This window comes from Aeromonas sp. QDB63, assembly GCF_027707425.1.
Taxonomy (GTDB): Bacteria; Pseudomonadota; Gammaproteobacteria; order Enterobacterales; family Aeromonadaceae; genus Aeromonas; species Aeromonas caviae.
The window spans coordinates 1-56,676 of sequence record NZ_JAPCIS010000010.1; the positions used below are offsets into that span (position 1 = coordinate 1).

Here is a 56,676-nt window from a genome sequence, read left to right on the forward strand (position 1 = left end):
ATGCTGGAGATATCAGAAGTGCGAATGCTGACGTAAGTAACGATAAAGGGGGTGAAAAGCCTCCTCGCCGGAAGACCAAGGGTTCCTGTCCAACGTTAATCGGGGCAGGGTGAGTCGACCCCTAAGGTGAGGCCGAAAGGCGTAATCGATGGGAAGCAGGTTAATATTCCTGCACGACTTGTAATTGCGATGGGGGGACGGAGAAGGCTAGGTGGGCCAGGCGACGGTTGTCCTGGTGAAAGTGCGTAGGTGGTGTTTCTAGGCAAATCCGGAGACACAACACTGAGACACGAGACGAACGCACCACGGTGCGGAAGCCATTGATGCCCTGCTTCCAGGAAAAGCCTCTAAGCTTCAGATTACAAGTCATCGTACCCCAAACCGACACAGGTGGTCGGGTAGAGAATACCAAGGCGCTTGAGAGAACTCGGGTGAAGGAACTAGGCAAAATAGAACCGTAACTTCGGGAGAAGGTTCGCTCTTGATGGTGAAGTCCCTTGCGGATGGAGCTGTCGGGAGTCGCAGTGACCAGATGGCTGGGACTGTTTATCAAAAACACAGCACTCTGCAAACACGAAAGTGGACGTATAGGGTGTGACACCTGCCCGGTGCCGGAAGGTTAATTGATGGGGTTAGCGCAAGCGAAGCTCTTGATCGAAGCCCCGGTAAACGGCGGCCGTAACTATAACGGTCCTAAGGTAGCGAAATTCCTTGTCGGGTAAGTTCCGACCTGCACGAATGGTGTAACCATGGCCATGCTGTCTCCACCCGAGACTCAGTGAAATCGAATTCGCCGTGAAGATGCGGTGTACCCGCGGCTAGACGGAAAGACCCCGTGAACCTTTACTACAGCTTGGCACTGAACATTGAACCTACATGTGTAGGATAGGTGGGAGGCTTTGAAGGCGTGACGCCAGTTGCGCTGGAGCCGTCCTTGAAATACCACCCTTGTATGTTTGATGTTCTAACGCAGGGCCCTGAATCGGGCTCGCGGACAGTGCCTGGTGGGTAGTTTGACTGGGGCGGTCTCCTCCCAAAGAGTAACGGAGGAGCACGAAGGTTGGCTAATCCTGGTCGGACATCAGGAGGTTAGTGCAATGGCATAAGCCAGCTTAACTGCGAGACGGACAGGTCGAGCAGGTACGAAAGTAGGTCATAGTGATCCGGTGGTTCTGAATGGAAGGGCCATCGCTCAACGGATAAAAGGTACTCCGGGGATAACAGGCTGATACCGCCCAAGAGTTCATATCGACGGCGGTGTTTGGCACCTCGATGTCGGCTCATCACATCCTGGGGCTGAAGTCGGTCCCAAGGGTATGGCTGTTCGCCATTTAAAGTGGTACGCGAGCTGGGTTCAGAACGTCGTGAGACAGTTCGGTCCCTATCTGCCGTGGGCGTTGGATGATTGAAGGGAGTTGCTCCTAGTACGAGAGGACCGGAGTGAACGAACCTCTGGTGTTCGGGTTGTCACGCCAGTGGCACTGCCCGGTAGCTAAGTTCGGAATCGATAACCGCTGAAAGCATCTAAGCGGGAAGCGAGCCCTGAGATGAGTCATCCCTGACCCCTTGAGGGTCCTAAAGGGCCGTTGGAGACCACAACGTTGATAGGTGGGGTGTGTAAGCGTAGCGATACGTTGAGCTAACCCATACTAATTACCCGTGAGGCTTAACCATACAACACCCAAGAAGTGTTCAGAGACTTGTAGCAGATACCGAGAACGAATAACTAAATCAGCTTTTTCAGATTGAAGATTTTTGCCTGGCGGCAATAGCGCAGTGGAACCACCTGACCCCATGCCGAACTCAGAAGTGAAACGCTGTAGCGCCGATGGTAGTGTGGCATTCGCCATGCGAGAGTAGGACACTGCCAGGCACCCAATTTTAGATTACGCATTGAGCGTGGTCTTTACCGGTTAGTGTGCTGATATGGCTCAGTCGGTAGAGCGCATCCTTGGTAAGGATGAGGTCCCCAGTTCGATTCTGGGTATCAGCACCATTTTCAAGCAGTACAGCTTTTGCCTGACGGCAATAGCGCCGTGGAACCACCTGATCCCATGCCGAACTCAGAAGTGAAACGCGGTAGCGCCGATGGTAGTGTGGCATTCGCCATGCGAGAGTAGGACACTGTCAGGCACCTATTCAGAAGAGGCCTCCCATACGGGAGGCCTTTTTGCATTTCTGTCCTCCCGCCGCAATTCCCTGCTTCTATTTCAGTAAAAATGCTGGGCTATCAAGGGATTGCTCGTTACTCTTTAGCCGTTGCCCGATGAACACGTGATGCTGCCTGCGAGGTATTGATGGCTACGTTGAAGGAAATTGCACAGGAGGCGGGGGTATCGCTTGCTACCGTATCCCGTGTGCTGAACGAGGATCCCAGCCTGAGCGTCAAGGACGAGACCAGGCAGAAGATCTTCGAGATTGCAGAGCGGCTGGAGTACAAGACCAGCAGCGCCCGCAAAGGGGTGCACAAGAGCAAGCTGCAGCTCCTGGCTGTCTACGCCTATCCCCAGAGCACCGAGGTCAACGATCCCTATTACCTCGCTATCCGCTACGGCATCGAGACCCAGTGCACCCGCCTCAACATCGAGCTGGCCCACTGCTACAACGGTGCCGAGGGGCGTGAGCTCTCTGCCGTCGATGGCATCCTGGTCATCGGCCATCTGCCGGAAGAACGGCTGGCCGTGCTGCGCGGCCTGTCTGCCCAGCTGGTGTTCGTGGATTGCCGCTCTCAGGGCGATTTTGACTCGATTGACGTGGATCTGGCACTCATCAGCCAGCAGGTAGTGGACTTCTTCATCGCCGAGGGCCATCAGCGCATCGGCTATATCGGTGGCCAGGATGATGGCCCGGATCTGCGGGAACTCGCCTTTCGCGATTATGGCCAGCGGCTTGGCGTGGTGCAGGAGAGCGACCTCTATCGCGGAGACTTCTCCAGCGCTTCCGGCTACAAGCTGGCGAAGGAGATGCTGGCTGGCGACTGGCCCAGGGCGCTGTTCGTTGCCTCCGACTCCATCGCCATCGGCGTGCTGCGTGCCATTCACGAGAAGGGACTGGCGATTCCCCAGCAGATCGAGCTTATCAGCGTCAACGATATCCCGACCGCCAAGTTCACCTTTCCGCCCCTCTCCACGGTGCGGATCCACTCCGAGTTGATGGGCTCCCAGGGGGTCAATCTGCTGGTTGAACGGCTGCGTGACGAGCGGGACATTCCGCTGCGGGTGCTGGTACCGAGCAAATTGACTCTGCGCGGTACTACACGATAGTTTTAGTAAAATACCTCTGTTTTTAGTCGCACCACCTTGCGGTGGTGCGACATCTCTCCCAAGTAAACCGCTTTCCCATATCTTCTAATAAACTCATATCATATTGTTTTATAGTTAATTTAATTACATCATGGCCTGCTGTTATCAACATCCATGCCACTCATCTATACCTTGCCCTCCTTTGTCTCCCGCTTCTGATCTCGCTCACAAAACCATCCACTCACTGTGATCAGGTTAAAACTTTACCGATCTAAAACTGATATTTAGTAAATGTTTATCTAGAGTTTACCCAGTTAACGTTGCCTTGTTCCGGGAGGACATGTGAATAACTGGGAAAACGTCCAATTCGTTGGTGAAAACAGGCTGGCCCCGCGAGCCTACTTCTTCTCTTATGCCGACCACGGGCTGGCGGCCACCATGCAGCGCGAGCTGAGCCGCCGTTTTCTGAGCCTGAGCGGCCAGTGGCAGTTCCACTACTTCGACCATCCCCTGCAGGTGCCGGAGGCCTTCTATCACAGCCCCATGAGCGAGTGGGGCCAGATCACCGTGCCCAACATGTGGCAGATGGAAGGACATGGTCAGCTGCAGTACACCGACGAGGGTTTTCCCTTCCCCATCGATGTGCCCTTCGTGCCGACCAACAACCCCACCGGCGCCTATCAGCGCAGCTTCACGCTGAGCCCGGCCTGGGAAGGCGAGCAGGTGATCATCAAGTTCGACGGGGTGGAGACCTACTTCGAGGTCTATGTAAACGGCCACTACGTCGGCTTCAGCAAGGGGAGCCGCCTCACCGCTGAGTTCGACATCAGCGCCTACGCCAACATCGGCGAGAACCTGCTGTCGGTGCGGGTGATGCAGTGGGCGGACTCCACCTATATCGAAGATCAGGACATGTGGTGGATGGCGGGGATCTTCCGCGACGTCTATCTGGTGGGCAAACCGGCCGCCCATGTGCAGGACTTCTTCATCCGCACCGCGCTGGCGGATGGCAATCAGATTGCCGGCCAGAGCGCCACCCTGAGCTGCGATATCCAGTTGGAAAATCTTGGTGCGCCCGCCCGTGATCACCGCCTGGTCTGGTCGCTGCTGGATCAGGGCAGCGAGATCGCCAGTGGCACACTCGACCATCTCGCCATCGATGGCAAGTGTGACTGCCGCTTCACGCTGGATCTGGCCAACCCCCATCTGTGGAGCGCCGAAGATCCTTACCTCTATCAGCTGCAACTCTCCCTCTACAACGGTCAGGGTGAGCTGCTGGAGGTGATCCCGCAGCGGGTCGGGGTGCGTGAAATCACCGTCAAGGATGGGCTCTTCCATGTCAACGGCCACTACCTCAAGCTGCACGGGGTGAACCGCCACGACAACGACCACCTCAAGAGCCGTGCGGTCGGCATGGATCGGGTGGAGCGCGATATCGTGCTGATGAAGCAACACAACCTCAACTCGGTGCGCACCGCCCACTACCCGAACGACCCGCGCTTCTACGAGCTGTGCGACCAGTACGGCCTGTTCGTGATGGCAGAGACCGATGTGGAGACCCACGGCTTTGCCAACGTCGGCGATCTCAGCCGCATCACCGACGACTCCTTCTGGGAGCCGGTGTTCGTGGACAGGATCGAGCGCCACGTGCACGCCCAGAAGAACCACCCCTCCATCATCATCTGGTCGCTGGGCAACGAGTCCGGCTACGGCTGCAACATCAGAGCCATGTACCAGCGCTGCAAGGCGATCGACCCGACCCGGCTGGTGCACTACGAAGAGGATCGTGACGCCGAGGTGGTGGATGTGGTGAGCACCATGTATTCCCGCGTCTCCCAGATGAACTGCTTCGGCGAGTTCCCGATGGCGAAGCCGCGCATCCTCTGCGAATACGCCCACGCCATGGGCAACGGCCCGGGTGGCCTCAGCGAATACCAGCAGGTGTTTGACCGCCATCCCCACATTCAGGGCCACTACATCTGGGAGTGGTGCGATCACGGCATTCTGGATCAGGACGAGCAGGGGCGCCCGGTCTACAAGTACGGCGGCGACTACGGCGACTACCCCAACAACTACAACTTCTGCATGGATGGCCTCATCTATCCGGATCAGACCCCGGGGCCGGGCCTGCGCGAATACAAGCAGGTGATCTGCCCGGTCAAGGTGCGGGCACTGGATCTGGCGAGTGGCGGGCTTGAGCTGGAAAACCGCTACTGGTTCTCCAATCTTGACGACATCCGCCTGGTGGTCGAGGTAAAGGCCGAAGGCGAGCTGCTGGCCAGCCAGCAAATCCGGTTGGAAGGGGTGGCCCCCGGTGCCACCACCGAGTTGCAGCTCGAACTGCCATTCCTCGATGGGCGGGAAACCTTCGTCCAGCTGCGGGTCATCAAGGCCACCGCCACCCGCTACAGCGCGGCGGAGCACGAGCTGGGTCAGTACCAGTTCCAACTGAAGGCATCGACTCGCCAGCTGCAGCCCTTTGCCAATCCCAATGCCACCCCGTTGCATATCGCCGATGAGCGCCTTGACCTGACCCTAAGTGGCAGCGGTTTTGCCCTGCGTTTCTCACGCCTCGACGGCAAGCTGGTGAGCTGGCAGCAGGATGGCAATGAGCTCATCGAGCGCTCGCCGCGCCTCACCTTCTTCAAGCCGATGATCGACAACCACAAGCAGGAGTACGAGAGCCTGTGGCACCCGAACCACCTGCAGATCATGCAGGAGCACTTCCGCACCTTAAGCTGGCGCCAGCTGGGTGAGGCGGTCGAGGTGACGGTGGAGAGCCTGATCGCGCCGCCGGTGTTCGACTTCGGTATGCGCTGCCGCTACGTCTACACCCTGAGCCCGAACGGCCAGCTGCACGTTGCGCTCTCCGGTCAGCCCTACGGCGGCTATGACGACATCATCCCCAAGATCGGCTTCGAGCTGGGCATTCGTCAGGATCTCGACCGGGTGCACTACTACGGCATGGGGCCGGGCGAAAACTATCAGGACAGCCGCCAGAGCAACTGGATCGACAGCTTCCAGAGCACCGTCAGCGAGATGTGGGAGCACTACCCCTTCCCACAGGATAACGGCAACCGCCAGCAGGTGCGCTGGGCGACCCTGACCAACCGTCACGGCGCCGGTCTCTACGTGCGACCCGATGCCCCCATCAACCTGAGCGTCTGGCCCTACAGCTGGGAGCATATCCACGCGGCGCAGCACATCAATGAGCTGGAGCCGAGTGATTATCTCACCCTCAATCTGGATCACAAGGTACTGGGGCTCGGCTCCAACTCCTGGGGCTCCGAGGTACTGGACTCCTGGCGGGTGCGCTTCGAGCCGTTCAGCTTCGGTTTGACCCTGCTGCCCATCTCCCGTGGCAACCTCAATCCGGCTGCGCTGGCCGGGCTCGATCTCACCATCAACGGCGGGAGGAACCTCGCATGATCACCCTGGACAACCTGACCCTGTTCAAAAACATCTACCGAGAGGGCAAGAAGTGGGGCCGCTGCGTGGAGGCCATCAACAACCTGCCAAACCTCAAGCCCGGAATCTGCCACTCCATCGGTGACTCCCTCACCTACCGCTTGCAGGAGGGGGCCAGCCCAGCCACCTCGTTGTTCGAGGGGCAGCGCCGCTACTTCGACGTTCACTACTACCTGGAAGGAGCAGAGACGGTGGAGTGGGCAGCCAAGAGCGAGCTGGCGGTCGAGCAGGCCTATGACGACACCACAGACCGCGAGTGGCTGGCAGGCGAGGTGCGTGAGCGCCAGCAGGTCGGCAACGGGCAGGTGGTGATCTTCGAGAACGACGAGGCCTACCGATTCGTCGGCGACAGCCCGGTGCGCAAGGTGATCATCAAGGTCACCGTCGAAGGCGGCTACTTCAAGAACAAATAACAAGCCGCTGGTTCTGCACTGATAAAAGCCGGAAGGGCGGGGCTCACCCTACACATCATGCCCCGCTCTTTCGCTAGATAACTACAGGTCTGGAGATGCACCATGTCTGATTCCAAACGCAATACGATAGGCAAGTTTGGTCTGCTGTCGCTCACCTTCGCGGCGGTATTCAGCTTCAACAACGTCATCAACAACAACATCGAGATCGGTCTGGCCTCGGCCCCGATGTTCTTTCTGGCCACCATTTTCTACTTCATTCCGTTTTGCCTGATCATTGCGGAGTTCGTGTCACTGAATAAAAACTCCGAAGCGGGGGTGTATGCCTGGGTGAAGAGTTCCCTCGGCGGGCGCTGGGCCTTTATCTCCGCCTACACCTACTGGTTCGTGAACCTCTTCTTCTTCACCTCCTTGCTGCCGCGGGTCATCGCCTACGCCTCCTATGCCTTCCTCGGCTATGAGTACATTCTCACTCCGGTGGCGACCACGGCGTTAAGCATGGTGCTGTTTGCCTTTGCCACCTACGTCTCCACCAACGGCGCCAAGATGCTCGGCCCCATCACCTCGGTGACCTCGTCCCTGATGCTGCTGCTGACCCTCTCCTACATCCTGCTGGCAGGTGCGGCTCTGGTGGGCGGCGTGCAGCCCGCCGACCCCATCACGGTAGAGGCCATGGTCCCCGATTTCAGCTGGGCCTTCCTCGGCATCACTACCTGGATCTTTATGGCAGCCGGTGGCGCCGAGTCGGTGGCGGTCTACGTCAATGACGTGAAGGGCGGCTCCAAGTCCTTCGTGAAGGTGATCATCGTCGCTGGGATCTTTATCGGCGTGCTCTACTCCATCGCATCCCTGTTGATCAACGTGTTCGTCCACAGCGACACCCTGAAATACACCGGCGGCTCGGTGCAGGTGTTTGAGGGGCTGGCGGCCCATTTCGGCCTGCCGGAGATCCTGATGAATCGCTTCGTCGGGCTGGTCTCCTTCACCGCCATGTTCGGCTCCCTGCTGATGTGGACGGCGACCCCGGTGAAGATCTTCTTCTCCGAAATCCCGGCCGGCATCTTCGGCAAGAAGACGGTCGAGCTGAACGAGAACGGCGTGCCCGCCCGCGCAGCCTGGATCCAGTACCTCATCGTGCTGCCGCTGATGGTGATCCCGACCCTGGGCTCCAACACAGCGCAGGATCTGATGAACACCGTCATCAACATGACCGCCGCCGCCTCCATGCTGCCGCCGCTGTTCATCATGCTGGCCTACCTCAATCTGCGGCTGAAGCTCGACCACCTGCCGCGGGATTTCAAGATGGGCTCGCGCTCCACCGGCATCGCCGTGGTCTCGGTGCTGATCGTCCTCTTCTCGGTGGGCTTCCTCGCCTCCACCTTCCCGACCGGCGCCGACATCATGACCATCGTCTTCTACAACGTCGGCGGGATCGTGATTTTCCTCGGCTTCGCCTGGTGGAAATACAACCGATACGAGGCCTCCCTCAGCGCCGAGGCGCGCGCGAAAGAGGCCGAGCTAGCGGCGCAGGTCGTCATCCAGCCGTCATGACCCCCATCAAACCGGGTGGCCGTTGGCCACCCGCAAACCGTTGAACCAGAAAAGGAAAAGTGCATGAGCGAGACGATCGAGTTTGCCGAATTCAAACGGGTCGAGATGAAGGTGGGCAAGGTGCTGGAGGTGGTGCGCCACCCCGGGGCCGACAAACTCTACATCGTCCAGATCGACGTAGGGGGCGAGCGGCCGCTGCAGACCGTCACCAGTCTGGTGCCTTACTACAGCGAAGAGGAGCTGATGGGCAGCCAGGTGGTGGTACTGACCAACCTCAAGCCCACCAGGATGCGCGGTGAGCGTTCCGAGTGCATGTTGCTCTGCGCCGAGACCCCGGACGAGAGCCAGAGCGTGCTGTTGCAGCCGCGGGTGCCGATGGCGCCGGGCACCCCGATCGTCTGAACGGGATTGCGAGCCGGTGCGGGAGACGGCACCGGTTCAGCAACGAGGCCGCCCACGCGGCCCGATCATAACAAGAGAGTAAAGCGCGGGGCCGACAGACCCTTGCCAAACACATCACAGAGTCACAGCGTTACCCGCAGGGAGCGCGAGTCCACTGGAGGACACCATGTCTGAATCCGTACGCGGCACCATAGGCAAGTTTGCCCTGTTGTCGATGACCTTTGCCGCCGTGTTCAACGTGCGCAACATCGTCAACAACAACATCGAGCTGGGGCTCAGTTCCGCCCCCATCTTCCTGCTGGCGACCCTCGTCTACTTCATCCCGTTCGTTTTCATCATTGCCGAGTTCGTCTCGGCCAACAAAAACTCCGAGTCGGGGATGTACGACTGGCTGAAAAAGCCGCTAGGCACCCGGATGGCCTATCTGGGTTCGTTTCTCTACTGGTTCGTGAACCTGTTCTGGTTCGTCTCCCTGCTGCCCAACGTCATCGCCTACGCCTCCTACGCCATGCTGGGCTATGAGTACAGCTTCTCCCCCATGGTCACCTCGGTCATCTCCATCGTGCTGTTTGCAGCGGCGACCCACATCTCCACCAAGGGGGCGAGCTGGCTGGGAAAGATTGCCGAAATAGTGGCCTACGGCGTCTTCGCCCTGTTCGCCATCTATGTGCTGGGCGCCCTGATGGCTCTGAGTGGGGATCATGTGCCGGCCCAGCCCATCACGCTGGAGGCGATGACTCCCACCGTCAACTGGGCGACGCTGGGCATCATGTGCTGGATCTTCCAGGCGGCGGGTGGTGCCGAGACCGCGGCGGCCTACCTCAATGACGTGAAGGGGGGCCAGAAGTCCTTCATCAAGGTGATCATCAGTGCGGGTATCGTCATCGGTGCCATGTATGCGGTCGGTTCCCTGCTGGTGAACGTGTTCGTGCCGCGCGAGAGCCTCACCTATGCCGGCGGCATGGTGGAGATCTTCACCGGCATGGCCCAGTACTTCGGGCTCTCCGAGGCGCTGGTGGGCCGCTTCGTCGGCGTGGTGCTGTTCATCGCCATGTTCGGCTCCATGATGATGTGGACCTCGGCGCCGGTGAAGATCCACTTCTCCGAGATCCCGCAGGGGGTTTACGGCGAGAAGACCACCCAGCTCAACGAGCACGGCGTGCCGGTGCGCGCCGCCTGGTGGCAGTTTGTCTTCGTGTTCGTGATGCTGGTGGTCAATGGCTTCGGCTCGGAATCGGTGCAGCAGATGATGAACACCGCCATCAACCTCACCGCCGGTACCGCCATGCTGCCGCCGATCTTCATCATGGTGGCCTACTTCGTGTTCCGCTGGAAACATGACGACACCCCCCGCGAGTTCCGCATGGGGTCGCGCACCTTCGGGATGGCGGTGGTGTCGGTGCTGATCGCCATCTTCGTGGTGAGCATGAGCGCCTCCGCCTTCCCGGCCGGGGTGGATCTGGTGCGCGCCTTCTTCATCAACGTCTTCATGACGGCGGTCTTCTCGGCGCTGGCCTACTGGTGGATCTCCCGCTTCGAGAAGCGCCAGGCCCGCAAGTCAGGTGGCAACGAGAAGAAAGCGGGCAGCGGCACCCTGGCCAGCCAGCGCTGACCGGCATGTGGCAAACAGGAGACGGGCGGCCTTGGTCGCCCGTTTTTTGTTGGCCGGATCCGGGGCCGGAGGGGCAAACTCGTTTAGTTTTGCTGTGAGAATGTGCGTTATCGTTTAACAAAATGAAACAAATGAGGCTGCCGCTCAACTTTGCACCACAGGGTGTTCGGGGTAAGCTTGTCCCTTCGTATCCGGGGTCGCAGTCTGATGACGCCTTCCCCGTGCCCTGTCGTCCCCATCCCGTGCGGGACGCGCTTTCTCTGGAGACTCCCCGTGCGTCTGGATCCCTTTACCTCTGTACTGATTGTGGTGGTCGCGCTGGCCTCCTTCTTCCCCTGCGAGGGGCAGGTGGCCGTCTGGTTTGGTCTGCTGACCAAGCTGGCGGTGGCGCTGCTCTTCTTCATGCATGGTGCCAAGCTGTCGCGCCAGAACCTGCTGGCGGGCCTCGGCCACTGGCGGCTGCACCTGGTGGTGATGGCGAGCACCTTCCTGCTCTTCCCGCTGCTGGGGCTGCTGCTCACGCCCCTGGTGCCCCAGTGGCTGAGCCCGGCTATCTATCTCGGCTTCCTCTACCTGTGCGCCCTGCCCGCCACCGTGCAATCGGCCATTGCCTTCACCTCCATGGCGGGGGGCAATGTGTCGGCGGCGGTGTGCAGCGCCTCGGCCTCCAGCATCCTCGGCATCTTCCTCTCGCCGGTGCTGGTGGGGCTGATGATCAATGTGCAGGGGGAGGGGGTCGATACCTGGCACTCCATTCAGGCCATCATGGTGCAGCTGATGCTGCCCTTCGTGGTGGGCCACCTGTCGCGCCCCCTCATCGGTGGCTGGGTTGACAGCCATCGACCGCTCATCGGCAAGCTGGACCAGAGCTCTATCCTGCTGGTGGTCTATGTGGCCTTCAGCGAGGCGGTGGTGCAGGGGATCTGGCACCAGGTCGGCTGGTACGATCTCGCCAGCATCGTGATGCTGAGTTGCGTGCTGCTGGCGCTGGTGCTGGGGTGGAACGTCTGGATCAGCCGTCGCCTCGGTTTCGACAAGGCGGACGAGATCACCATCGTCTTCTGCGGCTCCAAGAAGAGCCTGGCCAACGGGGTGCCCATGGCCAACGTCATGTTCCCCGCCGCCAGTGTCGGGGTCATGGTGCTGCCCCTGATGATCTTCCACCAGATCCAGCTGATGGTGTGCGCCGTGCTGGCCCGCCGCTACCGCGAGCAGGAGGCGGTGCCCCAGGTACAGGAGGGGTAAGTCGTCTGGATAAAGAAGAGGGAGGCCATGGGCCTCCCTCTTTCGTTTGCCGCGTCGTCAGCGTTTGCGCCAGACGGTGAGCTGAGCCACCGTGTGCTGGTACTTGCGGGCGGTCTCGCGGATGACGAAGGGGACGTCCCTCGGGGGCATGTGCTCCTCGAACTCCTCCGCCAGCAGCCGTTGCAGCGCCTGATAGGTGCCGAGGGCCTCGCCGTTTTCCCGGATGCCGCCGAGCCAGTTGGCCTTGGGGGTGTAGTCGGTCAGCCAGGTGTAGGGGCTGGTGAGCACCAGCAGGCCGCCGCTGCGAAGGCGCGGAGCAATGTCCCGCAGGAAGCGGGCGGGCTCCCGCAGCCGGTCGATGAGGTTGGAGGCGAGCACCAGATCGTAGTCGCCGTATCTGGGCTTGAGGTTGCAGGCATCCCCCTGGCTGAAGTGGACCCGCTCGCTCTGCTCGCGACCAAGCTCGTGGCGGGAGAGGCGCGCCTCGCAATATTCCACCAGATCCCCTTCCACCGGCACCGCATAGCGGAAGCTGTCCTGTCTTGCCAGGGTCAGGGCCACGTCGATGAAGCGGGCCGAGTAGTCCACCCCGTCCACGTGGGCGAAGCGGCGAGCCAGTTCGAAGCTGGCGCGGCCGGTGGCGCAGCCGATATCCAGCGCCCGCTCATGGCGGCCGCAGAGCTCGCTGGCAAGACCGGCCAGAGCCTCGGCGTAGTTGGCGACCCCGAAGTGGCTCGGGCCGTACTGGAAGTCGAGGTACTGAGCGACGAGCGTGTCGGTTTCATAAGGATTCACGATGATGGGCTCCTGATAGCGTGAGACCAGGTAGCGGAAGCCCGCGTGCTGGAAGAAGTGGCGACGGAAGGCGTAGCGGGAGGACTTGAGCGCCTCGTTGCCGGTGCTGATCCAGCTCCCGCCCTTGATGAGGGTGTGTTTGCCGTCGAAGGTGGGGGTGGAGAAGTCGTCGTAGAGGGGATGCACCTTGAACCCCTCGAAGCCGTCGATGGCGGTGCTGGTCCACTGCCAGACGTTGCCCACCAGATCGAAGAAGCTGCCCTGGGGGCAGGCATCCACCGGACAGGAGGAGGCGAAGCGGGCCAGATTGATGTTGCCGGGGGCCTCCATCCAGTCGGGCTGATCGCCGGCCAGTTGCTCCCGCAGCAGCATCCACTCCCCCTCGCTTGGCAACTGGACGGGCAGGCCGGTCTGATCCGCCTTCCAGCGGCAGAAGGCGGCGGCCTCCAGCTGGTTCACCTCCACCGGCCAGTCCCAGGGCATGGGGACCTGCTCGGTCATCAGCCGCAGTTGCAACTGCTCGGGTTCATTGGGATCGCCGACCCAGAAGGTGGGCATGCGGGCGTTGGCATACTGGCGCCAGCCCCGGCCCTCGTCGTCCCACCAGGCGGGCGCTTCATATCCGCCCGCCTGCACGAAGGCCAGGTACTCGGCGTTGCTCACCAGCATGCGGCTGGCCTGGAAGGGGGCCAGCTCGATGTGGCGCTTGCCGTATTCGTTGTCCCAGCCGTAGGTGGCGTCCTGTTTGCCGAGCCGCACCTGGCCGCCGGCCACCGGCAGCAGGGTGTTGACGGGGACGGCGGCGAGATCGTGGCGCGCCTCGGGGCAGACCGGCCACTGGGGCTGGCTGCGCACCCAGGCCAGCGGCAGCTGGCGGATCAGCACGCTGGAGGTCTCGAGGTGGATGCGCTCGTGCTCTATCCCCATCAGGATGACCCAGGCCGGGCTCTGCCAATGGATGGGCAGCTCGATTGGCATCCGCTCGATGAAATCACACACCAGGGCGCGCACCCGGCCCCGATAGTCGCGCAGCTCGGCCACCGTGGGCCAGTCGTAGTGGGTTTCGTCCAGATCGTCCCAGCTCATCTCGTCCACCCCGATGGCGACCAGGGCCTCGATGCGGGGGTCGAGCCGACTCTCGATGAGACGGGCCGCCAGCAGCTTGTTGACGAAGAAGGCGGCGGTATGGCCGTAGTAGAAGATGAGTGGGTGGCGCAGGGGGATCGCCTTGTTGAACCAGGCCCGCTCGTCGGCCAGGCAGTCGAACAGCGAGTCGTAGAGATCGAAGGTCTGGCAGAAGTAGGCGAGCAGCTCGCGGCGCTTGTGGTCGGGATCGTCGCCGGTCAGCAGCGGGGTGCGGGTGGGGGCAGGCAGGCCCGGATGGACGAATGGGTGGCTGGCTTGGGTCACGCTCTGACTCCTTGTTGATTCTGGCGGGTGAAGCAGCGATGGAGTGCTCTATACGCACCAGGTATCACTATTGGCTCAACGAACCGGGGCGGCAACCAAAAAAATGGGTCAACACCCCCCTTCGGGTGTGGTCAGATTGACCAGATTGTGGTCTGAATGGCTCTTTGTTATGGACCCTTCGAGCCTCGAAATATTGAAATGGATAGATAAATCATGATGTTAGCCATATGGCACAGGGTTTGCTGATTGCCACTCACCTGCCGCGCCGTGCGGCAAAGAGGAAACGAGGAGTAGCGGGATGAAATGGATGCTGGGAGTGGTGCTGGCCCTGGGACTGACCGGATGCAGCTGGCAGGATGACGTCAAGGTGCGCGGGGAGGGGGCCGTGGTGGAGCAGCAGCATCCCCTGGGGCATGAGGTGACCCGGGTGCTGGCGGGCGTGCCCGCCAACCTGTACCTGGTGGCGGGAGAGAGCCACACCCTCAGGGTCAAGGGGGAGGCCAACCTGCTGCCCTATCTGGTGCTCACCGAGAAGGGGGAGAAGCTGGAGATCGAGGTCAAGGATGGCTACCGGCTCGACCCCACCCAGCCGCTGGAGATCACCATCACCCTGCCGACGCTGCACGAGTTGGCACTGGCGGGGGTTGGCAACGGCGCCTTGCGCGACTTCAAGGGGGATGATCTGGTGCTCTCCCTGGCGGGCACGGGGGACATCGTCGCCAGCGGGCTGACGCTGGATCGGCTGGAGGGCAACATCGCCGGGCTGGGCAACCTGGATCTGGGGCAGGGCTCCGCCCGGGTGATGGCGCTGAACATCGCCGGCGCCGGTGGCGTCAAGGGGGCCGGGCTCGCCAGCGAGGAGGTCGAGGTGAGCATCGCCGGCAGTGGCGAGGTCGAGGTGCGGGCCCGGTCGCGGCTCAAGATAGAGATCGCCGGTGCCGGTGCGGTCAACTACTGGGGCAGCCCAGCGCTGACCAGCGAGATCGCGGGCTCGGGTCAGGTGAGCCGGTTGGGGAGCTGATCCCATCACCGCAACAATGAAAAAGGCCCCTCGGGGCCTTTTTTGCAGGATGCGACATCGTGGGACGACACCTCACTCGAGGGGGAGTGAGAGGCCCAGATCGGCGTTCAGGCGCATCAGCAGCCACTGCATGCCGGCGAGGTGCTGGTGGTCATGGCTGACGAGCAGGCGCACCAGACCGTCCAGGGTCACCTCCCCATAGCCGCCATAGCGGGCGCGGCGCTGCCAGGCGTCGGACGGTACCGTCTTCAGCCATTCGACGGTCTGCAGGCGAGCGGTACGAAAGCGCTCCAGCTGCGCGGCGGGATCCTGCGAGGGGTAATCATGGTCCAGCGCCAGCTGATAGCCATCGAGGGAGGCGAGCTCCGGCAGGCTTTCCGCCAGGGTGCGACGAAACCGCACCTGATAGCCCAGCACTTCGATGTCCAGCAGGTGGCAGAGGTGCCCCCTGGCACTGAAACGCTCGGAGGGGATCCCGGCCCAGTTGGCGGGTTCCCAGTCCAGACGGTCGGTGGGGACCTGTGCCAGCAGCCGCTCGAACTGGTCCGGCATGGCCAGCAATGTGGTGAAGAGAGGCATCCTTGTCTCCTGTTTCCGGGTGAATGGCCGCCCGCTGACGGGGGGCGGCCACGAGCGGGTCAGCCTCAGGCCGGTTCGCCCAGGTGGTTGGCGTGAAAGCGCAGGTGCGCCTCGATGAAGCTCGCCACGAAGTAATAGCTGTGGTCGTAGCCGGCATGGCGGTTGAGCGTCAGGGGCCACGCCCGGGTGGCGGCCACTTCGGCCAGGGTGTCGATGCCGAGCTGCTCCGCCAGGAAGGGGTCGTCCAGCCCCACGTCCACCAGGGTCGGCAGGGGCGGGCTGTCGTGGTGGCGCAGCAGCTGGCAGGTATCCCACTCCTGCCACAGCAGGGGGTTGTTGCCGAGGTAGGCGCCGAGGGCCTTCTGGCCCCAGGGGCAGCGGCTCGGGTGGCTGATGGGGCTGAAGGCCGACACCGAGCGGTAGCGACCCGGCTCGCGCAGGGCGGCGATGAGGGCGCCGTGGCCTCCCATGGAGTGGCCGCTGATGGCGCGCTTCGTCGAGACCGGGAAGTGGGTCTCGATGAGCTCGGGCAGCTCCCGGGTGACGTAATCGTACATCTGGTAGTGATCCCGCCAGGGGGTCTGGGTGGCGTTGACGTAGAAACCCGCCCCCATGCCGAGGTCATAGCCGGGATCGTCCGCCACCCCTTCACCGCGGGGGCTGGTGTCCGGCGCCACCAGAGCGATGCCGAGCTCGGCGGCGATGCGCTGGGCCCCGGCTTTTTGCATGAAGTTCTCGTCGGTGCAGGTGAGACCGGAGAGCCAGTAGAGCACCGGCACTTTCTGGCCGGTGAGGGCCTGGGGCGGCAGGTAGATGGCGAAGCGCATCTCGCACCCCAGCACATTGGAGCGGTGGCGATACTGCTTGTGCCAGCCGCCGAAGCTCTTGTTGCTGCTGATGATGTCCAGATTCATGTAAGGACTCCTTGCCCCGCCCATGCATCGATGGGCGGGGCGCTCATGGGATCAGTAGTGGATGACGGTGCGGATGCTCTTGCCTTCGTGCATCAGATCGAACGCCTCGTTGATCTGCTCGAGGGGCATGGTGTGGGTGATGAAGTCGTCCAGCTTGAACTCACCCTGCATGTAGCGCTGTACGTAGCTCGGCAGCTCGCTGCGACCGCGCACGCCCCCGAAGGCGCTGCCGCGCCACACCCGGCCGGTGACCAGCTGGAACGGACGGGTGCTGATCTCCTGGCCCGCACCGGCCACGCCGATGATGACGGATTCGCCCCATCCCTTGTGGCAGCACTCCAGTGCCGCGCGCATCACCTTGACGTTGCCGATGCACTCGAAGGAGAAGTCGACGCCGCCGTCGGTCATCTCGACGATCACCTCCTGGATGGGCTTGTCGAACGTGTTCGGGTTGATGCAGTCGGTGGCGCCCAGCTTGCGGGCCAGTTCGAACTTGCTCTCGTTGATGTCGATGGCGATGATGCGGCCGGCCTTGGCCAGGCGCGCGCCTATGATGGCGGAGAGGCCGATGCCCCCCAGCCCGAAGATGGCGACGCTCTCACCCTCTTTCACCTTGGCGGTGTTCATCACGGCGCCGATGCCGGTGGTGACGCCGCAGCCCAGCAGGCAGACCTCTTCCAGCGGGGCGGCCGGATCCACCTTGGCGATGGAGATCTCGGGCAGTACCGTGTATTCGCTGAAGGTAGAGGTGCCCATGTAGTGGTAGATGGGCTGGCCGTCCTTGGAGAAGCGGGTGGTGCCGTCCGGCATCAGCCCCTTGCCCTGGGTGGCGCGGATCTTCTGGCACAGGTTGGTCTTGCCGGATTTGCAGAACTTGCACTCGCCGCACTCGGGGGTGTAGAGCGGGATCACGTGATCGCCGACCTTGACGCTGGTGACGCCCTCGCCGACGGACTCGACGATACCGCCCCCTTCATGGCCCAGGATGCAGGGGAAGACCCCTTCCGGATCTTCACCGGAGAGGGTGAAGGCATCGGTGTGGCAGACGCCGGTCGCGACGATGCGCACCCGCACCTCGCCGGCCTGGGGCGGCATGACCTCGACCTCTTCGATGGAGAGGGGCTGACCCGGTCCCCAGGCGATGGCGGCTTTACACTTGATGCTCTGAACCTGTGCCATGAATGACGTCCTCGTAGTGGTTGGATGAACGGAAATGAGTTCGGAGATCCAGTGTAGTTTCCCGCCGATTTGGTGATAATAACGCTAAGTATCAAATCACTTTTACACACAGGTAATAATGTTCGGCTGGGAAGGGGTCTGTGAATTTGTCAGCGTGGCGGAGCAGGGGGGCTTTACCCCGGCCGCGCGCAAGCTCGGGGTGTCAGTGGCCCAGGTGAGCCGCCAGGTGGCGCAGCTCGAAGACAGGCTGCAGGCCAAGCTGCTGTTGCGCACCACCCGCCAGGTGCGTCTCACCGAACTCGGGGAGATCTATTTTCGCCACTGCCGCCAGCTGCTGGACAACCTCTACGAGGCGGAGCTGGCGGTGGGACGCCATCAGGCGGTGCCCCAGGGCTCCTTGCGCATCACGGCCCCGGTCTCCTACGGCGAGAGCCGCATCGCCCCCCTGGTGAACGACTTCATGGTGCGCTTCCCCCAGCTGGAGGTGACCCTCAACCTCACCAACCAGTTGCTGGATCTGGTGCACGAGGGGTTCGATCTGGCGATCCGCCTCGGCCACCTCAAGGATTCGACCCTGGTGGCCCGCAAGCTGGCGCAGCGGGTACCCTATGTGTGCGCCTCCCCCGCCTACACCGCCCGCCACGGCATGCCCAACAGTCTCTCGGAGCTGGCCCGTCACACCTGCCTGGTGGGCAACGGGGACGAGTGGCACTTCACCCTGAACGGTAAACCCCACAGCGTGCGGGTACGCGGTCTGCTTCAGTGCAACAGCGGCCACGCCCTGCTGGATGCGGCCATCAAGGGGATCGGCATCATCCAGTTGCCGGACTACTACGTGAGCGACCACCTCGCCCGGGGGGAGCTCATCGAGCTGCTGCCGGAGCTGCGGGCCCCCGAGGAGGGGATCTGGGCCCTCTATCCCCACAACCGCCACCTCTCCCCCAAGGTGCGGCTGCTGGTGGACTATCTGGCCGAGCGCCTCAGTGATCCCCATCAACCCGCCCTGGTGCGCCCCATCGGCTGAGCCGTCGCCCGAAAAAGAAAAGGCCCGCATGTGCGGGCCTTTTGCATGGCATGAAGGGCGGGGCTATTCCCGCTCCTTGACGTAGGGGGTGCCGAGGGCCTTGGGGGCCACCGCCTTGCCGATGAAACCGGCCAGCAGGAAGACCGTCAGGATGTAGGGCAGCGCCTCGATGGCCTGCACCGGGATCGGGAAATCGCCGATGCTGACCCCTTGCAGCCGGATGGCGACCGCGTCGAGGAAGCCGAACAGCAGACAGGCCGCCATGGCGTTCCAGGGGCGCCACTTGCCGAACACCAGGGCCGCCAGCGCCATGAAGCCCTTGCCCGCGCTCATGTTGGGGATGAACTGGGCGGTCTGGGCCACCGCCAGATAGGTGCCCCCGATCCCCGCCAGCAGGCCGCCGATGATGAGGGCGGTGTAACGCATGCGCACCACGGAGATACCGGCTGTATCCACCGCGGCCGGAGCCTCGCCCACCGCCCGCAGCCGCAGGCCGAAGCGGGTGCGGAACAGCACCCACCAGGCCAGGGGCACGGCGGCGAAGGCCACGTACTCCAGCAGGGAGTGACCGCTCAAGAGCTCGCTGTAGAGCTGGCCGATGACGGGCACGTCATAGAGCTCCTTGGCATAGGGCAGGTCGATGGGGGCGAAGCGCGCCGCGCCGGAGAGCGCCGGGGTCTGGCCCCCCTGATCGAACCAGTAGCGCCCCAGGGTCACGGTGAGACCGGCCGCCAGGATGTTGATGGCCATGCCGCTCACCACCTGATCACCCCGGTGGGTGATGGTGGCGAAGCCGTGCAGCAGGGCGAACAGGATGGAGATCCCCACCCCGACCCCCAGCCCAATCCAGGCGGAACCGGTGACGGCGGCGGCCGCCGCACTGGCGAAGGCGGAGGCCAGCAGCTTGCCCTCCAGGGCGATGTTGACCACCCCGGAGCGTTCACAAAACATCCCGGCCATAGCGGCAAGAATGAGCGGCGGCGCGGTGCGGATGGTGGCGTCCAGCATCAGGATCAACATTTCGAACATGATCAGGCTCCTTTCACTTGGGCGGCCGGGCGGTTGGCAAAGGCCAGATAGGCCTGCTCGATGCGCGGGCGCAGCATGTGTTCCAGGGCGCCGCAGAACAGGATCACCAGACCCTGCAGCACCACGACGATGTTGCGGTCCACCCCGAACTCGAAGCTGAGCTCGGCGCCGCCCTGGTAGAGGAAGCCGAACAGCAGGCTGGCGATGATGACGCCGACCGGGTGGTTGCGACCCATCAGGGCCACCGCGATGCCGGTGAAGCCGAAGCCTTCCACGAAGTTGAGCTTGATCTGGTGCAGCTCACCCTGCAGCACGTTGAGGGCGAAAAAGCCCGCCAACATGCCGGAGATCACCATGGCCAGGATCACCACCTTGGGGTAGGAGATGCCCGCATAGGCGGAGGCACTCTGGCTTGCGCCCACGGAGCGGATCTCGTAGCCCCAGCGGGTATGCCAGATGAAGACCCACACCAGGGCCGCACAGATCAGCGCCCAGAAGAAGCTGATATTGAGCGGGCTGTTCGGCACCGTCACGCCGACCGCCGCCAGCAGCTCGCTCATCTTCGGCAGCCAGCTCGCCACGGCGAACACCTTGCTCTCGGTCGCCATGGATCCTGGCGGCTTGAAGACGTCGACCAAGAGGTAGGCCATCAGGGAGGCGGCGATGAAGTTGAACATGATGGTGGTGATGACGATGTGGCTGCCCCGCTTGGCTTGCAGCCAGGCCGGGATGAAGGCCCAGGCCGCGCCGAACAGGCCGCCGGCGATGATGGCGAGCGGCAGCAGCAGGGCGAACGGCAGCACGTCCCCGAGCAGCAGACAAACCAGACCGACCCCGAGGCCGCCGATATAGGCCTGCCCTTCACCGCCGATGTTGAACAGGCCGGCGTGGAAGGCCACCGCCACCGCCAGACCGGTGAAGATGAAACCGGTGGCGTAGTAGAGGGTGAAACCTATCCCCTCGCCGGTGCCGAAGGCGCCGTACCACATGATTTCGGCTGCCTCGATGGGGCTGATGTCGAGGTAATAGAACAGGATGGCCGACACCAGGAAGGCCAGCAGGATATTGACTGCGGGCAGCACGCCCACGGATATCCAGGCAGGAACACGTGCTTGGCTCATGAATGGGCCTCCTTGATATCGTCGGGGACTGGTGTGTTGACCATCATCAGGCCGAATCCGTTACAAGTGGTTGTGACCTTCATGATGTGGCTCCTTGTGATTGGCTTGCCGCCACGTCGTCAGGAACTATGTTCGCCATCATCAGGCCGATGGTGCGTTCATCCGCCCTGGCGCCGTCCAGCTCGCCGACGATGCGGCCATCGGCGATGACCAGAATGCGGTCGGAGAGGCTCATGATCTCGTCCAGCTCCACCGACACCAGCAGCACCGCCTTGCCCTTGTCGCGCATGGCGATGATCTGCTGGTGGATGTACTCGATGGCGCCGATGTCGACACCCCGGGTCGGCTGGCCGACCAGCAGCACATCCGGGTCCTGCTCCACTTCCCGGGCGATCACCAGCTTCTGCTGGTTGCCGCCGGAGAAGTTGGCGGTCTTGTGCTCCGGGCTCGGCGGGCGCACGTCCCACTTGTCCATCTTGGCCTGGCAATCCTGGCGGATCGCCTCCTTGTCCTGCAGCCAGCCCTTGTTGTACTGGGCACGGCGGTGATAACCGAGGATGAAGGCCTCTTTCGCCTCGAAGCGGTTGATGAGCCCCATCTTGTGCCTGTCTTCCGGGATGTGGCCGAGGCCGAAGTTGCGCACCTGCTCCGGGTCGGCCGGGTGGCTCTGGCTCACCTCGTGGCGCTGCGCCCCGGCGATGGTGAAGCCGCCCTTGCTGGGCTTGAGGATGCCGCCGAGCATGCTGAGCAGCTCGGACTGGCCGTTGCCGGAGACCCCGGCGATGCCGACCACTTCCCCCGCCCGCACCTCGAAGCTGACGGATTTGACCCGTTCCACCCCGGCGTCATCGACGTAAGAGAGGCCCTCGACCTTGAGCTTGGCCTCGCCCGGCTGGGCGGTGCCCTTGTCGACCTTGAGGCGCACCTTGCGGCCCACCATCAGCTCGGCGAGCTGCTCCTTGTCGGTATCCTTGGTGGCGACGTGAGCCACCATTTCACCCCGGCGCATGATGGAGACCTGATCCGTGATGGCCAGGATCTCCCGCAGCTTGTGGGTGATGAGGATGACGGTCGCCCCCTGATCCCGCAGCTTTTTCAGCACCTCGAACAGGTGATCCGCCTCTTGCGGGGTCAGTACCCCGGTGGGCTCGTCGAGGATCAGGATGCGGGCACCGCGATAGAGCGCCTTGAGGATCTCGACCCGCTGTTGCAGGCCCACCGGCAGATCCTCGACCTTCTCGTGCAGCGGCACCTCGAGACCATAGTCCCGTGCCAGCTCGCCCAGCAGCTTCTCGGCGGCCGCCAGGCTCTTGCCCAGGCGCCAGCCGTTCTCGGCCCCCAGGATGACGTTTTCCAATACGGTAAAGTTGTTCACCAGCATGAAGTGCTGGTGCACCATGCCCACCCCGGCGGCAATCGCATCTTGGGAGCCATGGGGTTTGAAGGGGTTACCGTCGATCAGCATCTCGCCTTTGTCGGCGTGGTAGAAACCGTAAATGATGCTCATCAGGGTCGACTTGCCGGCGCCATTTTCGCCGACGATGCCGTGAATGCTGCCTTTACGAACCTGAAGGTCGATCTGCTTGTTGGCGTACACGTCGCCAAAGCGCTTATCGATACCTCTTAATTCGATGGCATAGCGATCTGTCTGGTCCATGATGCAGTCCTTGCGGGTCATGAAGTAGAGACTAAAAACCGGCCCGTACGGGCCGGTCTGGATTGAGAGTCGTAGCAGAGACTCAGTACTTGCAGGATCAGTACTTACAGGAGTTGTCGCTCATGTAGTCGTGCACCTTGATCTTGCCGGCGATGATGTCGGCCTTGATGGCTTCGACCTTGGCCTTCATCTCCGGGGTGATCAGCTTGGCGTTGTTCTCGTCCAGCGCCCAGTCAACACCGCCTTCGGCCAGACCCAGGGACTGGATACCCGGCTTCCAGCTGCCCTTGGCGGCGTCATCCCAGCTCTTGTATGCGGCCAGACCCACGGACTTGACCATGGAGGTCAGCATGGTGCCCGGTTGCAGGTGGTTCTGGTTGGAATCCACACCGATGGCCAGCTTGCCTTCGTCCTTGGCAGCCTGATAGACACCGATCCCGGTGCCACCGGCGGCGGCATAGACCACATCGGCGCCCTTGGCGAACTGGGACTTGGCCAGTTCTGCACCCTTGGCCGGGTCGGCGAAGGCTGCCGGGGTGGAGCCGGTCATGTTCTGATAGACGTCGATCTTCGGATTGATGTACTTGGCGCCTTGCTCATAGCCGCACTGGAACTTGCGGATCAGCGGGATGTCCATGCCGCCCACGAAGCCGACCTTGCCGGTCTTGGAGGCGATGGCCGCCAGGGCACCCACCAGGAAGGAACCTTCATGCTCCTTGAAGATGAGGGACTGGACGTTCGGCTTGTCGACCACCATGTCGATGATGGTGAACTGGGTGTTCGGGAATTCGGTGGCAACCTTCTCTACCGCGGAACCCATGTTGAAGCCGACGGCGACGATGGGGCCGTTGCCACGGCTGGCCAGACGACGCAGGCCCTGCTCGCGCTGGGCTTCGTTCTGGGGTTCGAACTCCTTGACCTTGACGCCTTTGTCCTTGTTGTAGACTTCGACGCCGTTGCGGAACACGGCTTCGTTGAAGGACTTGTCGAATTTGCCTGCGGTGTCATAGATGACGGCGGGCTCGGAGGCTGCCTGGGCGGACAGGGCAGCGAGGGTGAGGGCGGCCACGGTGGCCAGCTTGAGCACTTTAGTCACGATCGTATCCTTGATTGTTATGTGAGGGTCCACAACCTGTCTTGGCAGGTCATAAAGCACGCTGGCTAACTGTAAGTGAGCCAGCCCGTTGGTCAAGGGGATCATAGAGGAAAAACGTTTGCGTTAACGGTTTGAAATATAAGCAAATTGCCTTATAAGTGTTTGTTTTATGGTGTTTTTGCAGAATTAAATTCCGGGATTAATAGGGCTCGATCGACATTTTTGTTTGGATTCATGACGTTAGGCGCAACCGTTTTCCTCCCCTGATGAAAAAACTGGCTTCCATCGGCACCAGCCCTGCGGCCTCATCGACGCCACGTTGGCGGGCGGGCTGGCCCCCGGCTGCTCACGGCTTGGTCTCTGGCGGCTCAGGCCGTATAATCCCCGCCTGTATAAATAAACAGGAGTGGTGATGGACGTTTCAACCCTGCTCGACGGGCTCAATGACAAGCAAAGAGACGCGGTGGCGGCCCCCCGTTGCAACCTGCTGGTGCTGGCCGGTGCCGGTTCGGGCAAGACCCGGGTGCTGGTGCACCGTATCGCCTGGCTGATGCAGGTGGAACGCTGTTCACCCTTCTCCATCATCGCGGTCACCTTTACCAACAAGGCGGCGGCCGAGATGCGCGGCCGGGTCGAGAAGGTGATCGGCGACGGCGTGCGCGGCATGTGGATCGGCACCTTCCACGGCATCGCCCACCGCCTGCTGCGGGCCCACCATCTGGATGCGGGCTTGCCGCAGGATTTCCAGATCCTCGACTCCGACGACCAGTACCGGTTGATCCGCCGGGTGCTCAAGGCGCTCAACCTCGACGAGAAGCACTGGGCGCCGCGCGCCGTGATGGGTTACATCAACGGCAAGAAGGACGAGGGCCTGCGCCCCGGCGACATCGACCTTTACGGCGACCCCGTCACCCGCACCTATCAGCAGATCTACAAGACCTATCAGGAGACCTGCGATCGCTCCGGGCTGGTGGACTTCGCAGAACTCCTGCTGCGCGCCCACGAGCTGTGGCTGAACAAGCCCCACATCCTCGAGCACTACCGCGACCGCTTCCAGAACATCCTGGTGGACGAGTTCCAGGACACCAACGGCATCCAGTACGCCTGGCTGCGGATGCTGGCGGGCGACACCGGCAAGGTGATGATCGTCGGCGACGATGACCAGTCCATCTACGGCTGGCGCGGCGCCAAGATAGAGAATATCCAGCGTTTCCTGACCGACTATGAGGGGGCGCAGACCATTCGCCTCGAGCAGAACTACCGCTCCACCGCCAACATCCTCAAAGCCGCCAACAGCGTCATCGCCAACAACGCCGAGCGCCTTGGCAAGGAGCTGTGGACCGAGGGGGCCGAGGGGGAGCCGATCTCCCTTTACGCCGCCTTCAACGAGGTGGACGAGGCCCGCTTCGTGGTTGGCCGCCTCAAGGATTGGAAAGAGAAGGGGGGTCTGCTCGCCGACTGCGCCATCCTCTATCGCTCCAACGCCCAGTCCCGGGTGCTGGAAGAGGCACTGATGCAGGACGCCATGCCGTATCGCATCTATGGCGGCCTGCGCTTCTTCGAGCGCCAGGAAATCAAAGACGCCATGGCCTACCTGCGCCTTATCAACAACCGTGGCGACGACGCCAGCTTCGAGCGGGTGGTTAACACCCCGACCCGCGGCATCGGCGATCGCACCCTCGAGATACTGCGTAACAACGCCCGGGATCAGGGCCAGAACCTGTGGCAATCGGCCAAGGCACTGCTCAATGACAAGGTGCTTACCGGTCGCGCCGGCAACGCGGTGCGCGGCTTTGTGGATCTCATCGACGCGCTGGAGGAACAGGTCTCCCTGCTGCCCCTGCACCAGCAGGCGGATATCGCCATCCAGCACTCCGGCCTCAAGGCGATGTATCTGGCGGAGAAGGGCGAGAAATCCCAGGCGCGGGTAGAGAACCTGTACGAACTGGTCACCGCCTGCCGCCAGTACCAGCGCCCGGACGAGCTGGAAGAGATGAGCGATCTCTCCGCCTTCCTCGCCCATGCGGCGCTGGAGTCCGGCGAGAATCAGGCGGACGAATACGCCGACGCGGTGCAGCTGATGACATTGCACAGCGCCAAGGGGCTGGAATATCCCCTGGTGCTGCTGGTCGGCGTGGAAGAGGGCATGTTCCCCAGCCAGCAATCCACCGAGGAGTCGGGGCGGCTGGAGGAGGAGCGGCGCCTCTGTTACGTGGGCATGACCCGCGCCATGGAGAAGCTCTACATCTGTTATGCGGAGAGCCGCCGCATCTACGGCCGCGAGATGTTCCACAAGCCGAGCCGCTTTATCCGCGAAATGCCCGCCGAGTGTCTGGAGGAGATCCGGCTGCGCACCCAGGTGAGCCGCCCCACGCAATATGGGCGCTTTAGCCAGAACGAGGTGCAGCAGAGCTTTGACGCCAGCGGCATCAAGCTCGGCCAGCGGGTGCTCCATCCAAAATTCGGGGAAGGGATCGTGCTCAACTTCGAAGGAGTCGGCCAGCAGAGCCGGGTGCAGATCCAGTTCGACGACGTCGGCGCCAAGTGGCTGGTGACGGCGTATGCCCGCCTTGAGGCGCTGTAAGGCGCAGCGCACCCGCCATCAATAGCAAAAGGAGCCGATGGCTCCTTTTTTGTCAGGACTGTAGGTTCGATTAGCGAAGCGTAATCGGACGTTCGCGTCATGGGTATATGGTGTGCCTGGCTGTTGGCAGCACGGCTGGCGCCGTGCAGGACGCGAGGGCATGGCCCTCGACAGGGTTTCGCCCGCCCTTCGGGCTGGGGCGAGTGACTTTTCTTTGCGTGGCCAAAGAAAAGTCACCAAAAGAAAGGCGACCCCCGCCAATCCGCTGGCTTCGCCATCATCCTGATAGAGCCCCTAGCGTTACCTCTGACTCTCGGCAGTAAAGCAATTTTTGGTTCTGATTATGGGCTTCCCTAAAAAACCAACACAAAGTTCTTTAAGATAAAAACTACAGTATATTTATTAAATATGAACCCTATTTTGTATCCTTTGGTTTAATAATCACCTGCATATTTTTATTTTGAATGCTGACAAGAGAGTTTTTGTGGCCTTCAAAGTTGCCCCTCACATAGATTATGTCATGAGTATCCAAAACAACCTTTAGTGGTTTTGTTATACAGAGGTCCACTCTGCATTCTTTTATAAATTCATTTGGGAGTGTATTTTGCGGGGATCTACTTTTTGAGAAATAATATGAGCGCTCTATGCCTCCTCCTGCATTAATCAATGCAAATACCTTGGTGGCATTCTTAAAAGCTATGTCGGGATATAATGACAATATAAATCCAATTATGTATATTGGCGCTGCTGGTGTACTAATAAAATCTTTTATATATCCATCCTTGCTGTATTTTTTAGCATTTAACTCATAACCATTTCTCTTTCTCTGAGGGGAGATTATAAAATAATTCAGCGTAAAGAAAACTAAGCTTGCGATAATAAAGTTCATTGGGGAGTCAAAGCCTACCGTAAACGTTATATATGAATAGAAAATACTGTATGAAATTATGGAGAAGAAACCAAGATAAACAAACGTAATAAAATTTGCCCCTAATTTTGCAAAATAGTTGGCTTTATTTTCATGGTACTTTACATCTCTTCTGTCAGATAATAAATGAATTGAAAATAATAATGGCATTATTATGAATCCGGTAAATGTAATGCCACTGAGTGCATCATTAACAAATAATGCATAAAGAAATAGTGAGGGGGAGATAAAAAATATAAAATAGTTTGCAATACTTGATGCTTTTTTATTTTCTATGCAGAATGTTTTTTTGTAGAAAGCACTATGGTAATCAATTCTAAATGGGTCGGCAATAATCATAATTGACATTGATGAATAAAATAGAAAAATACCTGTAAGAAATATTCCAAGAATACCTAAAGATGAGAATATGGTAGGGAGAGAGCTAGAGTTCAATGGAAATGGAATGCCCTCATAATGTGTGAAAATTATAAAATAATAAATCCCCAATATAGTTGAGAAGAAGAATCCATTGCCAATGAAATTTCTTATGTATCTTATGTTAACATCCATTTAAATAACCGCCATTTAATTTGTTCGCTTATTGTGGTGTAGTTGAAAACCATTTGGGTTGATTATTCCAAATAACGATGAGTTAAGTGTTGTTTTTATAAATACTTCAGACTATACCGTCAATGCAACTACTAAAAGTGTAATTGGGCGATTGTGTATTCAGTCATTCGTCACATAACGATGGAAAGTGGAATACGGCCAATCGGCCACCTGAGTAACATAACCATGCTTGAATGGTTTGATATGGACATGATCCATATGGCGAATCCTGCTTATCCCGGATCAGATGTTCCCAATAATGGCGTTGCCAGATGCCTCGCTCTCCATAGCGCAGCTGTGTCTGGTAGGTTATCCGTGTCGTCACCAAAAAGGTTAGTGGCCCAAGATGCAGCTTTAACGGTGTTGCCAGTGACAGCATACTGCCCCGTCACCAGATGGGAGTCATTGATGTCTAAGTGGATACCGACACTGCGCCGGATGGGGCGCTGGTTTTTGCGAAAAACGGTGCTGGCGCTGCTGGCCAGCCTGCTGTTTATGATCTCGTTTACCCTGTTCCAATACGCATCCTGGTGGCCTGCACTGGCCGAGGATACGTCTCTCGAATGGAGTGGCCTCTCCCAAGGGCGGACCTTTGCCGAGCTGGCCCCGGCCATGTTGGAGTTCAGCGCCGTGCTCGCCTCTGCCTTCTGGCCGCTGTTTTTGCTGACGCCCCGGCCGCTGTTGCTGTCGCTCTTTGCCGGGCTCTGGTTGTGGCAGACCTATGACATCGCCTTTATGACGGCAACCGCATCGACCTGGCTGCCTCACGAGATCATCCGAACCTTTATTCTGCCTCACTCCCATTGGCTACTGCTCACCCTGCTGGCGCCATTGCTGCTGATCCGCCAGCTTGGCAGGCGGCTATTTGCTGATACATCGGCAACACAGGCAGGGGGCGTCATCCTGGACGACGGACGGTAGCCAGAGGGTGCGATTGATTCCGCGAACGTCCGATGACGCTTCGCTAATCGAACCTACACGCTGCATACAGGTATCGTGGCCGAGAGGCACAAACTCCAAGCTCCCGCTTGTCAGAGTCACCTCAACTGAAACGCCTTGACGAGAAATTCGATAAAGAGCCGCACCTTGGGGGACTGCTCCTTGTGGAAGGGGTAGACGGCGAACAGGGCGTGGGGGTCGGGTTGCCAGTCGGGGAGCAGTCTGACCAGGGTGCCGTCCGACAGGTCGTTCGACACGAATTCATCCGGCACCAGGATCACCCCGAGCCCCTGCACCGCCGCCTGTTTCAGGGCGATGCCGTTGTTGGCGCAGAAGCTGGCGGGGGGCAGCTCCACCGCCACGCTCTCCGCGTCCCGGGTGAAGAACCACTTGTTGGGGGAGGAGGAGAGGCTGTAGCGCAGGCAGTTGTGGCCCTTGAGATCCGCCGGGTGGGCGGGTTGGCCCGCCTCCTTCAGGTAATCGGGGGCGGCGCAGAGCACCCGCTGCACTTCGCACAGGGGTTTGGCGCGCAGGGTGGAGTCCTCCAGGGTGCCAGCCCCCCGGATGACCACGTCCAGCCCCTGATCCACCAGATCCATGTAGGCGTCGCTCAGGATCACCTCGATGCCGATCTCCGGATAGCGGCGCTGGAATTCGCAGACAAGGGGGTTGAGGCGGATCAGCCCGTAGGACATGGGCATGCCGATCCTCAGCCTGCCCCTGGGGGTGAAGGAGGCGGCCATGATGGACTGGTCGGCGGCCTCCAGGCTGTCCAGCACGGCGCATATCTGGCGGTAATAGGCCATGCCCGATTCGGTGACGCTCAGCCGCCGGGTGGTGCGGTTGATCAGCGCAATGCCGAGAAAGGCCTCCAGCTCGTTGATGTTCTTGCTGACCGCCGCCTGTGAGAGGCGCAGGTCGTCCGCCGCCGCCCTGAAGGTGCCCATTTCCACCACCCGGCGAAAGACGTTCAGCGCCGTGATCTTGTTCATCCTGCCCCCGTTAATTCACTACTGGTAAATGATGGCGCCATCATTGCGCACTTTTATCACAATAGTGCGGATCCCCGGGGTGTCCACCCCCCATCCCCCGCCAGACAGAGAGCTGCCCGTGGCAGACCGGCCCGGATCATGGCCCTCCGGGCGTGGCAGAGACGCAGACGAAAGAGAGGCGATGGGCCCCGGGCACCCCGGCCCGTGACGGCAGGCATAAAAGCAGGCGGCAGGGCCCGGGCCCCGCCGCCAGATGGCACGCACCGGCTTACTGCACCTTGCCGGGGGCGGGGGGCAGGGTGATGCCGACATCGGCCCAGGGGTTGGTGCCAAGCAGCTGCGCGTGGGGCACGTCCGCCTGGTAGCGCATGGTGAATGCTCTGGGTCCGTGGGCGAAGGCCACCAGCAGCCCCTGTTTTGCATCCATCAACCCGGCGTGCATGCCGAGCCCGTGATAGCTGACTCGCACCGCCTTGTCCTCCAGGCCCACCTTGTCTATCTGGAAGCGGGCGATGCTGCCGTCTTTGAGGGTAAAGCCCCAGCGGAACGGCCCGCCGCTGACCACCGTCATCACCTCGTCGATATCGGTGCCGTCCTCGGCGGAGTTGACGTGCATGCGGCCATATTTGCCGAGCACGGCGCTGCGGGTGCGCTCGTCCAGCGCCATCAGGTCATAGACCTTGGGGTAGGGGCCGACGCCGGTCTCCTCGGTGGCGACGCCGCCCCCTTGCACCGCGGGCGCGCGCCCTGCGAGCCTGGCCTGCTCCAGCAGCTCCCCCTGACTCAGATTGAAGGCCGCAATCAGGGCGCCGTGCTCCGCTTTGGTCAACGCGCGGCGGTGGGAGGCTTCAAGCAGGGGCCTGGCGGCCTCGGGAATGTCGACGGTGACCACGTTGACGCCGATGGGGTTGAGCGCGTTGTTGACCGCTTCGACGCCGGTCACGGCGGGGCGGCCATCGCTGAACTGCACCGAGACGATGTCACCGGCGAAGGTGTTGAAAGAGAAGGCCGAGGCGAGGGTGCCGGCCAGCAGCGGGATAGGGGTGAGTTTCATACAAGACTCCTCGTTAAGGTTCGAGAAGCAGTCTAGGGCGGTGATGTGTTCACTGAAATGACACTTGGATGATATGAAAATTCACTGACAGTAATGAATCGTGGGGATCAGGGTCGTCGGCCCGCCCCGGGGGAGCGTGCCCTCTGCCAGGGGGGGTGAGCCCGGCTGACGCAACGGGGCCCGGCTTATGGTATGACTCTGGACGTTACTCATCAGAACCTGTCGGAGGACGAGACAATGCTGGCGTTGATCACCACGGCGCACCACACCTGCTACCCCAATCCCATCGCCTTTCGGGCCGGAGAGCGGGTGCGCATCGGCCACGAGGACGACGAGTTTCCGAGCTGGGTGCGCACCTTTACCGCAGACGGCAACGAGGGGTGGGCGCCCCTGTCCCTGCTGACCCCGATCCGCGCCGGGGAGGCGCAGGCGCGCCAGGACTATACCGCCCGGGAGCTGGACGTGGCGGCGGGGGAGCGGGTACGGGTGGATCGGGAGCTGGCAGGCTGGCTCTGGGTTCACAACGAAGCGGGGCAATCAGGCTGGATACCGGCAAGCTGCATCGCCTCGCCCTCATAAGGTGGCAGCGGCTCGGAGAAGGAGTAGAGCGGAGAGAGAAACCCGGCCCCGACGGGGCACGGCGGCCGGGTGAATTGTAAAGAGTAGGGTGACGGAAAACGGGATCAGCCTAGTCTAATCAACTCGATGGGGGCGTAGCGCTCCTGGCTGTTCGTCAGCAGCACGCACTTCTCATGCTCGGCCTGATAGGGGGTCAGGTTGTCGGTGTGCGCCTCCTTGAGGGTGTCGACTGCGCCAGTGGCGGCAATCATCACCCGTTGGCCCAGGGTCAGCACATTGCGGTTTCGATCGTAGATCTTCATGGCATTCTCCTTGTGGGATGGGTGCCCCGGCCCGTGCCGGGGCAACGGGCTCCAGACTACGCCCCTCGAAAAACGAGATGCCTGTCACAGATCAAAAAAAGGGGAAAGAGGGACGCGGTGCGGCGCTCTGGCCTCGCTGCCCGCCAGTGATCGCCACCGCCTGTCGCAGGGCAAGGAGGACGCCCTCGCTTTTCATCCCCTCGGGCTCGAACTGCAAGGGGGATGCGCTATAGTGGAGCCGCTCGTTTTACTGCCTTCAACCAACCGAGAGTGCATTATGAATCGTGATATCGCAGCCCAGTTCATCAAGATGCTGACCAACCTGGACCAGTGTCTGGCCAAGGCCGAGGCCCACGCCGAGGCGAAGAAATTCAACGTGGACAACTTCTTCAATGAGCGCCTCATCGTCGACATGCTGCCCCTGAGCAAGCAGGTGCTGATCTGTTGTGACAGCGCCCGCGCCGTGGTGGCCACCGCCAGCCTGAGCGAGCCGCCGGTGCTGGGGGATGATCCCAAGACCATGGCGGATCTGCGCGCCCACGTGGCCAAGACCATCGCCTACCTGCAAGGCAAGCTGGACGCCGATTTCAGCCAGTATGCGAGCGGCCACTACTACCCCTACTGGGCCGGTGGCAAGGGGATGGACGGCCATAGCTGCGTCCACGAGTACGGCATCCCGAACTTCTACTTCCACCTCACCATGACCTATGCCCTGCTGCGCCAGGCCGGGGTGGATCTGGGCAAGCGGGATTACCTGGGTGGTCTGAACCTGCAATAAACCGCGCTTCAGCGACGACAAAGCCTGCCCCCTGGCAGGCTTTGTCGTTTTCGGCCCGGCTCAGCGCCCCAGGTTGTCGGCCAGTTGTTTGGCGCGACTTGCGGCCCACTGATCGATCATCTTCTCCATCTCCTGGGCGGTGATGGGGGAATCCTTGTGGGTGGTGTCCGGGCTCTCGCGAGCGTCCATCACCCGCACCAGCAGCTTGCCGCTCTGGGCGTCGAGCAACTGGGCCATGCTGCCCACCCTGAGCAGATAGGGCTCCTTGCCTATTACCTCGCGGGTGACGTTGATGGCGATCTTGGCGGGCAGCAGATCCCGCAGCTTGGGGTCGGGGCGGGTCAGGTCGAAGTTGGTGATGGCCGCCTGCACCCGCATCACGCCGGGACCGGGTTCGGTAGCCATCTTGACGCCCTGGCTCATCAGCTCCCGCTGGAAGGTGGCGTGGTAGTAGCGGCCGATCTCGTTCTGCTCGTTGGCGGTCAGCAGATACCACTGGCCGTTCTCCTGGCGGATGAACTGCAAGGGATCGAGCAGCACCTGATGGTACTGGCGCAGATCCACGCCGGGCTCCTTGTAGATGCGCTGGTTGGGGTTGCTCTCGCTTTGCTGGAAGGCGGTGAGCGGGATCGCCTGCAGGCTGTGGGTGACCTGGTTCTTCACGGCGCACCCGCCCAGCAGGGCGGCGGCCATGGTCATCATCAAGACTCGTTTCATGGGGGCTCCTGGCGGTGGATGGTCGCTGCAAGAACGCAGCCCGCCCTGCCCACAGAGATACCTGATCAGGCCCCTCTCTCACAAGGGGTATCTATGCGGGGGCCACCGGGGGAGCCCCCGTGTCAGGTCACTCGGCGGGGATCTCGGGCTCCACCAGGGTGGCGAGCTGCATCAGGGACTCCTGCCAGCCGAGGTAGCACATCTCCACCGGGATGACCGCCGGAATACCCGCCTGTTCGATGGCGAGATCGGTGCCGCACAGCACCTGGGTGAGGGTGATGGTGACCTGCATCTCCCCCGGCAGGTTGGGGTCGTCGAAGCGGTCGGTGTAGCGGATGTGCTTGCCCGGCTCCAGCGCGAGATACTCGCCGCCGAAGGCGTGGGTGTGGCCGCTGGCGAAGTGGGTGAACGACATCCTGAACTGGCCGCCGACCCTGGCATCCAGCGCCGCCACCTTGCAGGTGAAGCCATGGGGGGGCAGCCATTTGGCCAGGGCGTCCGGCTCGATAAAGGCCTGGTATACCCGCTGTGGCGGGGCCTTGAGCACGCGGTGCAGGGTGACTGTTCCTGTGCTCATCTTGGGTTCCTTCTCGGCTGTATCCGAGCAAGGATAGTCGCTCGGGGGAAGGACAACCGAGGGTCAGGAGTCGTGGCGCTCCCATTGAAGGGCTAGGTTGTCATCAGGCGGCGCGCGTCCTGGTCGCCATGAGCGGCCGCATTTGCCGCTGGCGACGCCTCCTCTGTCAGGCACGTCTGCACGCACTCCATAAACACCCGCATGGCGGGGCTGACAAACTTGCTGGCGTGGTGGGCGCACAGGGCCGTGATGACGAGGGGCGTGGGGGAGAAGGGCAGCTCCTGCAGCTCCCCCGAACTCAGCTCCCGCTCGACGGCGAAGCGGGGCAGGAAGGAGACGCCGAGGTTGCTGGCCACGCAGCGCTTGATGCTCTCTATGCTCCACAGCTCTATGGTGCCGTCCAGAGTGATGGCTCGCTGGCGTAATGTGCTCTCGAAAATCTGACGGAAGATGCACTGGGGTTCGTTGATGATGAAGCTGACCGGCAGGTGCTGATCCGGGCGGGTGAAGTCGATACCACCGCTGAGGGCGGGGGAAGCTACCAGCACCAGGGGTTGCTCGCCAAAGCTCTCCATCAGCAGGGCGGCATCGTTGCCGACCCGATAGAAGATACCGAGATCGGCCTCGTCCGCCAGCAGCGCATCGCGAATGACGTAGCAGTTCAGGGACCGGAGCGACAGTCGGACCCCGGGAGCCAGCCGCTTGAAGCGCTCGAGCACCGCCGGCATCTTGTAGGCCAGCAGAGTTTCGCCGATGGCGACCCTGAGCTCGCCGCTCGGCTCGGCGTCCTGCTGCGCCGCCTGGCGCAGACCCGACATCACCCGGATCATCTCGTGCACATGCGGCATGATGTTCTGCCCGGCCTTGGTCAGGCACATGCGACGCCCTATTTTTTCGAACAGTTGTAGCGAAAGTTCCTGCTCCAACTGCTGGATATGGAAGGTTACCGTCGACTGGGTGCAGCAGAGCTTGCGGGATGCCTTCACGAAAGAGCCCTCCTCGATCACCGTCTTGAGGGTAATGAGACGTCGCAGATCCATGGGGACTCCAATTCATCGAAATGGTTGAATTTAGAATGCTAAAACATTCGATTTTTTGATGCCAATGGCCGCGTTAAGGTATCACTCCCATTTGGAGAAACACCATGACCACGACCCTTGTCAGCGCATTTTTGACTTACACCCTGATCACGGCCATGACGCCGGGACCGAACAACATACTGGCTCTGAGCGCCGCCAATCAGCATGGTCTGCGCCGCAGTAGCCGGGTGCTGGCGGGCATGAGTGCGGGCTTCCTGCTGATCATGCTGCTGTGTGCCCTGTTCACCTTCACCCTCATCAGCCTCTCCCCCGCGCTGGTTGGCTGGCTCAGCTGGGCCGGGGCGGCTTATGTGCTCTGGCTGGCCTGGCGCATTGCGGCCAGCGGCTACAACCTGTCGAGCACAGATGGAGCCTTGCCCGGCTTCTGGACCAGCTTCTGGCTGCAGTTCGTGAACGTGAAGATCATCCTATACGGCATCACGGCGCTCTCCACCTTCGTGTTGCCCCACACCACAGAATTCGTCTGGGTGCTGGGCGTCAGCCTGCTGCTGGCGCTGATCGGCACGCTGGGGAACCTCTGCTGGGCCCTGGCGGGTCATCTGCTGCAGCCCCTGTTCCAGCGCCACGGCCGCATTCTGAACCTGACGCTGGCGGGCTTGTTGGTTTACTGTGCGCTTCGGATGCTGATCTGACGGAACGCAGGCCGGGGGGCGTCGCCTCCTTTCGCCTGCAGAGAGGATTTTTCGTTTTCTCTTCAAGGAGTTGATCAAGATAGAGGTTATTGTCACCGTTCGCTCATATAATCGCCGCCATGCAAGCGACTCGGAAGGATTCGATGACACAGCTGATGGCGGCCCTGCTGGGGCTGTTTTACGCCAGCCTGATCTGGGCGGCGCCCGTCCCCTTCGTGACGGCCCCCGGCCCCCATGCCACGCAGGCAAGGCTGGAGCCCCTGCTCTCCTGGTTCTCGGGGGAGTTTTCCAGCCAGGAGCAGGCCACCTTCGATGCCCGCTTCACCAGCGCCGAGCTGCGGCTGGTGGAGATCTGGCCCGGGGAGGGCCCCTTCCGCTGGGTCTATGCGGAGCAGTTTCTGACCGAGCGGGCGCAGCGACCGTTTCGCCAGCGCATCTACCGCTTCTCCTCCCTGCCCGATGGCCGCATCCTGATGGCCGAACTGACCATGCCGAGGGCCACGGATTTTGCCGGCGCCTGGCGTCGGCCCGAGCTGCTCGATTCCCTCACCCCGCAGCAACTCTCCCTGCGCGAAGGGTGCGAGATCTGGCTGACCCGCCAGCCGGGCGGGGAGTACAAAGGACAGACCCGGGTCGGGCACTGCGCCACCGATTTTGGCGGTGCCACCACCCTGGTGCAGTACCTCTGGATCGGCCCGGACAGTGTCCGGCTGCTGGACAGGGCCTATGACAACGGCGCCCATCAGCGCTGGGGCAGCCCGGGGGAGGGTTACGTCTACCTGCGCAAGGGGATGCGGCGCGGGGAGTAGTCGCGCCGTCCGTCAAGGCCCCTCCCTGCTTGCCGCCAACAAGGACGTGCCGGTCAGGCCGCTGGCCAGTGCCCTTGCAGATCCACCAGGATGGAGAGGCTGACCGCGCCAAACAGCAGGCCCGTCATCAGGTTGAGCGGGCGCTGGATGCGGCCGAGCAGGTGCTGGGCGCGGGGAGTGGAGAGGCTCCAGGCCAGGGCGCTGAACCAGACGAGGGAGAGCAGGAACAGCTCAAGGATCAGCAATCCCCGGGTCAGGCCATCCACCTGGGGCGTCACCATGGCGGCCAGCAGCCCCATGAAGAACAGCATCGCCTTGGGGTTGAGCAGATTGGTGGCCAGCCCGCTCTTCACCCCTTTGCGCCAGCCCGGCCGCTCGCCTCCGGCGCGCAGCGCCAGATCCCCGCTTCCCTGCCAGGCCGCCTTCAGTGCCCCCCAGCCCAGCCAGCCCAGATAGAGGGCGCCCACCAGTTTCACGGCGAGAAAGAGCCAGGGCTGGCTTGCGATCAGCAGGCTGATGCCGGTCAGGCTCAGGGTGGCGTGGAGCAGGATGGCGAGGGCGATGCCAAGGGCCGCTCCGAGGGCGGTGGGCCTGTGCAGGCTGGTGCGCAGGATAAGCGCGAAATCCGGGCCCGGGCTCGCCAGGGCGACGAGGTGGACGAGACCCAGGGTCAGAAACAGGCTGGTGAACATAAAAGACCTCCGACAGCGGTATGGAGGTGACAGCATGGGGCAGGACGGGGGACGGGAGATTGTAAAAGATTGCAGCGGCGACGATTCAGGCGGACAGCATCTGCTGGCGATACTCCGCCGGGGTGAGCCCGAAGGCCTGACGAAAACCGTGGTGGAAGTGGCTCTGATCGAAGAAGCCCACCGCCAGTGCCACCTCGCTCACCGGCAGACCGCTGCCGAGCAGGCGCTTGCCCTGTTCGAGGCGCAGCCGCTTGAGCCAGGCATAGGGGGTCATGCCGGTCTTCTTCTTGAACTGACGGAGGAAGGCGAAGCGATCCAGCCCGAACAGGGCGGCCAGGTCCTCCAGGGTGTGGCGCTCGTCCAGCCGGGCCAGCAGATGGTCGCGCAGGAACCTGAGCTGGGGATCCGCCAGGGCGTGGCGCTCGGGGGCGAGCCGGAACAGTTCGCCCAGCAGGGCCAGCAACTGGCTCTCCGCCAGCAGGCCGTCGGGGGCGGGGCCGTCCAGGTGCATGTGCAGTCGGGCAAAGCCCTGATAGAGGTCGGGGCGGCTCTGCAATCCCTGGTGGAAAAAGGGCTCGGGGTGCTCCGGCAGCCAGCGGGCCAGCTGCTCGGGGGCGATGGAGAAGACCCGCACCTCGTACCCTTCCGGCAGCAGGCTGAGGCCGTCGTGCATCTCGTCCGGGTTGACGGTGGAGAGTTCGCCGCGCACCAGGTTGTGGCTGTTCCCCTTGTGGATGAACTTCTGGCCGCCCCGCTGCACCAGACCGATGTGGTAGTCCAGATGCACGTGGCGGCCATAGCTGAACTCCCTGTGGTGGGAGTGGGAGAGTTCAACCCCCGGCAGCAGCCGGGATTGCCAGTAGTGGATGCGGGATTGGGGTGCGTTCATCCCCTATTGATACCCCGAAAGCGGCCCCTTGGCTTGTAGATTATTGCGCCGGCGTCTCAGCCGGCCTCCTGGCGCCGCTTGCCGCTGCGCAGGCCATCCAGGCTGAACAGCACCAGGGCGCTCCAGATGCAGCCGAAGGTGATCATCTTGTCCAGCGCCAGCGCCTCGCCATACAGGGTCACCGCCAGGATGAACATCAGGCTGGGGCCTATGTACTGGAAGAAGCCCAGGGTGGAGAGCTTGAGCCGGGTGGCCGCCGCGGTGAAGCAGAGCAGGGGGGCCGTGGTGACGGCGCCCGCGGCGATGAGCAGCAGGTTCAGGTGCCAGTCATTCTGGGTGAGGTGGCTGGTGGGGCTGTCGGCGATGCCCCACAGATAGAAGGCGGCTGGCGGCAGCATGATCAGGGTCTCGATGAGCAGGCCGGTGAGGGCGTCCAGGGCCAGTTTCTTGCGAATGAGGCCGTAGATGGCGAAGCTCGAGGCCAGCACCAGGGCTATCCAGGGCAGGGAGCCGAAGGCGATGAGCTGGACGGCGACACCGACAAAGGCGAGCCCCACCGCCCACCACTGCAGGCGGCGCAGCTTCTCGCTCAGAAACACCATGCCGAGCAGCACGTTGAACAGGGGGTTGATGTAGTAGCCCAGGCTCGCATCCAGCATGTGGCCGTTGTTGATGGCCCAGATGAACAGCAGCCAGTTGCCGCCGACGGTGACGGAGGTGAAGGCCAGGGTGAGCAGCACCTTGGGCTGGCGCAGCACCGCCTGCACCTTGTGCCACTGGCGTCCGAGCAGCACCAGCACCATCAGCAGGGCGCAGGACCAGATCATGCGGTGGGTCAGGATCTCGGCGGCCGGCACGGCGGAGAGGGACTTGAAGTAGATGGGTGCCAGGCCCCAAAGGGTGTAGGCGCCGAGGGCATAGAGGACGCCCTGGCGCTGGATCTGTTGTTGCATGCGGATAACCTTCACTGGAGTGCGGATGTCGGGAAACATCGCAAAAAGTCAGTGTAGCGATCCTTTTGCAGGGAAAGAAGACAATAAATGGGTCTGACGGGATTTTAACAGCAGGAGCGACTTCAGCGACCGCCACCGCGGCGGATCTTCTCCACGTCCATCAGCAGCCACAGCATGAGGGCGATGGCGGAGATCCAGGGGCCCCAGGTGACATAGGCTTCCCCCTGACCCAGCACGAAGAACAACAGCGGCAGTCCCACCACCAGAAACAGTACACTTCCCAGAAAAAACAGCATTTTTATCTTTAAATTTAATGGCTTGCTATTTGACGATTATATCGATTGAGCGAGGGGATAAAAGAGTAAAAATGAGAAAGGGGGATTTCTCCCCCCTGTTTTGTTGATAAGCGTCATTTATGACGTTATTCGAGCTGGATCCAGGTGCTTTTCAGCTCGGTGTACTTCTCCAGGGCGTGCAGGGACTTGTCGCGCCCGTTGCCGGACTGCTTGAAGCCGCCAAACGGCATGGTCATGTCGCCGCCATCCCAGTTGTTGACGAAGACGGTGCCGGCGCGCAGGGCGCGCGACCCTTTCACCGCCTGGTTGAGATCCGCCGTCCAGATGGCGGCAGCCAGGCCGTAGTCGGTGTCGTTGCCAAGGGCGATGGCCTCTTCCAGGGTGTCGAAGCCGGTCACCGCCAGCACAGGGCCGAAGATCTCCTCGCGGAAGATGCGCATCGTCGGGGTCACGTCGTCAAAGATGGTGGGTTCGATGTAGTAGCCGCCCTCCTCGGGCTGGGTGCGCTTGCCCCCCAGCAGCAGCTTGGCGCCCTCCTGCTGGCCGATGGCGATGTAGTTGAGCACCTGCTCCATCTGGATGTGGTCCACCATGGCGCCGATGCGGGTGGTGGGGTCGAGCGGGTTGGCCGAGATCCATTCGCGGGCGTGGGCCAGCAGCCGCTCCATGAACTGGGGCTTGATGCTGTTTTGCACCAGCAGGCGGGAGGCGGCGGTGCACACTTCCCCCTGGTTGTAGAAGATGGCGCCGACGGCGCTGCGGGCGGCGGCGTCCAGATCCGGTGCATCCGCCAGCACGATGTTGGGACTCTTGCCGCCGCACTCCATAAAGGCGCGTTTCAGATTGGATTTCCCGGAGCACTGCACCAGATGCTTGCCGATCTTGGTGGAGCCGGTGAAGGTGATGCAGTCGACGTCCATGTGCATGGCCAGCGCCTCGCCCACGGTATGGCCGAAGCCTGGCAGCACGTTGAAGACGCCGTCGGGGATGCCCGCCTCCTTCGCCAGACCCGCGATGCGCAGGGCGGTGAGGGGGGATTTCTCGGAGGGTTTGAGGATCACCGAGTTACCGGTGGCGAGCGCCGGGCCCAGCTTCCAGCATGCCATCACCAGGGGGAAGTTCCAGGGCACGATGGCAGCCACGACACCGAGGGGCTCGCGGGTCACCAGGGCCAGGGCGGACTCTTCCACCGGGGCGACCTGATCGTAGATCTTGTCTATCGCCTCGGCGTTCCAGGCGATGCAGTTCGCGGCGGCGGGGGCGTCATACCCCATGGCGTCGCCGATGGGCTTGCCCATATCCAGCGACTCCAGCAGTGCCAGCTCCACCAGGTTCAGGCGCATCAGCTCGGCGAGGCGCTGCATGATGAGCTTGCGCTGCTTGGGAGAGAGGCCGCACCAGCGCTTGTCGTCGAAGGCGGCACGGGCCGCCTTGACCGCCAGCTCGGCATCGGCGGCGTCGCAGGAGGCGACCCTGGTCAGCAGTTGGCCGTTGGCCGGATTGATGCAATCGAAGGTGGCGCCGTTGACGGCATCCCGGTAGGTGCCGTCGATAAAGGCTTGCGAGGGCAGGGTCAGATGGGCGGCCTTGTGTTGCCACTGGGCCAGGGTCAGGTCACTCATGTTCACTCCTTGAACCGGCAGAAAGTCAGTCTCCGCGTATCAATATGCTAAACATCCTGCCGCTTGTAAATCCATCTTGTAACAATTCATTAAACACTGACCCCGAACAACCCGGGCCAACGGCGGGGCAAACCGGGCGCCCTGGCCTGTGGTGTCGGGGGTCGCGCGGCGGGGCGGGAGCCCGTGTCGCGGGCCTGATCCCCGGGTCGGGCTGGGGGGAGCCCGGCGGGCTGTTCCGGGAGAAGGCCCGTCAGAAGCTGGCGGGCGTGTTGGCCGAGATCAGCATGCACTCCTGATCCCCCACGTTGCGAAAACGGTGGGGAGTGCGGCTGTCGAAGTAGTAGCCATCCCCCGGTGCCAGCAGGTGAACCTGCTCGCCTACCGTGACTTCCACCTGACCCCGGATGACGATGCCGCACTCTTCCCCTTCGTGACTCAGCATGTCGTCACCGGTGTCGGCGCCCGGGGGCAGTATCTCCTGCATCATGCCGATGGCGCGGTTGGCGCGGCTGTGACCCACCAGACGGTAGCTGATGGGGTGGGTGCCGAGATCCGGCATGTCGTCCGCACGGAAGATCACCTCGGAATCCATCTCCGTCTCGTCGGTGAAGAAGCTGGCCAATGACATGGGGATGCCTTCCAGCACCTTGCGCAGGGAGGCCACCGAGGGGCTCACCTGATTTTTCTCGATCTGGGAGATAAAGCCGTTGGTCACACCGGAGCGTTTTGCCAGCTCGCGCTGGGAGAGGGCCGCCTTGGTGCGAACCGCCTTGAGGCGGTGACCGATATCCATCGATAGACACTCCTTGACTGTTTACTATTATTAAAATTGTGTTAAATATCTTATACCACCCCTGAGGGGTGACACCAAGCCGGGCGATAAAAGCCCTTTTTTATGGATTCAGGTGTTTAATTTAATAGGCATGAGCCGGGTGTTACTAAACGCCTTAAGGATGAGGTGACCATGAAACCTGTCAGCGACATCAATACCCCCGACATGTCCGCATTCTGGATGCCGTTCACCGCCAACCAGCAGTTCAAGGCGGCGCCGCGCATCCTGAAGTCGGCAGAGGGGATGTATTATCACTCAGAGGATGGCCGCAAGATACTGGATGGCACTGCCGGACTCTGGTGTTGCAACGCAGGCCATGGTCGGCGCGAGATCGCCGAGGCGGTCTCCCAGCAGATCTCCCACCTCGATTTTGCCCCCACCTTCCAGATGGGCCACCCCCTGCCGTTCGAGCTGGCCAACCGGCTGGCGGAGATCGCCCCCAAGGGATTCGGTCACGTCTTCTATACCAACTCCGGATCGGAGTCCGTGGACACCGCGCTCAAGATTGCGCTGGCCTGGCAGCGGGCTCGCGGCCAGGGGACCCGTACCCGGCTCATCGGCCGCGAGCGCGGCTACCACGGGGTGGGTTTTGGCGGCATCTCGGTGGGGGGCATTCCCGGCAACCGCAAGTGGTTCGGCTCCCTGCTGACCGGGGTGGATCATCTGCCTCACACCCTCAACATAGGGAAAAATGCGTTCACCAAGGGATTGCCAGCAGAAGACCTCACCCTGGCCGATGAACTGGAGAAGATTGTCTTCCTGCACGACGCCAGCAACATCGCGGCGGTCATCGTCGAGCCCATCGCCGGCAGCACCGGGGTCATCATGCCCCCCAAGGGCTATCTCAAGCGGCTGCGGGAGATCTGTACCAAACACGGCATCCTGCTGATTTTTGACGAGGTGATCACCGGTTTCGGCCGCCTCGGCTCCCCCTTCGCCGCCCAGGAGTTCGACGTCATCCCCGACATGATCACCTGCGCCAAGGGGCTCACCAACGGCGCCATCCCCATGGGGGCCGTGCTGGTGCAAAACCATATCTATGACGACATGATGGCGGCGGGCAAGGGGGCCATCGAGCTGTTTCACGGCTACACCTACTCCGGCCACCCGGTGGCCGCGGCGGCGGGTCTGGCGACCCTCGAGATCTACCGGAGCGAAAATCTGCTGACCCGGGCTGCCGAGCTGGCGGGCTACTGGGAGGAGGCGGCCCATTCCCTCAAGGGCTGCAAGCACGTGAAGGACGTGCGCAACTACGGCCTGGTGGCGGGCATCGAACTCGAATCCATGCCGGATGCACCGGGCAAGCGGGCCTACGAGGTGTTCGTGCGCTGTTTCGAGAAGGGGGCGCTTATCCGGGTGACCGGCGACATCATCGCCCTGTCGCCTCCCCTCATCATCGAGCGCAGCCAGATCGACGATCTCTTCACCCTGCTGCAGGACGCCCTGCAGGCCCAGGACTGACCCCCACATCACACAGGATGGCGCTCGTCCCGGGCGTCATCCCCCTGTGCTGCCCCGGCGCGGCGAGGGGAGGACGGATGACCCATCACGGAGGATTTATGAGTTACAGGATCGACAACTTCATCGACGGCGAGACGACCGAGAGTCGCAGCGAGCGTTTCGGTGCCATCTTCAATCCGGCCACCGGCCAGCAGCAGGGCTCCGTCGTTCTCAGCACGGCCGACGAGTGTGCCGAGGCGATTGCCTGCGCCGAGCGCGCCTTTGGGGAGTGGTCCCAGACCCCGCCGCTGGTGCGGGCCCGGGTGCTGTTTCGCTTCAAGGAGCTGATGGAGCAGCACAGGGACGAGCTGGCCCAGCTCATCAGCCGCGAGCACGGCAAGGTCTTCTCCGACGCCCAGGGCGAGCTGACTCGGGGGCTGGAGGTGGTGGAGTTTGCCTGCGGCATTCCCCACCTGCTCAAGGGGGAGCACTCCCTCAACGTGGGCCGCGGGGTGGACAGTCACTCCATGATGCAGCCGGTGGGGGTCTGCGCCGGCATCACCCCGTTCAACTTCCCTGCCATGGTGCCGCTCTGGATGTTCCCGGTGGCCCTGGCCTGCGGCAACACCTTCATCCTCAAGCCCTCGGAGAAGGATCCGTCCCTCTCCCTGCGCATGGCCGAACTGCTCAAGCAGGCGGGCCTGCCGGACGGGGTGCTCAACGTGGTCAACGGCGACAAGGAGGTGGTGGACGTGCTGCTGACCGACCCGAGGGTCGGTGCCGTGTCGTTTGTCGGCTCCACCCCCATCGCCCAGTACATCTATGCCACCGCCTCGGCCCACGGCAAGCGTGTGCAGGCCCTGGGCGGCGCCAAGAACCACATGGTGGTCATGCCGGATGCCAATCTGGATCAGGCGGTTTCCGCCCTGATGGGGGCCGCCTATGGCGCGGCGGGCGAGCGTTGCATGGCGATCTCGGTGGCCGTGGTGGTGGGTGACGAGACTGCCGATGCCCTGGTGGCGAAGCTCTCGCCCCTGGTGGCGGCCCTGCGGGTCGGCCCCGGTCTCGGTCAGAGTCCGGAGAACGAGATGGGGCCCCTCATCAGCCGGGAACACCTGGCCAAGGTGCGCGGCTACGTGGATCAGGGGGTGGCCGAGGGGGCCGAGCTGGTGGTGGATGGCCGGGGCCTGAGCCATGGCGAGGGCTACTTCATCGGGGGCAGCCTGTTCGATCGGGTCGGCCCCGAGATGCGCATCTACCGGGAGGAGATCTTCGGCCCCGTGCTCGCCATCGTGCGGGCCCCGGACTACGAGACGGCCCTGCGCCTCATCAACGAACACGAGTATGGCAACGGCACCGCCATCTTCACCGGTGACGGAGATACCGCAAGGGACTTCACCACGCGGGTTCAGGTCGGTATGGTAGGGGTGAACGTTCCCATTCCGGTGCCCATGGCGTTTCACAGCTTCGGTGGCTGGAAACGGTCCATCTTCGGGCCGCTCAACATGCACGGGCCGGATGGGGTGCGCTTCTACACCCGGATGAAGACGGTGACCGCCCGCTGGCCCCAGAGCCTGCGCGCCGGCGCCGAGTTCTCCATGCCGACCATGAAGTGAGCCGCCGGCTCGCTGCCATGGCTTTAATCTCTTGCCCCCGCAGGCCGCCGGTCTGCGGGGGCGCTTCTGTCAAGGAGTAACAGATGCGACTGGGTATTCTCGATTGTGACCGGCTGGACCCCGATTTGGTGGGGGATTTTGGTCCCGTTTACTCCGAGATGTTTATCAAGGGTTTCCGGGCGTTGGCCCCCGAGCTGGAATTTCGGGTCTGGTCCGCCCTCGACGGCGATCTGCCCCCGGATCTGACCGAATGCGATGCCTGGCTCATCACCGGCTCGCGTCACGATGCCTACAGTGACATCCCCTGGATCCTGGCGCTGCGCGACTGGATCCGCCGGGCCCACGATGCCAACGTCAAGCTGGCCGGGGTCTGCTTCGGCCATCAGGTGATCGCCCAGGCGCTGGGAGGGGAGGTAATGAAGTCCACCAAGGGGTGGGGTCTGGGGGTGTCGGTCCATGCCATGCAGACGACAAAACCCTGGATGGCGCCGGGGCTGGACACCATCCGCATCCTGGCAAGCCACCAGGATCAGGTGGAGCAGCTTCCGCCGGGGGCGACCCTGCTTGCGGGCAACGACTTCTGCCCCAACTTCATGTTCCTGCAGGGGGATCACATCGTCGCCATCCAGGGGCACCCGGAATTCTCGGTGGCGTACAACCGGGCCCTGATCGAGCGGCGACGGGACAGGCTGCCCGATGCACATTACCAGAGCAGTCTCTCTTCCCTGGAAGGGGAGGTGGATTCCGCCACCATGATGCAGTGGCTGCTGCAGTTCCTCGGCATCCTGCCGATCGGGGCTGACGCGCGCTGAACCCCGTTTGTCATATCCACCGCGCTGATGCTAGATTTTGTAGCAAAATGAAGGATCAAGCGGCGATATGCCCAGTCCGGATGATACACTGGCCGCCATTTTTGGCGGCCTGGTCCATCGACGAGCGCCGCGTCAGTCTGTGAGGGGGCAACCTTGAAACTACAGCAGTTGAAGTATCTGATCGCGGTGCGGGACCACAATCTCAACGTCTCCGTTGCCTCCGATGCGCTCTATACCAGCCAGCCTGGGGTGAGCAAGCAGATCGGCTTGCTGGAGAGCGAGCTGGGGGTGCGCATCTTCGAGCGCCGCGGCAAGCACCTGCACCGGATCACCCCGGTGGGGGAGGAGATCATCAAGTGTGCCGAGGCCATGCTCAATATCGAGAGCAAGATCAAGGCCATCTCCCGGGAATACCTGGATCCGACCGTGGGCACCCTCAACATCCACACCACCCACACCATCGCCCGCTACCTGCTGCCGAAAAGCGTCACCTACTTCACCAAAAAGTACCCCAAGATCTCGTTCCACCTGCATCCTGTGATGTCCGCCACCAAGGAGCAGATCAGCAAGGGATACTCGGATTTTTCCATCGTGGCCCACGAGATAGGCTTCGACAAGGAGCTGATCGCACTGCCCGCCTACCTCTGGACCCTCTCCCTGGTGGTGCCCCAGGAGCACCCCCTGGCCAAGGTGAAGAAGCCGACCCTGGAGCAGCTCTGCCAGTATCCCATCCTGAGCTACGAGAGCGGCGCCACCGGGCGTCAGGTGCAGGACAAGGTGTTCCAGGCGGCCGGCCTCACTCCCAACTACTACATGACGGTGATGGATGCCGGCGTCATCAAGCGCTACGTGGAGCTGGGCTTTGGCATCGGCATCATCTCCTCCCTGGTAGCCAACGATAGCGATGCCCCCGGCCTCGTGGCCATCAATCTGGAGCACCTGTTCGAGCCTTGCCCGGCCCAGATCTGCTTCAGCAAGAGCATCCTCTTGCAGAACTACATGTATGACTTCATCAGCTCCTTCTCCCCCCATCTCACCAAGGAGATGATCCAGAACGTGATGCAGCAGCCGACCCAGGCGCGCATCGACGAGCTGCTGTCAGGGGTGGAGCTGCCCGTCTACTGATCCCGCTTCCGTTTCTGTGCCGGCACCCCGGGGGGCCGGCCTCCTCCCGCCGAGGTTTCCATGTCCCGCATCCTGCTGCTCGCCAATCTCAACTGTGATCATGTGCTCTCCCTGGCCGAACCCCTGGTGGCGGGGGCGCGGCTGCAATACGTGGATCAGGGGCGCAGGCTCGGCGGCGGCGCCGCCAATACCGGCATCGGATTGGTGTGGGCGGGGCACGAGGTGATCATCGCCTCCCGGGTCGGGCTGGACGACACCGGTGACTGGCTGCTGGAGCAGGCGGCCTCATACGGCCTGGATTGCAGCCATGTGGAACGCTTTGGCGGCGAGACCGGCGAGCTGCTGGTGCTGGTGGACGCCACCGGTGAGCGCACCATCCTCAGGCGCCCACGTCGTCCGGATCTGCCGGGGGATCTGCCGACCGAAGGGGTGGACTGCCTCTATGTGAACTATCCGGGCACCGCCATCGTGGGCTACATGCGCCAGATGCTCGCCAAGAGTTTCGTGGTGGCCCAGTATCCCAAGGGGGGGCAGGCCCGCCGCCCTTGCCACGTGCTGGTGGCCTCCCGCTCCGATCTCGGCGAGGTGAGCGACCCCTGGCAGCATGCCCGCCAGCTCGCGGGGGATCAGCTCGAATGGCTGGTGCTGACCGAGGGCAAGGCGGGCGCCGTGGCCATTCACGGGGAGGAGCAGGTCAGGGTGGCGGCGCGACCGGTCTCCGTGGTGGATACAACGGGGGCGGGGGATGCCTTCGCGGGCGGCCTCATCCACGGTCTTGCGCGGGGCATGGCCATGGCCGATGCGTTGCAGTGCGCCGTGGACTGGGGCGCCTTCGCGGTGGCTTCCGAGAGCTCCATCCCCTCCCAGGCGCTGCGCAACTGGCTGAAACAGCCCCACTGAACTTGCCGGACAACGGCTCCGGCGATGGCAGAGGAGGTGGGGGTTTGTCGACGGAAACCGCCAAAACCCCTCGCTGAGGCGGCAAGTTTGCGATCAATCAAAGAAAGTGTCGATTTATGTACATCTTCGTCGACACCCGCCCGGGCTGCTCTTACCCTTGTGACTTCACGACTCGGTCGAAGAAGCCCATCCCGTGCACACGCATGTGCAGACCCCCTCTTTGGCCACCGGCTGTCGTCCTGATTTCTGGCTTGTAGTAAGAGGCAAGTGCGACCATGCAACTGACACGATTTACCGACTACGCCCTGCGTACCCTGACCTTCCTGGCCATCCAGCCCGGTGATCGCCTGTCGACCATCACGGAAGTGGCCGACACCTTCGCCATTTCCCGCAATCACGTGGTCAAGATAGTGCATCAGCTCGGCATCAAGGGTTACATCGAGACGGTGCGTGGCAAGCATGGGGGCATCCGCCTCGGCCGTGCCGCCGTCTCCATCAACCTGCGCGATGTGGTGATGGACATGGAGCACGTGCTCTGCCCGGTGGACTGCAAGCGCGAAAACTGCCGTCTCTCCGGGGGCTGCCGCATCCAGGGCATTCTACGCCGCGCCATGCACGCCTTCCTGGAGGTGCTGGGGGAGTACACTTTGGCGGATGCGGTGCGGGATCCCACTCGTCTGTGCCACCTTCTCGGTATAGAGCAGGATAATATTCTGACCATGGCATGATGCCACGGTGAATGACAGAGGGGCCTGCGGGCCCCTCTGTCATTGCCGGCGGTCAGAGCTGGGGCACAAGGGTGATGGCTCCGTGCAGACAGGCGAGGCCGCAGGCGCCGCAGCCATCGCAGGCGGCCATGTTGACGGTTACCCCCTCGCTGCCGACCTTGATCGCCTGCTGGGGGCAGGCATCTTCGCACAGCAGACAGTAGTAGCCCTGACGGGCCTGGCAGCTCGCCTCTATCCTGACCCGGGTCTGCACCTGGCGGCCGAGGTAGAGATCCAGTGCGCCCGTGGGGCAGGCTCTGGCGCAGCTGCCGCAATAGCTGCACTGGCCACAGGCGAGATCCAGCACTGGGGTACCGGCGATGGGGCTGCCGTCATATTCGGGGCGATCGGCGGGCTTGATGAGGCCGTTGGGACACGCCTTGAAGCAGTCGCCACAACGGGTGCAGAGGGTGAGGAACTGGGACTCGTCGATGGCCCAGGGCGGGCGTGCCTCATGGCAGACCACCTCGGGTCTGCGGGGGCTCCCCCATGCGTGTGCCAGCCAGCGACAGAAAAAATGCGTCATGCCCACCTCTATACCTATTAGGGGTTAATTTTATCCAGTTTTAGGCCGGCAAGCCAGAGAATAGCGGCGGGCAGGATCGCAAGCCGGGTTGCCCTTGTGTAAGCTAGGCGGGTCTTTTTGCGGGATTGAATGAACTCATGTGGCTATTTCTGTGGCGTGCTTCTCTGCTCTATGTCTTCCCCCTGCTGATGTGGGCCTACTGCCATCTCAAGGGTATCGAGTTCAGTGAACTGGATACCGGGGTCAACAGCCACAAGTGGGTGGTGCTGGCGGCCTATCTGCTCTATGTGCTGATCTGGTTACTGCTCAACCGCTATCTCGAACTCTTCCTGCGCCAGCGGGGGCGCCGATGACCCCGCTGCTGACCTGGTGGCCTGCCATGCTGGCTGGCGGGCTGGCGCTGCTGTTCGGCTGGTGGTGGGGGCGACGCAGCGGCCGTGAAGAGGCGCTGCTGCTGGAGGAGCGTTATCAGGGGTTGCAGGATCGCTGGGACGCGCTGCAGGACGAGAAGATGCTGGCTCAGCAGAAGCTGGATCAGCAGCAGACCCTATTGCTCAAGCTCACCGCCCGTCTCAAGGAAGCCGAGGCGACCCTGCGCAGCGAGCGCATCGCCAGCGCCGAGAAGTTGCAGTTGCAGCAAGAGGCTGAACAGCGCCTCAGCCAGCAGTTCGAGAATCTCGCCAATCGTATCTTTGAACAAAATGCTGGAAACTTCCGCGAACTGAATCAGAACAGCATGGATCTCCTGCTCACTCCACTCAAGGAGCAGCTCGAGGGCTTTCGCCGCCAGGTGGGAGAGACCCACGCCCAGGAGACGGCCCAGCGCCACAACCTCAAGTTCGAGCTGGAGCGCCTTGCCGAGCTCAACGCCCGCATGACCGAAGAGGCGGCGGCGCTGACCCGGGCCCTCAAGGGCGACAGCAAGCAGCAGGGCAACTGGGGGGAGGTGGTGCTGGCGCGGATCCTCTCCGAGTGCGGCCTGCGCGAGGGGCATGAGTACCACACCCAGGTCAACATCGAGGTGGACAAGGGCAAGCGCTACCAGCCCGACGTCATCGTCCACCTACCCCAGGACAAAGACATCATCATCGACGCCAAGGTGTCGCTGACCGCCTATGAGCGCTGGTACAACGCCGCTGACGAGCTGGAGAAGGCGGTGGCGCTCAAGGAACACGTCGCCTCGGTGCGCAACCATATCCGCGAGCTGGGCCGCAAGGATTACCAGCAGTTGCCCGGGGTGCGCACCCTGGACTATGTGCTGATGTTTGTGGCGGTGGAGCCTGCCTTCCTCGCTGCCCTGGAAGCGGACCCTTCCCTGGTGCGCTATGGGCTGGAACACAACATCCTGCTGGTGAGCCCCACCAACCTGATGGTGGCGCTGCGGACCATAGAGAACCTGTGGCGCTACGAGCGGCAGAACCAGAACTCGCGCCAGATAGCGGAGCGGGCCGGCCGCCTCTACGAGAAGCTGCGGCTGTTTGTGGAGGAGATGCAGCAGATGGGGGGCAGCCTGCACAAGGCGCAGGAGAGCTACGACAAGGCGATGGGCCGACTGGTCAACGGTCGTGGCAACCTGATCGCCCAGGCCGAGCGCTTTCGCGAGCTGGGGGTCGAGGTGACCAAGCCCTTGCCGGACGCGCTGGTGGACCGGGCGTTGGAGCGGGAGGAGTCGGCGGACTGAGGGGAGTCGTCATTCGCCGGGACGACGAAAAGGGCAGCCATTGGCTGCCCTTTTCGTTTCATGCAACAGCCTGGACGGCTGCTTATTGCTTCCAGAAAGAGGGGAAGAAGAGCACCGCCACCGTCAGGATCTCGAGGCGTCCCAGCAGCATGCCGAACGACAGTATCCACTTGGCCGCATCCGGCAGACTGGCGAAGTTGGTGCTGGGACCGATGACAGGCCCCATGCCCGGGCCCACGTTGGCCACGGCGGTGATGGAGCCCGAGATGGCGGTCAGGGGGTCCAGTCCGATGGCGGCGAGCAGGGCGGCGATGAGCAGGATGATGGCGAAGTAGACCAGCACGAAGGAGATCAGGGAGCGGATGATGGCGTCGTTGACCGGACGGCCGTTGTACTTCTGGGGAAACACGGCGGAGGGGTGCATCAGCTGGCGCATCTGTTTCTTGAACAGGGCGAAGGCCACCTGGACCCGAAAGATCTTGAGCCCGCCCGAGGTGGAGCCGGAGCAGGCGCCGAGTGCCAGCAGGATGATGAAGATAATGGTGGTGAGCGGGCCCCAGGTACCGAAGTCGCCGAGTCCGAAACCCGTGGTGGTGAGCACGGAGACGATATTGAAGCTGCTGATGCGCAAGGCATCCATGAAGCCGTAGATGTCTCTCACCCAGAGGTAGAAGGTGACGACCAGGGTCACCCAGACGATCAGCCAGAAGAAGCCCTGCACCTGGGCATCCTTGAACAGGCTGTTGTCACGGCGGGAGAGAGCCTGCACATAGAGCAGGAAGGGCAGGCCACCGAGGAACATGAAGAGGGTGCCTATCCAGTGCGCCGCGTGGGAGAAGTGGGACATGGATTGATCGGAGGTGGAGTAGCCGCCGGTGCTGAGGGTCGTCATGGCGTGGTTGACCGCTTCGAACAGGTTCATGCCACTCACCCAGTAGGCGAGGAAGCAGAGCATGGAGAGTACCAGATAGACCAGCACTATGTTGTTGGCCACCGTTTTGGCGCGGGGGGCGCTCTTGTCGGACCAATCGGAGCTCTCGGTCTGGAACAGCTTCATGCCACCGACGTTGAGGTAGGGCAGCACCGCCACCGCCATCACGATGAAGCCGACCCCGCCCAGCCACTGCAGGATGGATCGCCACAGCAGGATGCTATGGGCCATGCCGTCCAGCCCCGACAGCACGGTGGATCCCGTGGTGGTGACCCCCGACATGGTCTCGAAGTAGGCGTCGGCAAAGTCGATATGGGTGATGAAGACGAAGGGCAGGGCCCCGAAGACGCAGGCGACCACCCAGACCGAAGTGGTGAGCAGGAACATCTCCCGCACGCCGAGGTGAAACTCTGCCTTGCGACCGTAATGGAGGCAGAGCAGGGCGGCACCATGGGTGATCAAGACCGACTTGAGAAATTCGACGAAACCTTCCGAACCGGTCAGCAGGGCCAGCAGGGTGGGCAGCCACATGAAGAGCGCCAGCTTGGAGAGCACCAGCCCGAGCGTGAAGACGATGGGATGCAGCTTGATCATGCAAGATAACCTGGTCGTTGATTGAAAAAAGACCCGGACCTTTCCTGAGAAAAGGGGCCGGGTCCGGATACCGTTGCCAGAGACATGGCCGGCTTACAGGAAGAAGGGACTGGGCTGGAACAGACGCTCCACTTCCGGGATGTACTTCTTGTCCACCAGGAACATCACCACGTGGTCATCCTGCTGTATCTGGGTACGATCGTGGGCGATCAGCACCTCATCACCGCGCACCACTGCGCCTATGGTGGTGCCCGGGGGCAGCTTGAGCTCGCCCACCGTCTTGCCCACCACCTTGGAGGTGTTCTCGTCCCCGTGGGCGATCGCCTCGATGGCTTCGGCCGCCCCGCGGCGCAGGCTGTAGACGTTGGCGATGTCGGCACGGCGCACATGGGTCAGCAGGGCCGAGATGGTGGCCTGCTGGGGGGAAATGGCGATGTCGATGGAGCCACCCTGTACCAGGTCCACGTAGGCGCCGCGCTGGATCAGCACCATGGTCTTCTTGGCCCCCATCTTCTTGGCGAGCAGGGCCGACATGATGTTGGCCTCATCCTCGTTGGTCACCGCGATGAAGACGTCGATCTGGTCGATGTGCTCCTCCGCCAGCAGCTCCTGATCCGCCGCATCGCCGCAGAAGACAATGGTGTGTTCCAGATGCTCGGAGAGCTGCTCCGCCCGCTTCTGGTTGCGCTCGATGAGCTTGACGCTGTAGCGCTTCTCTAGCTGGCGGGCGAGACCGGCGCCTATGTTGCCGCCGCCGACGATCATGATGCGCCGGTAGGGGCTCTCGAGGCGTTGCAGCTCAGACATCACGGCGCGGATATGGCCCGCCGCGGCCACGAAGAACACCTCGTCATCGGCTTCGATGATGGTGGTGCCCTGGGGGCGGATGGAGCGTCCCTGGCGGAAGATGGCGGCGACCCGGGTTTCGATGTTTGGCATGTGTTCCCGCAAGGTGGAGAGCGCATTGCCCACCAGGGGGCCGCCGTAATAGGCCTTGACCGCCACCAGGCCCACCTTGCCGTCGGCGAAGTCCACCACCTGCAACGCCCCCGGATACTCGATCAGGCGACGCACGTAGTCGGTCACCAACTGCTCGGGGGCGATCAGGTGATCCACGGGGACGGATTCGGGCAGGAACAGGCGATCCCGCTCCACCAGATAGGCGGGGGAGCGAATGCGCGCCACCTTGTTCGGGGTGTTGAACAGGGAGTAGGCGACCTGGCAGGCGACCATGTTGGTCTCGTCGCTATTGGTGACGGCGACCAGCATGTCGGCATCCTGGGCGCCGGCTTCGCGCAGCACCCTGGGATGGGCGCCGTGGCCGTTCACCACCCGCAGGTCGAATTTGTCCTGCAGTTCGCGCAGGCGCTCGCTGTCGGTGTCGACGATGGTGATGTCGTTGTTCTCGCCGGCGAGATTTTCGGCCAGAGTGCCACCCACCTGACCTGCGCCCAGAATGATGATTTTCATAAGGCCATCTTACTCAAGGTTGTTGCTTCGTAATGAGGCGGCCCGTCACCGGGCCTGCCATCCGCCGGTTCGGCCTACAGCTTGATGAGCTTGGCATAGTAGAAGCCGTCCATCTCCGCCTCGCCGGGCAGGAACTGGCGACCCGGACAGGCCGGGGTGTCTTCTGCATGCAACGGCACCAGGCGGGCATCCGGGGTATCGGCCAGGAAGGCGCGGATCTGCTCCCGGTTCTCTTCCGGCAACACGGAACAGGTGGCGTAGAGCAGGGTGCCGCCCTGCTTCAGCTTGCCCCAGAGGGCGTCGAGAATGCGGCGTTGCAGCTCGGCCAGTTCGCGGATGTCCTGATCCCGGCGCAACCACTTGATGTCGGGGTGACGGCGGATGACGCCGGTGGCGGAGCAGGGGGCATCCAGCAGGATGCGGTCGAACTGCCCCTGTGGCCACCACAGCTCCGGCGTGCTGGCATCACCGTGGATCACTTGGGCCTGAAGGCCGATACGATCCAGGTTCTCCTGCACCCGCTTGAGGCGGTTGTCGTCTGCGTCGACGGCAACCACGCCGGCAAGGGCCGGCTGGCGTTCCAGCAGGTGGGCGGTTTTGCCGCCGGGGGCGGCGCAGGCGTCCAGCACCCACTCGCCCGGCTGGGGATCGAGCAGGGCGGCGGCCTGCTGGGCTGCTCCGTCCTGCACCGAGCAGTCACCCTGCTCGAAGCCGGGCAGCTTGGTCACGTCGCAGGGGCGCTCCAGCAGGATGCAATCTTCCCCTTCCACACCGGCCATGGCCGGGATGCCCGCCTCGCTCATGCGGGCCAGCATGGCCTCACGGCTCTGGCGCTGGCTGTTGTTGCGGATCCACATGGGCGGGCGCTGGTTGTTCGCCTCCATGATGAACTCCCAGTCATCGGGATAGGCCTGACGCAGGCGCTTGGTGAGCCATTCGGGGTGGCCGAGGCGGACGCTGGGGACGCGGTCGATGCGCAGCAGGATCACTTCGGCGCTGCGCTGGAAGTTGCGCAGTACGCCGTTGATGAGGCCGCGCAGGGAAGAACCCTTGAGCAGCTTGACGGCGTTGACGGTCTCGGCCACGGCGGCGTGAGCCGGAATGCGGGTATAGATGAGCTGGTAGAGGCCGACCAGGATGAGGTAGTGGAAGATGCGGCTCTTGTTCTTGAGCGGCTTGTCCATCATCTCGCTGACCGCCGCATCGAGGCGGGGCAGCCAGCGCAGGGTGCCGTAGCAGAGTTCTTGCAGGAGGGCGCGATCGCGAGGGGCGACTTTCTCCTGGGCAGCAGGCAGAACGGCGGAGAGAGATTGACCCTGATCCAGCACCTGTTGAATGACGAGAGCAGCCTGTGCGCGTGTTTTCATAGCGTTACCTTAGATGCACAAGTCGGGGCCAGGGCCCCGCTTGTGTCAATTCAATCCAGATCAAATCAGTTGCGTGCCAGGTTCAAACCAGTCGCGGCGAGAGTTGAGCAGATCCGAAACGGACATGGCCTTCTTGCCGGGAGGTTGCAGGGTCAGCAGGCGCAGCACGCCCTGACCGGTGGCAACCTCGATCCCCTGTTTGTCGGCCTTGAGCAGGGTGCCGGCTGCCTGGCCGTGATCCTGTGCGACGACCTCGGCCTGCCACACCTTGACGGTCTGTCCGGCAACGTCGAACCAGCTGATGGGCCAGGGGTTGAAGGCACGGATGCAGCGCTCGATGGCAACGGCGTCCATCGACCAGTCGATGCGGGCCTCTTCCTTGGAGAGCTTCTCGGCGTAGTTGGCCAGCGCATCGTTCTGGGGCTCGGCGGCGGTGTCGCCGGCAGCCATGGCGTCCAGGGTATCGACCAGTGCCTGCGGGCCCAGACCGGCCAGCTTGTCATAGAGACTGGCAGAGGTCTCATCACTGGCGATGGGGCAGGTTACCTTGCGGATCATGGCGCCGGTGTCCAGCCCCACGTCCATCTGCATGATGGTGACGCCGGTTTCGGCATCCCCCGCCCAGATGGAGCGTTGAATCGGGGCGGCACCGCGCCAGCGCGGCAGCAGGGAGCCGTGGACGTTGATGCAGCCCAGACGCGGCGTATCAAGCACCGCCTTGGGGAGGATCAGGCCATAAGCCACGACGACCATCAGATCGGCACCCAGAGCGGCCAGTTCGGTCTGCGCCGCTTCATTGCGCAGGGAGGCAGGCTGGTAGACCGGCAGATCGTGGGCCAGCGCCAGCTCCTTGACCGGGCTGGCGGTGAGCTTCTGGCCGCGACCGGCGGGCTTGTCCGGCTGGGTATAAACGGCGACGACCTCGTGGCCGGAAGACAACAACGCCGCCAGATGACGGGCGGCGAAGTCGGGGGTACCGGCAAAAATCAGTTTCAGCTTGTTCAATGGAGCGTATCCTCAGAGGACTTTGCGATCTTCACGGGCCATCTTTTCCAGCTTCTGACGAATGCGCTGGCGCTTGAGCGGGGACAAGTAATCCACAAACAGCTTGCCGACCAGATGATCCATCTCATGTTGTATGCAGATGGCGAGCAGATCGTCCGCTTCCAGCTCGAAGGTGTTGCCGTGGCGATCTTGCGCCCTGACCTTGACCCACTCGGCGCGCGGAACCAGAGCACGGTTGCCGGGCACGGAGAGGCAGCCCTCTTCGATGCCGGTGCTGCCGGACTGCTCCAGGATCTCCGGGTTGATCAACACCAGCTGTTCTTCGCGGTTCTCGGAGACATCGATGACGATGATGCGCTGATGAATGTCGACCTGGGTCGCGGCCAGGCCGATGCCTTCCTCCGCGTACATGGTTTCGAACATATCATCTACAATGTGTTGTAACTCGGGTGTAAAGGCTTCGACAGGGGCCGCGACTGTGCGCAGACGCTCATCGGGGAAACGCAATACATCTAGAATGGCCATAATTTTTTCTTTAGTTTCATATAAACGCAGTCAATATTGACGTAATTCTAGTCATTTACGCCGACAAAAAACAGCAACACTTTGCGTGCAGAAGTAACAGGGAGTGTTATGTATCTGAAGCAAATCGTCGTCGCCTGCCTGGCGACAGCCCTGGCCGGTGGCGCCATGGCACAGCAGTTGACGCTCAAATCCGGTTACCCCGAGACTTATGTGGTGCAAAAAGGGGACACCCTCTGGGACATCTCGGGCCAGTATCTGGCCGAACCCTGGCTCTGGCCACGCCTCTGGAACATCAA

General features: G+C 62.2%; 51 protein-coding genes, 1 tRNA gene and 3 rRNA genes (1 of these 55 only partly in view). 28 read left to right on the top strand and 27 right to left on the bottom strand.

Annotated features, from left to right (window positions below; all coding sequences use genetic code 11):
* The 11 genes from PG879_RS08845 to PG879_RS08895 all read left to right on the top strand — a co-directional run.
* A 23S ribosomal RNA gene (locus PG879_RS08845) occupies positions 1-1,674 on the top strand; the annotation flags it as partial.
* 84 nt (positions 1,675-1,758) lie between these two features.
* Positions 1,759-1,873: ribosomal RNA gene (gene rrf, locus PG879_RS08850) — 5S ribosomal RNA — on the top strand.
* 47 nt (positions 1,874-1,920) lie between these two features.
* A tRNA-Thr gene (locus PG879_RS08855) sits at positions 1,921-1,996 on the top strand.
* A 22-nt stretch (positions 1,997-2,018) separates the two neighbouring features.
* Positions 2,019-2,133, top strand: a 5S ribosomal RNA gene (rrf, locus tag PG879_RS08860).
* 164 nt (positions 2,134-2,297) lie between these two features.
* Complete coding sequence (ebgR, locus tag PG879_RS08865) at positions 2,298-3,263, top strand: transcriptional regulator EbgR (protein ID WP_041214116.1); 966 nt, start codon at positions 2,298-2,300, stop codon at positions 3,261-3,263.
* A 321-nt stretch (positions 3,264-3,584) separates the two neighbouring features.
* Positions 3,585-6,671: a beta-galactosidase subunit alpha gene (ebgA, locus tag PG879_RS08870; RefSeq protein ID WP_270830016.1), complete on the top strand. Its 3,087-nt coding sequence runs from the start codon at positions 3,585-3,587 to the stop codon at positions 6,669-6,671.
* Entirely contained in the window at positions 6,668-7,123 is a 456-nt protein-coding gene (locus PG879_RS08875; protein WP_143238221.1) for a beta-galactosidase subunit beta, read from the top strand. Before ebgA ends, PG879_RS08875 begins: the two co-directional genes overlap by 4 nt.
* Positions 7,124-7,225: 102 nt before the next feature.
* A complete protein-coding gene (locus PG879_RS08880) occupies positions 7,226-8,671 on the top strand; it encodes an amino acid permease (RefSeq protein WP_270830018.1) in 1,446 nt (481 codons plus the stop codon).
* 63 nt (positions 8,672-8,734) lie between these two features.
* Positions 8,735-9,073, top strand: a complete 339-nt coding sequence (locus PG879_RS08885; protein WP_039039549.1) for a tRNA-binding protein — start codon at positions 8,735-8,737, stop codon at positions 9,071-9,073.
* Positions 9,074-9,239: 166 nt separating this feature from the next.
* Entirely contained in the window at positions 9,240-10,685 is a 1,446-nt protein-coding gene (locus tag PG879_RS08890; protein WP_270830020.1) for an amino acid permease, read from the top strand.
* 273 nt (positions 10,686-10,958) lie between these two features.
* Positions 10,959-11,930: a bile acid:sodium symporter family protein gene (locus PG879_RS08895; RefSeq protein WP_270830021.1), complete on the top strand. Its 972-nt coding sequence runs from the start codon at positions 10,959-10,961 to the stop codon at positions 11,928-11,930.
* A gap of 57 nt (positions 11,931-11,987) precedes the next feature.
* Here PG879_RS08895 and ovoA read toward each other — a convergent pair whose 3' ends face one another.
* Positions 11,988-14,135 carry a 5-histidylcysteine sulfoxide synthase gene (gene ovoA / locus PG879_RS08900; protein ID WP_270830023.1) on the bottom strand — a complete coding sequence of 716 codons (2,148 nt, stop codon included), beginning with the start codon at positions 14,133-14,135 and terminating at the stop codon, positions 11,988-11,990.
* 298 nt (positions 14,136-14,433) lie between these two features.
* Between ovoA and PG879_RS08905 the strand changes: the two genes are divergently transcribed.
* Positions 14,434-15,156: a GIN domain-containing protein gene (locus tag PG879_RS08905; RefSeq protein WP_151027800.1), complete on the top strand. Its 723-nt coding sequence runs from the start codon at positions 14,434-14,436 to the stop codon at positions 15,154-15,156.
* Positions 15,157-15,228: 72 nt separating this feature from the next.
* Here the strand turns inward: PG879_RS08905 and PG879_RS08910 are convergent, their stop codons facing one another.
* From PG879_RS08910 to PG879_RS08920, 3 genes are all read right to left on the bottom strand, one after another.
* Complete coding sequence (locus tag PG879_RS08910) at positions 15,229-15,735, bottom strand: DinB family protein (protein WP_270830025.1); 507 nt, start codon at positions 15,733-15,735, stop codon at positions 15,229-15,231.
* 65 nt (positions 15,736-15,800) lie between these two features.
* Positions 15,801-16,649 (bottom strand): S-formylglutathione hydrolase, encoded by an 849-nt coding sequence (gene fghA, locus PG879_RS08915; RefSeq protein WP_048209184.1) that lies wholly within the window; start codon positions 16,647-16,649, stop codon positions 15,801-15,803.
* Positions 16,650-16,700: 51 nt separating this feature from the next.
* A complete protein-coding gene (locus PG879_RS08920) occupies positions 16,701-17,828 on the bottom strand; it encodes an S-(hydroxymethyl)glutathione dehydrogenase/class III alcohol dehydrogenase (protein ID WP_010672469.1) in 1,128 nt (375 codons plus the stop codon).
* A gap of 118 nt (positions 17,829-17,946) precedes the next feature.
* Between PG879_RS08920 and PG879_RS08925 the strand changes: the two genes are divergently transcribed.
* The gene (locus PG879_RS08925; protein WP_039039541.1) at positions 17,947-18,852 is read left to right on the top strand and encodes a LysR substrate-binding domain-containing protein; all 906 of its coding nucleotides are present in this window, start codon (positions 17,947-17,949) and stop codon (positions 18,850-18,852) included.
* 63 nt (positions 18,853-18,915) lie between these two features.
* On the opposite strand, the gene PG879_RS08930 is transcribed toward PG879_RS08925, so the two are convergent.
* The 4 genes from PG879_RS08930 to PG879_RS08945 all read right to left on the bottom strand — a co-directional run bounded on the left by PG879_RS08930 (position 18,916) and on the right by PG879_RS08945 (position 23,755).
* On the bottom strand, positions 18,916-19,881 hold the full coding sequence (locus PG879_RS08930) for an ABC transporter permease (protein ID WP_010672471.1): 966 nt from the start codon (positions 19,879-19,881) through the stop codon (positions 18,916-18,918).
* Positions 19,882-19,883: 2 nt separating this feature from the next.
* On the bottom strand, positions 19,884-21,002 hold the full coding sequence (locus PG879_RS08935) for an ABC transporter permease (protein ID WP_039039540.1): 1,119 nt from the start codon (positions 21,000-21,002) through the stop codon (positions 19,884-19,886).
* Between the two features lie 79 nt (positions 21,003-21,081).
* A complete protein-coding gene (locus tag PG879_RS08940; protein ID WP_041212351.1) occupies positions 21,082-22,659 on the bottom strand; it encodes an ABC transporter ATP-binding protein in 1,578 nt (525 codons plus the stop codon).
* 97 nt (positions 22,660-22,756) lie between these two features.
* Complete coding sequence (locus tag PG879_RS08945) at positions 22,757-23,755, bottom strand: BMP family lipoprotein (protein ID WP_039039539.1); 999 nt, start codon at positions 23,753-23,755, stop codon at positions 22,757-22,759.
* Positions 23,756-24,167: 412 nt separating this feature from the next.
* Between PG879_RS08945 and uvrD the strand changes: the two genes are divergently transcribed.
* Complete coding sequence (uvrD, locus tag PG879_RS08950; RefSeq protein WP_270830027.1) at positions 24,168-26,339, top strand: DNA helicase II; 2,172 nt, start codon at positions 24,168-24,170, stop codon at positions 26,337-26,339.
* Positions 26,340-26,754: 415 nt separating this feature from the next.
* On the opposite strand, the gene PG879_RS08955 is transcribed toward uvrD, so the two are convergent.
* Positions 26,755-27,819, bottom strand: coding sequence for a hypothetical protein (locus PG879_RS08955; RefSeq protein ID WP_270830029.1), 1,065 nt, complete (start codon positions 27,817-27,819; stop codon positions 26,755-26,757).
* Between the two features lie 477 nt (positions 27,820-28,296).
* Here PG879_RS08955 and PG879_RS08960 point away from each other — a divergent pair, with 477 nt between their 5' ends.
* Positions 28,297-28,779, top strand: a complete 483-nt coding sequence (locus PG879_RS08960) for a hypothetical protein (RefSeq protein ID WP_405694609.1) — start codon at positions 28,297-28,299, stop codon at positions 28,777-28,779.
* Positions 28,780-28,895: 116 nt separating this feature from the next.
* On the opposite strand, the gene PG879_RS08965 is transcribed toward PG879_RS08960, so the two are convergent.
* Both PG879_RS08965 and PG879_RS08970 read right to left on the bottom strand, forming a co-directional pair.
* Complete coding sequence (locus PG879_RS08965; RefSeq protein ID WP_270830033.1) at positions 28,896-29,789, bottom strand: LysR family transcriptional regulator; 894 nt, start codon at positions 29,787-29,789, stop codon at positions 28,896-28,898.
* 268 nt (positions 29,790-30,057) lie between these two features.
* Entirely contained in the window at positions 30,058-30,843 is a 786-nt protein-coding gene (locus tag PG879_RS08970) for a hypothetical protein (RefSeq protein ID WP_270830035.1), read from the bottom strand.
* A gap of 237 nt (positions 30,844-31,080) precedes the next feature.
* Between PG879_RS08970 and PG879_RS08975 the strand changes: the two genes are divergently transcribed.
* Positions 31,081-31,422 (top strand): SH3 domain-containing protein, encoded by a 342-nt coding sequence (locus PG879_RS08975; protein ID WP_270830036.1) that lies wholly within the window; start codon positions 31,081-31,083, stop codon positions 31,420-31,422.
* A 104-nt stretch (positions 31,423-31,526) separates the two neighbouring features.
* Here PG879_RS08975 and ydfZ read toward each other — a convergent pair whose 3' ends face one another.
* Positions 31,527-31,724, bottom strand: coding sequence for a putative selenium delivery protein YdfZ (gene ydfZ / locus PG879_RS08980; RefSeq protein ID WP_039039534.1), 198 nt, complete (start codon positions 31,722-31,724; stop codon positions 31,527-31,529).
* A gap of 277 nt (positions 31,725-32,001) precedes the next feature.
* Here ydfZ and PG879_RS08985 point away from each other — a divergent pair, with 277 nt between their 5' ends.
* Positions 32,002-32,502 carry a DUF1993 domain-containing protein gene (locus PG879_RS08985; RefSeq protein WP_041212145.1) on the top strand — a complete coding sequence of 167 codons (501 nt, stop codon included), beginning with the start codon at positions 32,002-32,004 and terminating at the stop codon, positions 32,500-32,502.
* Positions 32,503-32,562: 60 nt separating this feature from the next.
* On the opposite strand, the gene PG879_RS08990 is transcribed toward PG879_RS08985, so the two are convergent.
* From PG879_RS08990 to PG879_RS09000, 3 genes are all read right to left on the bottom strand, one after another.
* A complete protein-coding gene (locus PG879_RS08990) occupies positions 32,563-33,219 on the bottom strand; it encodes a DUF3313 domain-containing protein (RefSeq protein WP_029313469.1) in 657 nt (218 codons plus the stop codon).
* A gap of 127 nt (positions 33,220-33,346) precedes the next feature.
* Complete coding sequence (locus PG879_RS08995) at positions 33,347-33,796, bottom strand: SRPBCC family protein (RefSeq protein ID WP_270830037.1); 450 nt, start codon at positions 33,794-33,796, stop codon at positions 33,347-33,349.
* Between the two features lie 92 nt (positions 33,797-33,888).
* On the bottom strand, positions 33,889-34,836 hold the full coding sequence (locus PG879_RS09000; protein WP_080767915.1) for a LysR family transcriptional regulator: 948 nt from the start codon (positions 34,834-34,836) through the stop codon (positions 33,889-33,891).
* 104 nt (positions 34,837-34,940) lie between these two features.
* On the opposite strand from PG879_RS09000, the gene eamB reads away from it, so the two are divergent.
* Complete coding sequence (eamB, locus tag PG879_RS09005; protein ID WP_200163855.1) at positions 34,941-35,528, top strand: cysteine/O-acetylserine transporter; 588 nt, start codon at positions 34,941-34,943, stop codon at positions 35,526-35,528.
* A gap of 143 nt (positions 35,529-35,671) precedes the next feature.
* Positions 35,672-36,337, top strand: coding sequence for a chromophore lyase CpcT/CpeT (locus PG879_RS09010; RefSeq protein ID WP_182976170.1), 666 nt, complete (start codon positions 35,672-35,674; stop codon positions 36,335-36,337).
* A 53-nt stretch (positions 36,338-36,390) separates the two neighbouring features.
* Here PG879_RS09010 and PG879_RS09015 read toward each other — a convergent pair whose 3' ends face one another.
* The 6 genes from PG879_RS09015 to PG879_RS09040 all read right to left on the bottom strand — a co-directional run bounded on the left by PG879_RS09015 (position 36,391) and on the right by PG879_RS09040 (position 41,582).
* On the bottom strand, positions 36,391-37,029 hold the full coding sequence (locus PG879_RS09015) for a LysE family translocator (RefSeq protein WP_010672488.1): 639 nt from the start codon (positions 37,027-37,029) through the stop codon (positions 36,391-36,393).
* A gap of 85 nt (positions 37,030-37,114) precedes the next feature.
* On the bottom strand, positions 37,115-37,918 hold the full coding sequence (locus PG879_RS09020) for an AraC family transcriptional regulator (protein WP_270830038.1): 804 nt from the start codon (positions 37,916-37,918) through the stop codon (positions 37,115-37,117).
* 56 nt (positions 37,919-37,974) lie between these two features.
* Positions 37,975-38,871: an EamA family transporter RarD gene (gene rarD, locus PG879_RS09025; protein WP_010672490.1), complete on the bottom strand. Its 897-nt coding sequence runs from the start codon at positions 38,869-38,871 to the stop codon at positions 37,975-37,977.
* A 122-nt stretch (positions 38,872-38,993) separates the two neighbouring features.
* Positions 38,994-39,167, bottom strand: coding sequence for a hypothetical protein (locus tag PG879_RS09030; RefSeq protein WP_010672491.1), 174 nt, complete (start codon positions 39,165-39,167; stop codon positions 38,994-38,996).
* A 125-nt stretch (positions 39,168-39,292) separates the two neighbouring features.
* Positions 39,293-40,789 (bottom strand): aldehyde dehydrogenase, encoded by a 1,497-nt coding sequence (locus tag PG879_RS09035; protein ID WP_270830039.1) that lies wholly within the window; start codon positions 40,787-40,789, stop codon positions 39,293-39,295.
* 250 nt (positions 40,790-41,039) lie between these two features.
* Positions 41,040-41,582: a cupin domain-containing protein gene (locus PG879_RS09040; protein ID WP_041214097.1), complete on the bottom strand. Its 543-nt coding sequence runs from the start codon at positions 41,580-41,582 to the stop codon at positions 41,040-41,042.
* 171 nt (positions 41,583-41,753) lie between these two features.
* Between PG879_RS09040 and PG879_RS09045 the strand changes: the two genes are divergently transcribed.
* The 6 genes from PG879_RS09045 to PG879_RS09070 all read left to right on the top strand — a co-directional run bounded on the left by PG879_RS09045 (position 41,754) and on the right by PG879_RS09070 (position 48,242).
* Positions 41,754-43,082 carry an aspartate aminotransferase family protein gene (locus PG879_RS09045; RefSeq protein WP_270830040.1) on the top strand — a complete coding sequence of 443 codons (1,329 nt, stop codon included), beginning with the start codon at positions 41,754-41,756 and terminating at the stop codon, positions 43,080-43,082.
* 98 nt (positions 43,083-43,180) lie between these two features.
* The gene (locus PG879_RS09050; RefSeq protein ID WP_039039524.1) at positions 43,181-44,677 is read left to right on the top strand and encodes a CoA-acylating methylmalonate-semialdehyde dehydrogenase; all 1,497 of its coding nucleotides are present in this window, start codon (positions 43,181-43,183) and stop codon (positions 44,675-44,677) included.
* 83 nt (positions 44,678-44,760) lie between these two features.
* A complete protein-coding gene (locus PG879_RS09055) occupies positions 44,761-45,489 on the top strand; it encodes a glutamine amidotransferase-related protein (protein WP_010672496.1) in 729 nt (242 codons plus the stop codon).
* A gap of 153 nt (positions 45,490-45,642) precedes the next feature.
* Positions 45,643-46,614: a LysR substrate-binding domain-containing protein gene (locus tag PG879_RS09060; protein WP_029313477.1), complete on the top strand. Its 972-nt coding sequence runs from the start codon at positions 45,643-45,645 to the stop codon at positions 46,612-46,614.
* A 60-nt stretch (positions 46,615-46,674) separates the two neighbouring features.
* Positions 46,675-47,514, top strand: a complete 840-nt coding sequence (locus PG879_RS09065; RefSeq protein ID WP_010672498.1) for a PfkB family carbohydrate kinase — start codon at positions 46,675-46,677, stop codon at positions 47,512-47,514.
* Positions 47,515-47,789: 275 nt separating this feature from the next.
* Positions 47,790-48,242 (top strand): Rrf2 family transcriptional regulator, encoded by a 453-nt coding sequence (locus tag PG879_RS09070; RefSeq protein WP_010672499.1) that lies wholly within the window; start codon positions 47,790-47,792, stop codon positions 48,240-48,242.
* Between the two features lie 52 nt (positions 48,243-48,294).
* Here the strand turns inward: PG879_RS09070 and PG879_RS09075 are convergent, their stop codons facing one another.
* A complete protein-coding gene (locus PG879_RS09075) occupies positions 48,295-48,807 on the bottom strand; it encodes a ferredoxin-type protein NapF (protein ID WP_270830041.1) in 513 nt (170 codons plus the stop codon).
* Positions 48,808-48,944: 137 nt separating this feature from the next.
* Here PG879_RS09075 and PG879_RS09080 point away from each other — a divergent pair, with 137 nt between their 5' ends.
* Both PG879_RS09080 and rmuC read left to right on the top strand, forming a co-directional pair.
* On the top strand, positions 48,945-49,160 hold the full coding sequence (locus PG879_RS09080; protein ID WP_010672501.1) for a hypothetical protein: 216 nt from the start codon (positions 48,945-48,947) through the stop codon (positions 49,158-49,160).
* Entirely contained in the window at positions 49,157-50,488 is a 1,332-nt protein-coding gene (gene rmuC / locus PG879_RS09085) for a DNA recombination protein RmuC (protein WP_113069423.1), read from the top strand. Before PG879_RS09080 ends, rmuC begins: the two co-directional genes overlap by 4 nt.
* An 82-nt stretch (positions 50,489-50,570) precedes the next feature.
* On the opposite strand, the gene PG879_RS09090 is transcribed toward rmuC, so the two are convergent.
* The 5 genes from PG879_RS09090 to def all read right to left on the bottom strand — a co-directional run bounded on the left by PG879_RS09090 (position 50,571) and on the right by def (position 56,380).
* Positions 50,571-52,013, bottom strand: coding sequence for a TrkH family potassium uptake protein (locus PG879_RS09090; RefSeq protein ID WP_010672503.1), 1,443 nt, complete (start codon positions 52,011-52,013; stop codon positions 50,571-50,573).
* A 93-nt stretch (positions 52,014-52,106) separates the two neighbouring features.
* Entirely contained in the window at positions 52,107-53,483 is a 1,377-nt protein-coding gene (gene trkA, locus PG879_RS09095) for a Trk system potassium transporter TrkA (RefSeq protein ID WP_010672504.1), read from the bottom strand.
* A gap of 74 nt (positions 53,484-53,557) precedes the next feature.
* Complete coding sequence (gene rsmB / locus PG879_RS09100; protein WP_042882245.1) at positions 53,558-54,850, bottom strand: 16S rRNA (cytosine(967)-C(5))-methyltransferase RsmB; 1,293 nt, start codon at positions 54,848-54,850, stop codon at positions 53,558-53,560.
* A gap of 60 nt (positions 54,851-54,910) precedes the next feature.
* Positions 54,911-55,855, bottom strand: a complete 945-nt coding sequence (fmt, locus tag PG879_RS09105; protein ID WP_270830046.1) for a methionyl-tRNA formyltransferase — start codon at positions 55,853-55,855, stop codon at positions 54,911-54,913.
* A gap of 12 nt (positions 55,856-55,867) precedes the next feature.
* On the bottom strand, positions 55,868-56,380 hold the full coding sequence (gene def / locus PG879_RS09110) for a peptide deformylase (RefSeq protein ID WP_010672507.1): 513 nt from the start codon (positions 56,378-56,380) through the stop codon (positions 55,868-55,870).
* A gap of 108 nt (positions 56,381-56,488) precedes the next feature.
* Between def and PG879_RS09115 the strand changes: the two genes are divergently transcribed.
* Positions 56,489-56,676, top strand: the 5' end (the start) of a protein-coding gene (locus PG879_RS09115; RefSeq protein ID WP_041214093.1) for a LysM peptidoglycan-binding domain-containing protein. It continues 901 nt past the right edge of the window; 188 of the gene's 1,089 nt are visible here — the first part of the coding sequence; it begins with the start codon at positions 56,489-56,491; its stop codon lies beyond the right edge, outside the window.

Bases quoted from the DNA above. Each gene is read 5' to 3' on its own strand.
- PG879_RS08885 (WP_039039549.1), top strand. From the start codon at position 8,735: ATGAGCGAGACGATCGAGTTTGCCGAATTCAAACGGGTCGAGATGAAG.
- PG879_RS09050 (WP_039039524.1), top strand. From the start codon at position 43,181: ATGAGTTACAGGATCGACAACTTCATCGACGGCGAGACGACCGAGAGT.
- PG879_RS08880 (WP_270830018.1), top strand. From the start codon at position 7,226: ATGTCTGATTCCAAACGCAATACGATAGGCAAGTTTGGTCTGCTGTCG.
- PG879_RS08960 (WP_405694609.1), top strand. From the start codon at position 28,297: ATGGGGCGCTGGTTTTTGCGAAAAACGGTGCTGGCGCTGCTGGCCAGC.
- PG879_RS08925 (WP_039039541.1), top strand. From the start codon at position 17,947: ATGTTCGGCTGGGAAGGGGTCTGTGAATTTGTCAGCGTGGCGGAGCAG.
- ydfZ (WP_039039534.1), bottom strand. From the start codon at position 31,724: ATGAAGATCTACGATCGAAACCGCAATGTGCTGACCCTGGGCCAACGG.
- ebgR (WP_041214116.1), top strand. From the start codon at position 2,298: ATGGCTACGTTGAAGGAAATTGCACAGGAGGCGGGGGTATCGCTTGCT.
- rmuC (WP_113069423.1), top strand. From the start codon at position 49,157: ATGACCCCGCTGCTGACCTGGTGGCCTGCCATGCTGGCTGGCGGGCTG.
- rarD (WP_010672490.1), bottom strand. From the start codon at position 38,871: ATGCAACAACAGATCCAGCGCCAGGGCGTCCTCTATGCCCTCGGCGCC.
- PG879_RS09045 (WP_270830040.1), top strand. From the start codon at position 41,754: ATGAAACCTGTCAGCGACATCAATACCCCCGACATGTCCGCATTCTGG.
- PG879_RS08930 (WP_010672471.1), bottom strand. From the start codon at position 19,881: ATGTTCGAAATGTTGATCCTGATGCTGGACGCCACCATCCGCACCGCG.
- PG879_RS09070 (WP_010672499.1), top strand. From the start codon at position 47,790: ATGCAACTGACACGATTTACCGACTACGCCCTGCGTACCCTGACCTTC.
- PG879_RS08940 (WP_041212351.1), bottom strand. From the start codon at position 22,659: ATGGACCAGACAGATCGCTATGCCATCGAATTAAGAGGTATCGATAAG.
- def (WP_010672507.1), bottom strand. From the start codon at position 56,380: ATGGCCATTCTAGATGTATTGCGTTTCCCCGATGAGCGTCTGCGCACA.
- PG879_RS08890 (WP_270830020.1), top strand. From the start codon at position 9,240: ATGTCTGAATCCGTACGCGGCACCATAGGCAAGTTTGCCCTGTTGTCG.
- PG879_RS08920 (WP_010672469.1), bottom strand. From the start codon at position 17,828: ATGGCACAGGTTCAGAGCATCAAGTGTAAAGCCGCCATCGCCTGGGGA.
- PG879_RS08970 (WP_270830035.1), bottom strand. From the start codon at position 30,843: ATGAAACTCACCCCTATCCCGCTGCTGGCCGGCACCCTCGCCTCGGCC.
- PG879_RS09020 (WP_270830038.1), bottom strand. From the start codon at position 37,918: ATGAACGCACCCCAATCCCGCATCCACTACTGGCAATCCCGGCTGCTG.
- PG879_RS08985 (WP_041212145.1), top strand. From the start codon at position 32,002: ATGAATCGTGATATCGCAGCCCAGTTCATCAAGATGCTGACCAACCTG.
- PG879_RS08990 (WP_029313469.1), bottom strand. From the start codon at position 33,219: ATGAAACGAGTCTTGATGATGACCATGGCCGCCGCCCTGCTGGGCGGG.
- PG879_RS09090 (WP_010672503.1), bottom strand. From the start codon at position 52,013: ATGATCAAGCTGCATCCCATCGTCTTCACGCTCGGGCTGGTGCTCTCC.
- PG879_RS09030 (WP_010672491.1), bottom strand. From the start codon at position 39,167: ATGCTGTTTTTTCTGGGAAGTGTACTGTTTCTGGTGGTGGGACTGCCG.
- PG879_RS09055 (WP_010672496.1), top strand. From the start codon at position 44,761: ATGCGACTGGGTATTCTCGATTGTGACCGGCTGGACCCCGATTTGGTG.
- PG879_RS09010 (WP_182976170.1), top strand. From the start codon at position 35,672: ATGACACAGCTGATGGCGGCCCTGCTGGGGCTGTTTTACGCCAGCCTG.
- PG879_RS08955 (WP_270830029.1), bottom strand. From the start codon at position 27,819: ATGGATGTTAACATAAGATACATAAGAAATTTCATTGGCAATGGATTC.
- trkA (WP_010672504.1), bottom strand. From the start codon at position 53,483: ATGAAAATCATCATTCTGGGCGCAGGTCAGGTGGGTGGCACTCTGGCC.
- rsmB (WP_042882245.1), bottom strand. From the start codon at position 54,850: ATGAAAACACGCGCACAGGCTGCTCTCGTCATTCAACAGGTGCTGGAT.
- PG879_RS09040 (WP_041214097.1), bottom strand. From the start codon at position 41,582: ATGGATATCGGTCACCGCCTCAAGGCGGTTCGCACCAAGGCGGCCCTC.
- PG879_RS08910 (WP_270830025.1), bottom strand. From the start codon at position 15,735: ATGCCTCTCTTCACCACATTGCTGGCCATGCCGGACCAGTTCGAGCGG.
- PG879_RS09065 (WP_010672498.1), top strand. From the start codon at position 46,675: ATGTCCCGCATCCTGCTGCTCGCCAATCTCAACTGTGATCATGTGCTC.
- PG879_RS09075 (WP_270830041.1), bottom strand. From the start codon at position 48,807: ATGACGCATTTTTTCTGTCGCTGGCTGGCACACGCATGGGGGAGCCCC.
- PG879_RS09015 (WP_010672488.1), bottom strand. From the start codon at position 37,029: ATGTTCACCAGCCTGTTTCTGACCCTGGGTCTCGTCCACCTCGTCGCC.
- PG879_RS08875 (WP_143238221.1), top strand. From the start codon at position 6,668: ATGATCACCCTGGACAACCTGACCCTGTTCAAAAACATCTACCGAGAG.
- PG879_RS08935 (WP_039039540.1), bottom strand. From the start codon at position 21,002: ATGAGCCAAGCACGTGTTCCTGCCTGGATATCCGTGGGCGTGCTGCCC.
- PG879_RS09000 (WP_080767915.1), bottom strand. From the start codon at position 34,836: ATGGATCTGCGACGTCTCATTACCCTCAAGACGGTGATCGAGGAGGGC.
- uvrD (WP_270830027.1), top strand. From the start codon at position 24,168: ATGGACGTTTCAACCCTGCTCGACGGGCTCAATGACAAGCAAAGAGAC.
- PG879_RS08995 (WP_270830037.1), bottom strand. From the start codon at position 33,796: ATGAGCACAGGAACAGTCACCCTGCACCGCGTGCTCAAGGCCCCGCCA.
- PG879_RS08965 (WP_270830033.1), bottom strand. From the start codon at position 29,789: ATGAACAAGATCACGGCGCTGAACGTCTTTCGCCGGGTGGTGGAAATG.
- PG879_RS08975 (WP_270830036.1), top strand. From the start codon at position 31,081: ATGCTGGCGTTGATCACCACGGCGCACCACACCTGCTACCCCAATCCC.
- PG879_RS09035 (WP_270830039.1), bottom strand. From the start codon at position 40,789: ATGAGTGACCTGACCCTGGCCCAGTGGCAACACAAGGCCGCCCATCTG.
- PG879_RS08905 (WP_151027800.1), top strand. From the start codon at position 14,434: ATGAAATGGATGCTGGGAGTGGTGCTGGCCCTGGGACTGACCGGATGC.
- eamB (WP_200163855.1), top strand. From the start codon at position 34,941: ATGACCACGACCCTTGTCAGCGCATTTTTGACTTACACCCTGATCACG.
- fghA (WP_048209184.1), bottom strand. From the start codon at position 16,649: ATGAATCTGGACATCATCAGCAGCAACAAGAGCTTCGGCGGCTGGCAC.
- PG879_RS09080 (WP_010672501.1), top strand. From the start codon at position 48,945: ATGTGGCTATTTCTGTGGCGTGCTTCTCTGCTCTATGTCTTCCCCCTG.